Source organism: Dawidia cretensis, from assembly GCF_018598175.1.
GTDB lineage: Bacteria > Bacteroidota > Bacteroidia > Cytophagales > Cyclobacteriaceae > Ohtaekwangia > Ohtaekwangia cretensis.
Map to the genome: position 1 here is coordinate 1 of NZ_JAHESE010000015.1, position 57,671 is coordinate 57,671.

The 57,671-nt window shown below is 53.6% G+C and carries 35 protein-coding genes (1 of these 35 running past the window's edge); 12 read left to right on the forward strand and 23 right to left on the reverse strand.

The features are described 5' to 3' along the window. Positions 1-932: carboxypeptidase-like regulatory domain-containing protein (locus tag KK062_RS15335; RefSeq protein WP_254085197.1), on the reverse strand; the 932-nt coding region annotated here is incomplete at its 3' end. A gap of 370 nt (positions 933-1,302) precedes the next feature. Here KK062_RS15335 and KK062_RS15340 point away from each other — a divergent pair. After that, positions 1,303-7,395: an alpha-2-macroglobulin family protein gene (locus KK062_RS15340; protein WP_254085198.1), complete on the forward strand. Its 6,093-nt coding sequence runs from the start codon at positions 1,303-1,305 to the stop codon at positions 7,393-7,395. 229 nt (positions 7,396-7,624) lie between these two features. Here KK062_RS15340 and KK062_RS15345 read toward each other — a convergent pair whose 3' ends face one another. The 18 genes from KK062_RS15345 to KK062_RS15430 all read right to left on the reverse strand — a co-directional run bounded on the left by KK062_RS15345 (position 7,625) and on the right by KK062_RS15430 (position 33,149). Then, positions 7,625-9,064, reverse strand: coding sequence for a C1 family peptidase (locus KK062_RS15345; RefSeq protein ID WP_254085199.1), 1,440 nt, complete (start codon positions 9,062-9,064; stop codon positions 7,625-7,627). After that, entirely contained in the window at positions 9,054-9,629 is a 576-nt protein-coding gene (locus tag KK062_RS15350) for a hypothetical protein (RefSeq protein ID WP_254085200.1), read from the reverse strand. The genes KK062_RS15345 and KK062_RS15350 overlap by 11 nt, the downstream gene beginning before the upstream one ends. Positions 9,630-9,656: 27 nt before the next feature. Further along, positions 9,657-10,490, reverse strand: coding sequence for a hypothetical protein (locus KK062_RS15355; protein WP_254085201.1), 834 nt, complete (start codon positions 10,488-10,490; stop codon positions 9,657-9,659). Between the two features lie 34 nt (positions 10,491-10,524). Then, entirely contained in the window at positions 10,525-12,165 is a 1,641-nt protein-coding gene (locus KK062_RS15360) for a caspase family protein (protein WP_254085202.1), read from the reverse strand. Positions 12,166-12,182: 17 nt separating this feature from the next. Next, complete coding sequence (locus tag KK062_RS15365) at positions 12,183-13,331, reverse strand: PKD domain-containing protein (protein ID WP_254085203.1); 1,149 nt, start codon at positions 13,329-13,331, stop codon at positions 12,183-12,185. A gap of 82 nt (positions 13,332-13,413) precedes the next feature. After that, on the reverse strand, positions 13,414-15,711 hold the full coding sequence (locus KK062_RS15370) for a vWA domain-containing protein (protein WP_254085204.1): 2,298 nt from the start codon (positions 15,709-15,711) through the stop codon (positions 13,414-13,416). 26 nt (positions 15,712-15,737) lie between these two features. Beyond that, entirely contained in the window at positions 15,738-17,156 is a 1,419-nt protein-coding gene (locus KK062_RS15375; RefSeq protein WP_254085205.1) for a hypothetical protein, read from the reverse strand. A 7-nt stretch (positions 17,157-17,163) separates the two neighbouring features. Beyond that, on the reverse strand, positions 17,164-18,771 hold the full coding sequence (locus KK062_RS15380) for a hypothetical protein (protein ID WP_254085206.1): 1,608 nt from the start codon (positions 18,769-18,771) through the stop codon (positions 17,164-17,166). Between the two features lie 18 nt (positions 18,772-18,789). Continuing rightward, complete coding sequence (locus KK062_RS15385) at positions 18,790-20,334, reverse strand: hypothetical protein (RefSeq protein ID WP_254085207.1); 1,545 nt, start codon at positions 20,332-20,334, stop codon at positions 18,790-18,792. A gap of 5 nt (positions 20,335-20,339) precedes the next feature. Beyond that, on the reverse strand, positions 20,340-20,897 hold the full coding sequence (locus KK062_RS15390) for a hypothetical protein (protein WP_254085208.1): 558 nt from the start codon (positions 20,895-20,897) through the stop codon (positions 20,340-20,342). Between the two features lie 7 nt (positions 20,898-20,904). Then, positions 20,905-22,665, reverse strand: coding sequence for a hypothetical protein (locus KK062_RS15395; RefSeq protein WP_254085209.1), 1,761 nt, complete (start codon positions 22,663-22,665; stop codon positions 20,905-20,907). A gap of 40 nt (positions 22,666-22,705) precedes the next feature. After that, the gene (locus KK062_RS15400; RefSeq protein WP_254085210.1) at positions 22,706-24,232 is read right to left on the reverse strand and encodes a hypothetical protein; all 1,527 of its coding nucleotides are present in this window, start codon (positions 24,230-24,232) and stop codon (positions 22,706-22,708) included. A gap of 9 nt (positions 24,233-24,241) precedes the next feature. Then, complete coding sequence (locus KK062_RS15405; RefSeq protein ID WP_254085211.1) at positions 24,242-26,221, reverse strand: hypothetical protein; 1,980 nt, start codon at positions 26,219-26,221, stop codon at positions 24,242-24,244. Between the two features lie 60 nt (positions 26,222-26,281). After that, entirely contained in the window at positions 26,282-28,264 is a 1,983-nt protein-coding gene (locus KK062_RS15410) for a hypothetical protein (protein ID WP_254085212.1), read from the reverse strand. Further along, positions 28,245-28,976, reverse strand: coding sequence for a hypothetical protein (locus KK062_RS15415; protein ID WP_254085213.1), 732 nt, complete (start codon positions 28,974-28,976; stop codon positions 28,245-28,247). Before KK062_RS15415 ends, KK062_RS15410 begins: the two co-directional genes overlap by 20 nt. Further along, positions 28,973-29,641 carry a hypothetical protein gene (locus KK062_RS15420; RefSeq protein WP_254085214.1) on the reverse strand — a complete coding sequence of 223 codons (669 nt, stop codon included), beginning with the start codon at positions 29,639-29,641 and terminating at the stop codon, positions 28,973-28,975. Before KK062_RS15420 ends, KK062_RS15415 begins: the two co-directional genes overlap by 4 nt. A 5-nt stretch (positions 29,642-29,646) precedes the next feature. Then, complete coding sequence (locus KK062_RS15425) at positions 29,647-31,368, reverse strand: hypothetical protein (RefSeq protein ID WP_254085215.1); 1,722 nt, start codon at positions 31,366-31,368, stop codon at positions 29,647-29,649. A gap of 5 nt (positions 31,369-31,373) precedes the next feature. After that, positions 31,374-33,149, reverse strand: coding sequence for a hypothetical protein (locus KK062_RS15430; protein ID WP_254085216.1), 1,776 nt, complete (start codon positions 33,147-33,149; stop codon positions 31,374-31,376). 269 nt (positions 33,150-33,418) lie between these two features. Here KK062_RS15430 and KK062_RS15435 point away from each other — a divergent pair, with 269 nt between their 5' ends. From KK062_RS15435 to KK062_RS15445, 3 genes are read left to right on the forward strand one after another with little or no spacing between them, the layout of a single operon-like run. Next, positions 33,419-33,916 carry a sigma-70 family RNA polymerase sigma factor gene (locus tag KK062_RS15435; RefSeq protein WP_254085217.1) on the forward strand — a complete coding sequence of 166 codons (498 nt, stop codon included), beginning with the start codon at positions 33,419-33,421 and terminating at the stop codon, positions 33,914-33,916. Between the two features lie 22 nt (positions 33,917-33,938). Next, on the forward strand, positions 33,939-34,748 hold the full coding sequence (locus KK062_RS15440; protein ID WP_254085218.1) for a hypothetical protein: 810 nt from the start codon (positions 33,939-33,941) through the stop codon (positions 34,746-34,748). A 34-nt stretch (positions 34,749-34,782) separates the two neighbouring features. Next, positions 34,783-34,938 (forward strand): hypothetical protein, encoded by a 156-nt coding sequence (locus tag KK062_RS15445; protein WP_254085219.1) that lies wholly within the window; start codon positions 34,783-34,785, stop codon positions 34,936-34,938. 79 nt (positions 34,939-35,017) lie between these two features. Here the strand turns inward: KK062_RS15445 and KK062_RS15450 are convergent, their stop codons facing one another. After that, on the reverse strand, positions 35,018-38,065 hold the full coding sequence (locus tag KK062_RS15450) for a CHAT domain-containing protein (protein ID WP_254085220.1): 3,048 nt from the start codon (positions 38,063-38,065) through the stop codon (positions 35,018-35,020). Positions 38,066-38,198: 133 nt separating this feature from the next. Continuing rightward, entirely contained in the window at positions 38,199-38,999 is an 801-nt protein-coding gene (locus KK062_RS15455) for an EcsC family protein (protein WP_254085221.1), read from the reverse strand. Between the two features lie 163 nt (positions 39,000-39,162). Here KK062_RS15455 and KK062_RS15460 point away from each other — a divergent pair, with 163 nt between their 5' ends. Continuing rightward, a complete protein-coding gene (locus KK062_RS15460) occupies positions 39,163-39,384 on the forward strand; it encodes a hypothetical protein (protein WP_254085222.1) in 222 nt (73 codons plus the stop codon). A 76-nt stretch (positions 39,385-39,460) separates the two neighbouring features. On the opposite strand, the gene KK062_RS15465 is transcribed toward KK062_RS15460, so the two are convergent. Both KK062_RS15465 and KK062_RS15470 read right to left on the reverse strand, forming a co-directional pair. Next, on the reverse strand, positions 39,461-40,819 hold the full coding sequence (locus KK062_RS15465; RefSeq protein WP_254085223.1) for a RagB/SusD family nutrient uptake outer membrane protein: 1,359 nt from the start codon (positions 40,817-40,819) through the stop codon (positions 39,461-39,463). Positions 40,820-40,831: 12 nt separating this feature from the next. Continuing rightward, complete coding sequence (locus tag KK062_RS15470; RefSeq protein WP_254085224.1) at positions 40,832-44,056, reverse strand: SusC/RagA family TonB-linked outer membrane protein; 3,225 nt, start codon at positions 44,054-44,056, stop codon at positions 40,832-40,834. 334 nt (positions 44,057-44,390) lie between these two features. Here KK062_RS15470 and KK062_RS15475 point away from each other — a divergent pair, with 334 nt between their 5' ends. From KK062_RS15475 to KK062_RS15505, 7 genes are all read left to right on the forward strand, one after another. Beyond that, positions 44,391-44,972 (forward strand): RNA polymerase sigma factor, encoded by a 582-nt coding sequence (locus KK062_RS15475; protein ID WP_254085225.1) that lies wholly within the window; start codon positions 44,391-44,393, stop codon positions 44,970-44,972. 305 nt (positions 44,973-45,277) lie between these two features. Continuing rightward, positions 45,278-46,279, forward strand: coding sequence for a FecR family protein (locus tag KK062_RS15480; RefSeq protein ID WP_254085226.1), 1,002 nt, complete (start codon positions 45,278-45,280; stop codon positions 46,277-46,279). Between the two features lie 197 nt (positions 46,280-46,476). Then, positions 46,477-49,833 carry a SusC/RagA family TonB-linked outer membrane protein gene (locus tag KK062_RS15485; protein WP_254085227.1) on the forward strand — a complete coding sequence of 1,119 codons (3,357 nt, stop codon included), beginning with the start codon at positions 46,477-46,479 and terminating at the stop codon, positions 49,831-49,833. 12 nt (positions 49,834-49,845) lie between these two features. Then, entirely contained in the window at positions 49,846-51,558 is a 1,713-nt protein-coding gene (locus KK062_RS15490; protein ID WP_254085228.1) for a RagB/SusD family nutrient uptake outer membrane protein, read from the forward strand. 165 nt (positions 51,559-51,723) lie between these two features. Further along, positions 51,724-55,032, forward strand: a complete 3,309-nt coding sequence (locus KK062_RS15495; RefSeq protein ID WP_254085229.1) for a VCBS repeat-containing protein — start codon at positions 51,724-51,726, stop codon at positions 55,030-55,032. Between the two features lie 109 nt (positions 55,033-55,141). Then, complete coding sequence (locus KK062_RS15500; protein WP_254085230.1) at positions 55,142-56,527, forward strand: alpha-L-fucosidase; 1,386 nt, start codon at positions 55,142-55,144, stop codon at positions 56,525-56,527. A 38-nt stretch (positions 56,528-56,565) separates the two neighbouring features. Next, positions 56,566-57,671: the 5' portion of a glycoside hydrolase family 35 protein gene (locus KK062_RS15505; RefSeq protein WP_254085231.1), read on the forward strand. It continues 754 nt past the right edge of the window; the window shows 1,106 of its 1,860 coding nt (coding positions 1-1,106); its start codon is at positions 56,566-56,568; its stop codon lies beyond the right edge, outside the window.

Consider the following 57,671-nt stretch of genomic DNA (forward strand, 5'->3'; position numbering starts at 1 on the left):
CCGCGTCCACCGCCGCCACCACCACCACTGCTGCTAACGCCCAGGAGATCTTCGTTGCTAAAGTTTTGCTGATTGATGTTATTGGACAGCCCTACGAATGACAGCTTGCGGTCGCCTTTAAAAGAGTTGATATTTCCACCGGCGGTATACCGGCCGTCTTCGCCGATGCCGGCATAGACGCGCCCGAATTGACCATTGTTACGGCCCTTCTTGGTAACGATGTTGATCGTCTTGCGTGTATTGCCATCGTCGAAGCCGGTGAACTGTGATTGCTCACTGAGGCGATCAAATACTTCAATCTTATCAATAATCTCTGCGGGCAGATTCTTGAGGGCGAGGTTGGCGTCGTCTCCAAAGAACACTTTGCCGTCCACCAATACTTGTTGTACGGCTTCGCCTTGTGCCTTGACGCCGGTGTTGTCAACGGTAATGCCGGGCATCTTGCCAATGAGGTCTTCGGCGACGGCGTCACGGTTTACCTTAAACGCGTTGGCGTTATATTGTAAGGTGTCGCCTTTCTGTTCTACCTGGATGGCGGCGCCTTTGATCTCGACGCCCTTCAATGTCGTTACGCCGGGCGCCAGGGTGATGGTGCCGAGATCCGTATCGGGCTCGCGCACGACTACGGTGCGCTGGCGTGTGGTGTACCCGATATAGGAATATTGTAAAACATAACGGCCTGGGGCTACGTTGGTAAATAAAAATCGACCGTCGATGTCGGTGACGGCGCCTTTGCGCTGGGTGGAGTCGTTGGCTTGCTGCAATACCACGCTCACGCCGATCAGTGTGGTGTTATCCGTACTGTCGGCAATAATACCGGTCAGGCGGCGTTCCTGGGCTATAGCCTGATAGGTGGTTACACCCGTCAGGAAGAAGATGATGCAAATGTAACGGACTACCATACTGGGCCCACAATCAAAAAATCGTACCATTTTTTCGGTTTGGAGTGGAAAAGTAAAGAAAGTCGCGCCAATCGCCAGCAGGTACTACGGGAGCGGTCGGCAGTAGCCAGCTGACGGTCGACGGTATGGGAAGACTATTCGACGGCTCGGCGCCCCGTCCTATTATAATTGTTGTAACGAATTGAGCCTGAAAGGATAGCGCCCTGGTATTTTGATAACGTGGAACATCTGGTATCTTCCGGACTGAAAAAATCAGTGTCCTTCCGTATGGATTCCAGGATGCCTGCGCATCCTGACTGCAGTGAAGACAAATCAAACACTTGTTGCGATGAAGAATTTCTGGCTGATACTTGTACTGAGCTGTATCGCTCACCTTAACCTGGCACAAAACACAAAAAAGATGACTCCTTGGGATTATGCAAAGGCCTGGAAAGAGGTCGCGGATTTTGAGCAGAAAGGTCTGCCGAAGTCGGCCCTCACGACGGTCGAGACGATTTATGCGCAGGCGAAGAAAGAAAGCAACGCGCCGCAATTGGTGAAGGCTATTCTCTTTCGCGTAAAGTTGATCGAACATGAAGATGACGCGTATACGAAAAACCTCGAATCCATTCGCGCAGAAGCGGAGCAGGCTACATTTCCAGCCAAGCCGCTGCTGCACTCGATGCTGGCCGAGATGTACTGGCGTTATTATCAGAACAACCGCTACCGCTTTCGCCAGCGTAGCGACATCACGGCGAATGCCGAGGAAGGCCGGGACGTAGAGACCTGGGGACTCGAGCGGATCATTCGCGAGACGAGCGAGCAATACAGGCTCTCCCTGGCAGACGCTGCCAGAAGCCAGGGCACACCCATTGACCTGTATCAGGACATGGTCTACGCCGGCAATGCCAAAGGCCGCACGGCCCGCCCTACCCTCTATGATTTTTTAGCACACCGCGCCATCGACTTCTTTGGCGCGGAAGAGCCTTCTATATCACGGCCGGCCTACGCTTTTACGCTCGATCAGGAAGCGTATTTTAGTGATGCCCAGGCATTCGCTACCCTCGCGCTAACCACACGTGACACGAACTCGCTGAAGTTTCAGGCGCTGACGCTGCTGCAATCCCTCACGCATTTCCACCTGAACGATCGCGACCCTGCCGCGCTTGTCGATGTAGACCTGGAGCGCCTGCAATTTGTCCGCGGCCATGCAACCTTGTCCAACAAGCTGGAGCTATACCGTGCAGCGTTGGATAAGCTGGAGAAGAAACACGAGGCTCAACCGGTGTCGGCCCTGGTGAGCTACTACGTTGCACAGACCTATGTTGAGACAGCCGCACGGTACAAGCCGTTGGTGTCCGAGACTCATAAGAACGACCTGAAGATTGCATATGAGCGGTGCGAAGCCGTAAAGAAACGTTTCCCGGGCTCCGATGGCGCACAGTACTGTGAAAACCTGCAGGCGCAGATCAAACAACATTCCGTCAGCGCCAAACTGGAAGAGAATAACTTACCCGGCCAGCCCTTCCGTTGCCTGGTGCACTATCGCAACTTCCAGGACCTGCACTACCGCCTGATACGCGTTACTTCGGATGAGGTGCGCGCGCAGCGCAAGCGCCAGGAGCGCAGCTCGACCAACGACCGGGAGCTGGAATTCCTGCGTTACTTCCTGGCCAAGGCTCCGGTGAAGACAGGTCACGTTACCTTGCCCGACGATGGCGACTACCAGGATCACAGCCTGGAGGTAAAGTTCGACGCTGTGCCCGAAGGTGAATACATGGTCATGCTAAGCAACCGTGCGGATTTCTCGGGCGGCGAAAATGCGCTGTCGTATGCTTTTACGCGTGTGACGCTGATCAGCTATATCCACCGGAACCTGCCGGATGGTACGATCGAATTCCATGTACTGAACCGTCAGACGGGTGAGCCCCTGGCAAGCGCCAAGGCGGATGTGTATGGATCGAAGTATAATTATAACAAAAGCATCTACGAGCCCGTATTGGTCGGTAGTTATACCACCGATCCCCGGGGCTATATACTTGTGCCGTATGTGCGGAATGAGCACCTGAGCGGTCTGTATACGAACTTCACCTACCACAAGGACTTTACCAGCACGGTGCCCATTGATCAACAGTCGTATTATTACGGCTCGTTGCACCAGTACAAGGAGCCACCGCGTGCGGAATATGTACAGGTTATGTTTTTCCTGGACCGTGCGATCTATCGCCCGGGGCAGACGATCTACTTTAAAGGATTGGTGATCCGTACCAACGGCGTGAAGTCGGAGATCGTCCCGAAGCATCGCACTACCGTTACGTTGCTGGATGTCAACTCCCAGCCCCGCGGGCAGGTTGAGGTAACAACCAACGACTACGGCACGTTCAGCGGCACGTTCCAGGCACCTACCTCGGGACTGACCGGCGAGATGACGCTTCATACAGGCGAAAACGCCGGCGAGGCGTCGTTCTCGGTGGAAGAATATAAACGTCCCAAGTTTGAAGCTACATTCGAACCGATCAAGGCTTCCTTCCGATTGAATGAGTCGATCCATACCGAGGGAAAAGCGCAGGCCTATTCCGGGGCCGCGATCGATGGCGCCAAGGTGCAATACCGGGTGGTGCGCGTGGCGCACTTCCCGTACTGGTGGTATTACCGGTGGGGCTACTATCCGCAATCACCGGAGATGGAGATTGCTCACGGGGAAACGGCGACGGATGCCTCCGGTAAATTTGCGGTGGACTTTACCGCTATTCCCGACCTGACGGTAGACCGTACTTCAGATCCTACATTCAGCTATACGATCTATGCTGACGTAACGGACGTAAACGGCGAGACCCATAGTGCTACCACTATTGTAACAGTCGGCTATAAATCTCTCGTGCTGCAAGTTCCGGTGACGAACCTGGACAAGGATGTGACGAAGGTGCCTGAGCTAGCGATCCGCGCTACTAACCTGGCGGGCGAACCACAGACGGCACAAGGTACGATCACGATCTATCCGTTGAAAGCGCCGGCTAAACCCTTCCGTGCCCGTCTCTGGGAACAGCCCGACCGCCACCTCTATACACAGAACGAGTATTACAGCTTGTTCCCGGCAGACTTGTATGCAGACGAAGGCAACAAGTTTACGTGGGAGAAAGACAATGCTGTATTGACGCTTCCTTTTAACACCGCAGAGAAGACGACGTTCGCCATCAGTGACCTTTCCAAATGGAAAACAGGTGAGTATGTCTTAGAGGTTACCGCCAACGATAAAGATGGTCAGCCTGTAAAGGAGCTAACATACTTCACTGTCTACTCGCTGCAGGCCAGGACGCTGGCGACACCGGCGGTGCACACGTTCCAGCCGGTCAGGCTTACAGCAGAGCCCGGTGAAACCGCTACGTTTATGGCGGGTACCAGCGTGCGACGGATCCATGTTCTCTACGAAGTGGAGCGTGACGGTACAATCCTGAGCAAAGAATGGGTAACACTGGGTGACGAGCAACGGTTGTTTAAGATCGCTGTCGAGGAGTCGCACCGCGGCAACCTGGCGATACACTATACTTTTGTTTATGATAACCGACTTTACCATCAATCGGAAATTGTAAACGTGCCCTATACCAATAAAGCGCTGGACATCACGTTTGAAAGCTTCCGCGACAAGCTGCTGCCGGGACAACAGGAACAATGGAAGATTCGCATTAAAGGCAAGGGGGCTGATAAAGTGGCGGCAGAGATGGTTGCCACGCTCTACGATGCCTCGCTCGATGCTTTCCGTATGCATGGCTGGTCGGCCAGCTTTTTTGAATCCTTTTATGCGCAGTTGAATTGGAGCAGCGCCAAGGGGTTTGACGTGGAGTCGTTGCATGTTTACGATCATGATTGGAATCGCTACCCCCATTTTTCTCCGGAGTCGCCCCGATACGATGCCCTGAACTGGTATGGTTTCAACTTCTACTATTACCATGACCGCCGGATGCTGAAGAAGTCGGCTCGCGGTGTCAGTGCAGGTGTCGTTATGGAGGAAGCGACGATGTCGCTCGACGCTGCCGCACCGGTTGCGGCTGCTCCTATGGCTGAAAAAGAATCAAAAGCGGAAGACAGCGTTGGCGGTTTTGGCGGTGCACCAAAACCGGGTGGCAAAGCCGATGAACCGGCAGCACCCCGCGAAGACTTCAGCGCGGTACAAGCCCGTACCAACTTTAATGAAACAGCTTTCTTCTACCCACACCTGCAGACCAATGCCGAGGGAGAGATCATCGTTGGCTTTACCATACCCGAAGCGTTGACACGCTGGAAGATGCTGGGCTTTGCGCATACACAAGACCTGAAGTCCGGCCTGGTCACAAACCAGCTGGTGACACAAAAGGACCTGATGGTGGTGCCCAATCAACCACGGTTCTTCCGGGAGAACGACAAGATGGTTTTCCAGGTGAAGGTGACCAGCCTGGCCGACACGCCGCTGCAGGGACAAGCGCAACTGGAATTTTTTGATGCGTTGACCATGAAGCCCGCCACCGGCGTACTCGCCACGGGGGCGGTACGCGTCTTTTCGGTAGCGGCACATCAGAGCACAAACCTGACGTGGAATATTACGATCCCGGAAGGATTGCAGGCCCTCACCTACCGCGTGGTGGCCAAAGCTGGTAACTTCTCGGACGGTGAAGAGATGACGCTGCCCGTTGTGACCAACCGTATGCTGGTAACGGAAACCCTGCCGCTGCCCATTCGTGGTAAGCAAAGCAAAGACTTCCGCTTTGAGAAGTTGCTGACGAATAAGTCTACCACGTTGCGCCACCAACGCTTTACATTGGAGTTTACATCCAACCCGGCATGGTACGCTATTCAAGCGCTGCCGTACCTGATGGAATATCCATATGAATGTGTGGAGCAGACGTTCAGCCGCTTCTATGCCAACAGCATTGCTTCGCATGTGGCGAACTCCAATCCCCGGATCAAGCAGGTATTTGATACCTGGAAAAATATACAGCCTAACGCGCTGCTGTCAAACCTGGAGAAGAACCAGGAGCTGAAGTCGGCATTACTGGAGGAGACACCATGGGTACTGCAGGCACAGGATGAAACCCAACGCAAGCGTGCGGTAGGTTTGTTGTTCGACCTGAACCGCATGGCCAACGAGCAAGAGCGCGCCGTCGACAAGGTCGTGAAGGCACAAACGGCCAGCGGTGGATTTAGCTGGTTCCCAGGGTGCCCAGAGGATCTGTATATGACACAACATATCGTGACCGGTATGGGCCATCTCGACGTGATGGGCGTACGGTCGGTGCGTAATGAAGACCGCACGTGGTCGATGGTTCAAAACGCACTGCGGTATATGGACGCACAGTTGCTGAAGGAATACGAAGACCTGAAAGACCGTGTGCGGCGTAAGCACGCCAAGCTCGAAGACAACAACCTGGGCTACGGTCAGATTCAATACCTGTACGCGCGCACCTATTTCAAAGACATAGCAGTGCCTGCGCAAACCCAGGAAGCCTATAACTATTACATTGGGCAGGCTAAAAAGTACTGGTTGGATTACAACCTCTACCTGGAAGGCATGCTTTGCTTAACACTGCACCGCACGGGTGACAAGGTTACGACGGCGGCCATGATCAAGTCGTTTAACGAACGCGCACTGCACAGCGAAGAGATGGGCATGTATTGGAAGGTGGAGCATGGTTACTACTGGTACCAGGCACCGATCGAAACTCAGGCGCTGATGATCGAGGTATACGATGAAGTAGCTAACGACACGAAGGCAGTGGAAGACCTGAAGGTATGGTTGCTGAAGCAGAAACAAACACAGGACTGGAAGACGACAAAGGCTACAACTGAAGCGTGTTATGCATTGCTACGTCGTGGTGTAAGTCAGCTGGCCAGTACTGCTCTGGTAGATATCAAGGTGGGCGACCAGGTGGTTGATCCGGCGAAACGTCCGGACGCTTCTGTCGAAGCGGGCACCGGATATTTCAAGACGGCCTGGCAGGCAAATGAGATCAGCAGCAAGTTTGGCAACATCCATGTCACGAAGCGCGACGACGGCGTAGCCTGGGGTGCTGTTTATTGGCAGTACTTTGAGCAGCTGGACAAGATCACGCCGGCGGAGACGCCGTTGAAGTTGAAGAAGGAGCTGTTTAAGGAAGTGCGTACGGATCGTGGTCCGGTGATTACGCCGATTACGGAGCAGACGCCGCTGCAGGTGGGTGACCTGGTGAAGGTTCGTATCGAGCTACGGACGGATCGCACGATGGAGTATGTGCATCTGAAAGATATGCGGGCGGCGGGCTTTGAGCCGGTTTCGACGCTCTCGACGAATCGTTATCAGGATGGGCTCTATTATTACGAAAGTCCGCGGGATTTGGCGACGAACTTCTTTATGGGGTATTTGCCCAAGGGGACGTATGTGTTTGAATATGACTTGCGCGTGTCGCAGCAGGGAGATTTTTCGAATGGGGTTACTACGATTCAGTGTATGTATGCACCGGAGTTTTCGAGTCACTCGGCGGGAATACGGGTGAATATTAAATAGCGTTTGTCGCACTATTGATCTCGTATTCTGGTTCAAGTCTTCCGACCGAAGGGAGGCGACTTGGACCTATTCTGATGTCAGTCTTCAGACTGGCGGGGAGCCTCGGCAGATGCCAATCTAATGACCGTCGGTTACGACGTGACCTCGATGCCAGTCTGAAGACTGGCATTCGTCACGGCACAAGTGACCGCGCCCACGCTTACGCTCGGCGCTAAACACTTGCGCCAGGCTATTTCTTTACATCAAATTCCAATAACAACGACACCGTGCCTTTGCCCTGGCTCGGTGCGAAGTAATGAATCCGGTCACCAGTATAGGAGGCTTCGCAGCCGCGGATCAGTTGATTGCCGAAGACTTTTTGTACGCGGGTGCTTACATCGCCGCGCAGTGAGGCGAATTGTTCAAGCCGTGCGGGCAGGTCTTTGATTGCCTGGTGTGCGTGCAGTACCCACAGATACTCCGTGCCGGGTTGTGTTAAGGAGAATACATTGTATTTACCGGGCAGTACGATGCGCGGCTGGGCGGTCGTGACGACTGCGTTGTTATACTCCGCGGCGAATTGACGGTTAAGTCGTTCGTCTCGTGGCCAGTGAACCGTGGGTTGCAGATCGTGATCGAGGCTGAGTACGTATATATAGCTGTCGGGTAAGAGGCCTTCGGCGATCAGCTGAAACTCCAGCGGCAGCGCGCCGCCGTGGCGCACGCGGAAGCGGTCGTTGGTATATGTAAACGGTACTGGGGCGAAGGTGGCGGATACATCCTCTTCGCCGATGACTTTCAACACGGGGCGTAATACTTGCAGGTTGCCTTCAATGTAGTGTTGATCGCCGCGTGCCAGGACAAACTGGTATGCGTATTTGCAATACGAGGCAAAGTCGTCGTAGCGAATCCAGGCGAAGCCGCTGTTGGCCCAGCCGGTGCCCCAACTGTTCATGACTTCAAAGGCTTTGCGCGTGTCGTCGAAGCCGATGACAACCATGGCGTGGCCGCCGAAGATGTTGGTCTTGCCGATGTTGGGGTACCACACGGCATCGGTGGATTTCAGCGTGAGGAAGTTCTCGAGCACGAGCATGCCGACCACTACGGGCTTGTTACCCGCCAGGGCCAGCTTGACCCGGTCGATCTTGGTCTCGGGGGCTGCGTCGGGTGTGAACAAGGCGACGAAGCTTTTCATCCGGTTTAAGGAGGCTTTGTTACGAAGGGCTATGGCGGGCACAGAATCGCAGGCATTGCTGACGGCAAATTCGCGGTATAATACGTTGCCCTTCTCTTGCACGAAGGTGAGTGCCTGGTGCAGCTCGGCGCCATAGTCGCAGGTGCCGAGCTTGATCTGGTTGTATAGGAACATGGCCGAGTACGCCTCAGCGTCGATCTGGCTGCGTTTACCGGACCACCGATTGGCTATCGCTTTCTCGATCGTCATGGCGGCATACCCCACCGACCAGCCCACACATGAGCTAGTCTTGCCCTGATCGCGTACGGTGGGGCAATAGGGCTTCAGGTCTACTTTAAACGTATTACGCAATACGGTGCCGTCCTTTGCGCCCAGGCTGTCGTAGACGCGCTGCGGGGCCCTGGCGTATGCGTCGTCGTTCAGTAGGAGGCCCTGTGCCATGCCGTTGTATGCCGCGAGCCCGGCGATGAATACCAAAATAATGCTAGATCTCATCCCAGTTCTTAAAGCGGTACGGGGTTACCAGGTATTGTTCGAGTATGGCGTCGTTCATCTTTTTGATCTCGCTGTCTACCTGTTTGATCACTTCTACGGCCAGCTTGGCGTATTTCAAAATCTGCGGCAGCATGGCGATGAGCGCATTGCCAGTAATCTGTCCGTTGGTGAGTGTGGTCACTTCTTTCTGGAACGTGTTGGAATAGTATTCTTTGGCGCGGTATAGATCGGCTTCTACCTGTTTTGAATAGGCATCCGGGTAGCGAATGAGGTATTTGCGTTTCTCTTTGTGCATCAGGTCGGCTTTGATGTTGCGCAAGGCAGCATTAAAATATTCGGCTGACGAATTATAGGCATAGATCACGTTCTCGACTTCTTCTTTGGAGTAGCGATCCTGAATGACTTTAAAGTTTCGGACGGCGGATTGCGACCGTTCCTGTAATTCGGCGAACTCCGTAAAGAAGGGTGTATTTTGCAGGCTCTTGAGGGCCACCACCGTACTGGACTGTGCCCGGGTGGACAGTGTGGCAATCAACAGGAATATTGTTATGATGAAATATTTCATACCATTTAATGTTAGGGTTACACATACTTAATTCGACAGACGGCATGTGAGCGTCAAGCCCCCTGCCGTGTATACTTTACCGGGAGCTGATTTTCGGTCGATGTTCAGATAGGGTGCGAACGACACGGTGCGTTGCTCCAATTTCTTCAGTTGAATCAGGCGGTTGACCATGATGATGCCCGCCGTGAGCAGTACAGCGCCGCCGGCTACTTTCAGAAATGTTCCCGTCTTGTGTTTTTTGTTGGCTTCGTCGTATACATCATTGCGAGTAGTGCCCATTTCTTCGTATACCACGGCCGTTTCTACCATGTTCTGCTTGTAAACATTGTACAGGTCTTTGGAGTCCGAGCTACTCTTCATACCGCTGGTAATGAGTCCGACGCCTGTGGCGCCAATGCCGCCCAGGCCTACCCAGAACGGTATACCGTTACCGGACGCGCCCGACGGCAGGTTTTTCATCAGGTCGGGAGCCTTTACAGTCTCTTCAGGCTTCTTGGTGTTGGCATCGGCGTTTGTGGCCGTGGTATTGGTGGGCACGGGGCTGGTGGCGGATACTTCTACCGACAGCTCTCCGTTGAGCTCTGCCAGGTCGTCGAATATATTCCAGATCACTTTCTTGCCCGTGCCCATGCGAACATAGTTACCCACGTCGCCCGAGACGGACTTGGGTACAATGGCTTTGTTGTCGATAATGACTTTCAGCGCAACGTCGAAGTAGATGGCGTTGCCTTGCTTGGCGAGGTCGTATGTGATGACGATGCGCTCGTCATTTTCCAACTCCCATTTTACATTAGACACGGTCTGCCCGGAGGCCTGCCATGCCAGGGAGATTAATGCGAGAAGTGTTACAAAAAGTTTCATGATCGTGAGGGGTTGTTATTATCTATTTCAACTATTATTCTGTTACAAACAGCGCGACGTCGCCCAGGTCGTCTTTGACAAGCACGGGGTTCTGCGCGCGGTTCTTTACTTTCTTGACGATGGTCGCCACTTCCTTGCTTACGAAGCTGTGCAGCTCGTGTAACGTGACGATGTGATTTTTATCGGCGTCAGCGCGTCCGAGTGTCAGTCCTTGTATAATGGCTTTTGTAAAGGCGCCATTCTTCCATTGCGGGTCTTCGTACGATTGCTCTTCACCGCGGCTGGAGGCAAAGACGGTCAGGCCTTTCTTGACGGCGTTGAGCTTGCTGATCTCGAAGTTTATGTCGGCGGGGTTGGCCCGCGCGCCACCGCTGTGGCAGGCGTCGATGAAGATGATCTTCTTGCACGGCACATCCTCGAGTATACCGACGATCTCCTGTCGGAAGGATACCGATGTGCTACGCTGCCGTGTGGGGGCATAGTCATCGCCCTGGATGCGGAAGTCGCCGTCGAGTATAAAGCCGTGCGACGAGATAAACGCCAGGATGACATCATCGGGACCAATACTACCGGTGTAGTAACGCACTTTAAATTCTTCCAGCGTACCACGGATCTCCTGTGCCGAGGCTTGATCCCCCACGAGCGTATCGATCATGACCTTGCTGAACAAGCGATTGCCGCCTGCCGTGGCCTGGTTCTTAAACACGCCGGCAAAGTCGCGCGCATCCTTGCGGGTGTAGGCCAGGTTGGTTTCGGTACCTACGCAGAGGATATGCAGGTTTGGACGGAACGGACTGTACGCCACTTGCAACCGCTCTGAACGCGCTACGGGGTTTGTTTGCACTTCCAGGTATACTTCGTTTGTGCCGGCTTGCTCTGCCAGATCCACTTGCCCGGTAAAGATGAAGTTGCCTTGTGAGTCCTTTTCCAGCGTAGACTGGCTACCCGCGGGCAGCGCTTTGCCATTGTGCATAACGCGTACCTGGTCGAGTGTAATGGCATTTGGCGTGAGTATCCGAAACTTAAGCGGCAGCGCCTTTTCTTTCGTGGTATAGGGCTGTCCATTCAGCAGCACGGGGTCGTAGGCAGTCCACCAATATACACTGGCAACACCGCGCGGTGTTTCCCGGGCGCCACCCAGCGGTTGGATGGTGACGGTACGTCCCTTTCGGAATACAATAAGTGGTTCGCTCTTTTTGTTTTGTTTTTCGGTCGTCACTTCCAGCACAATCTCATTGGCGCCTTCGGTCAGCGCGATGCGGTTGGTGTAATTAAATTCCTGCTGCTGGCCGTACAGCCCGCTGACATCCATGCGTGCGCCCGATCGCTGACGGTTATGATAAAGCACGACGTTGCCGGGTTTAATGGCCGTGGTGGAAAAAATCTTTGCCTGCAAATCAAACTGACCGTCTTTGAGTGGGATATTCTCGCCCGCGGCATTACTCCAGTCGATCAGTATATAGTCTTTCTTTTTACCGCCGATATTGATCGTCATCGCCTGACTCTTGCTTGTCGATACGCCGGTGTCGACAGTCTCTTCTTTGGCCTTTTTCTTTTTACCAAACAAGCCACCTTTCTTCTTCCCCCCTTCCGATCCGTTCTGGGCTTGGGTAGCCACCGTGGCTCCGAGCATGATGGCCAATGCCAGCATGCAATAGCATGTAGTGTATTTCATACCAGTAGGAAGTCAGATCACTCGACGACGAGCACGTTGTATTTGCGGTCTTGTAACATCGTCTGTCCACTCTGGTTGAAGACGCTCCAGTTGGCATTCGGACCGTACCAGAGCCCGGTAACCTGGTCGTTGGCGACCGGCCAGGTGATCTCCGCCCCCTGGTTAAAGGTCGTGATGACCAGTGCCGACGGCTTATTGTTGGTCAATGCATTGTTGAGCCGGGTATAGTCCCCTACAATGGATTCGAATGTGCACGTATGGACATAGGAGCTTGCGTCTTCGCTGACGATCACGTTAATTTTGAGCCCTGCCGGCAATTCGTCCTGGTGCAGGTTCATGATCTCCCACCGATTATTGACGTACACTACGCCCAGGGGCCAGGTGATATAGTCGCTGGACTTTATCCAGAGGGGGGTAACAAACACACGGGCATTGGGATGGTTATTCAGCATCGGGTGGTCGATCGTGGAGACGTGTATCAATCGTTTATTAGCGGGTGTTATTTCGTGGACGAAAGCATTTTCTGATCCGGCGTCGGCGGTGACGACGTTAAACTTCTCCCCTTCTTGCAGACCGCTCAGGTTCTCATTAAAGATTCCCCACTTGCCGCCCCAATAATATACTCCGAGCGCCGAGGTATTGCGTTCGCCCATGACGGGTGTGACAACAATGATTTTGTCGGGCTTGCCATTGGTCAGTACGTTGTCGATCATGGTGAGCTGGGGCGATTCAGGCACCGTCATTCCAATGTCTATTACGTGCTGGAACGCTTTCAACCCGCCCGCCGTCGGGGTTTTATTGATATATACCGTCAGCGTGGTGTCGTGCTGGATACTATCATTAAAGGCGCGCAGCGTGACCGGAAATGCCCCGGAGGTGGCATATACGTGCACCGGGTTGGGTAACGTAGATACAGCGCTTTCGTCGCCAAAGTCCCATTCATAGGTGGCAGCGTTTTTGGAGGCGTTGGTGAAGCTGACTGAACAGTTCGCATTACAGAGAGGGTCTTGTACATGGAACGTGAAGTCACTTTTCAACTTCCCGTCGGAAGGTTCAATGACGGCGAGATCACAGCCGGATACGAGCAGCCATGGGGTCCAGAGCAAATAGTTCCGGAGTAATTGCAGCCTCCGGAAAGTGTTACTAAAACAGGTGAGTGTGTTCATGGGTCTTGGGTTTTTAATGAACTCACCCCTTTGTCAGGATCGTTTGAAAGTGGTTACCGCCTTTGTGAAAAATATTTTGAGGTTAGCGTTTGCGGCGAAACAGAAGAATCAGGACGATGAGGACGATGATTCCGCCGCCAAGGATCCACCATAGGTGTTTTTTGTGGCCGGTGCCGGCGAGGTCGGAATAAGGGCCTTCGTAGTACGTTTCGTCTTTGATGGTGATCGTTACTTTGGGGTCGCCGTCTAGTTGCGAATCGGGAATAGTGGCTTCGTAGCTACCGTCGAGCCTGTCGGTTAGGGTGAGAGGTTTACCACCGAGGAGTATGTGTACCTGGCTGAGGCGGTTGGGGCCGAGCAGGCTGCCGAATTTGTTTTTGGGAATGAACTGGAGCACGGTTTGTGCATTGGCGCTGACGGTGCGAATTACGGTCTTTTGGCGATCGGCTTCGCCAAAGTCGATCACGGCGGTGCGAAGCACAAAGCGCTCGTACTCGCCGGCCTGCGGGTCGTTGCCTTGCAGGCGGAAGATAAAGGTATAGATGCCGGAGGCTTGTGTATTGTTATAGCTGCCGGTGTACTTGCCGGCAGCGCCCGTCAGGGATACCGAGTCGATCGTCGGTTGCAAGGCGGCCGTGAATGCTTTGTCAAAGGCGAGCAGGGCTTCGTATTTGGTTTGGCCGGGATCGTTTCCTTTTTCGCCCGGGAAATCGCGCGGGTTTACGGCTCCTGCCTGCGCGAAGAGATCGTTTACGTCTTGTCCGGGGCGCGCTACCCATACGCGGGCATGTGCGCCATTCAGCGGCTGATCTTTGTATTGCAATAGTGCTTCGAGTGATACGGCGTCACCGGGAGCATATGACTTGTGTCCGAGGGATGCTGTGACGTCTATCTTTTCATCGTTGACAATCCCCGTCACCTGGTAAAGACCCGAGGGACCGGTAATGCGTACGGTCCATTTTCCGGGAAGTGTTGTTTCATAGCGCCTGATCCGGATGGTATCCATGACAAAGGTGCGATACATCGAGCCAGTGGTCCGCACCAGGGAAGAAAAGTCTTTGCCATCCTTTTCAATTTGTATGCGTGCTTTCGCGAGAATGGCTGGATCGGCTACTATGCGAAGCATTATTTTGTCGGCAGACGGATTTGCTATAAAGATCGTCGAGGCTTCTTGCACAAGCTGGATACGACGGATGTCGAGTAGCTGGGGACTGAACTGTGCCAGGTTTTCGACAAAGGTCTGGCTGAAAGACATGTCCAGGTTGGCGGGGAGATTCGTTGTTGTGTTGATGGGAAAGGACTCGCCGTCAAAGTCGTTGTCTGTCGGAGCGTGCGCGATATTGCCGAGCAGGCCGTTCAGGGCGTTGTCGCCGATACCGACGGTGTAGCTGCGGAACTTGATGCCCGGCGCTTTCAGGTCGAGGGGAAGCGGGCCGGTAAAGCCCGTGCCATCCGGACGCATACCGTAGTCGTTGATCACCATGTTTGTGCCCGGTGCCTCGCTCACCATGGGGTCTGTGTTCTGCATGCCATCGGTAAAAATAATCATGTTGCGCTTCGGGTGCATGGCATCCAGAAAGCTATACCCTTCCATGATGCCACCACCAAGACAAGTAAGGCCAGCGGGACCTTTGGCATTCATATCTTCTTGTATCGAGCCGGTGCCGGTGAGCGGCATGGGAGTCGTATCATGGTTAAACACGTACATGCCACGGGGCGTTTTAAAGTCATGACGTGTATCGTCGAAATAGGTAACGCCAATGCGATCGCTGCATTCGCCCCAGGCGCGATAGGCTTCGAGGAAGGCTTGCACCGATTCTTTCAGCACCGCCCATTTGCTCAGGCTACTGCTGCCCGGCACAATCTGCATCATACTGCCCGACATATCCAGCACCAGTACAACATCGACGGGAACCCGGACGGCGCCATTGGTGACCTGTATCGGAATATTTTGCGTGATGTGATCGCGACAACCGGTGCAGTTGTTTCCAGCTCCACAATCAAAACAATTTCCCGCGGCGCACTGGGTTGTTACTTGCAGTGTAAAATTGCCGAAGACCGTGGGCTGGCCCGTGATTTTATAGCTTGTGCCCATCGGAGTGCCGGTCAGTCCTAGACTTGCGAGTGTACCCATCGGTAGTTCCGGCACGTTTATGATCCAGCTAAAGGAGTCTGTATTTTGTACACCGGGACCGCTCACCGTGAGGGTCAACGAATATGGATTACAGAGCTCTCCCGGCGGCGGCATCGCAGGTGTGGTGGTAATGCTGTTATCACATTGCGCATAGGCAGGTTTGTATCCAATGGATAAAAGCATCAACAGTACTATAACGATACCTGTCTTTGTGACAGGAGAAAGAGAGGGGTCTTTCCGGAACATGGGGTTAGGGTTTTATTTTTCCAGGACTATTCCTTGGGTATATCAAAATACAGGTAATCGTCTGCACCTACAACGGGATTATTCCCCGTTAATGTCTTTCCGTCGGAAAAAGTCCACCGAATGGCACACGCCACGGGCTGGTCGCGATCATATTTAAAGATGGCTTGCTTTAACGGAAGCTCATCGCCGGTCTGAAAAGTAACAAGTGTTGCGGTTGGCTTCTTGCGGAATGTATACCGCACGATGACGTCGGCACGACTGATGCCTTGTGCTTCAAAGTCTTGCAGCGGTACCTCCAGGTCTACCGCGCGACGCGCAAAGGCATTCGTAGCGGCCGGCGTGGTAATATCCAGGTGTGTACTCCACGACGGTGCGGTGATCCATTCCGATACTTGTTTGGTGCCTTCACGGGTATATTCTACAATACGATACTTGTAGGGTGCGGAGAGCTTCACGGCGTAGGGAAAACGGATCTGGCGTGCCCACAGATCGGGCTCGCTGCTAAGAAACTTTTGCGCGGGCAGTGTAACCTGCTGTCCACCTACCCCGGTGGCAACAATGTCTATCGCTTTAATGGCCAGGTCGGGGCGCAAGTCTTCGGTGAAGTCAAAGCAGCGAACTTCCAGGGCGGCATAGGCCGGCGGGACACCTTCGTTCAGGTCGATCTTCTTTAGCACGTCCGGCCATTGTTTGGTGTTGATGCGGATGGCAAAGGCATCGGCCCGTACGACCGACGATGTTGGTAGTGTATCCGTTGTGAGAAGCGGCGTAACGGTTTTTTCAAAGGCTTCAGACACGTCGCCGTTATGTTTTACCTCGACATCGCCGGTCCTGGCAGGCAGCAGATCTGCATAGAACGCATACCCCAGGCTCAACGCCAGTTGGTCCTGCTGTACCTGGTCCCACAGCAACTGCGCCTCGTGGTTCTCGAGTTTCAGGGTGAAGGTGCGCTCGGTCCAATAACTGCTCCGCCCGGACGATCCTTTGTCGCTCTCCGCCTGAAAGCTGCCGTCTTTACCAATACGCCGATAGCCGCTCTTTTCCTGCTGGCCACCGACCGGCGCCACGACAAACGCCTCGACATCGCGTATCGGCAGCGGCCGCAAGTCAATGCGTGTGCCGCCGAGCTGTTGACGAGCCTGTTGCAACGACTCGCGCGAGGCTTCTTCCATCTGTACCGTAAACTGTACGACGTTGGCAAATCGCTTTTCGCCCTGGTTGCCGGTTGCCGATGTACCGGTATAACGCATCTCCAACAACTGAAAGCGGGGCTTGCCGTTTTGCTCCTGTGCCAGCGTGAGGTTGCCGGGCGCGTAGTAGAATAGATTCCGGTTTTTGAAATCCGGGTATATCTCCAGGTCGCCGATGGTACGCTTCGGGGTGGCAACAGGCTGCGCCCATGTCGTGGTGGTGAGCCAGCATGCCAGGAGCGTTGCTACGATCATTCGCATTTTATTGCCCATCGGTTACTACAGGTTGTACCGGCTCGTCGGCCGATGTTTCCACGTCAAAATGTTTGCGGATCATATCCTCACCCACGATGATAAAAGGATCGGAAGCGTCTACCCACTCGCTCATCAGCGTTTCTCCGTCAGGCTGAATGAGGGCCAGTTGGTATTGATACTGTAAATCTTCGCCTTCGGCTACAAACAGTTCGCCGCCGGCCAGGGTCTGGTTGTCTTTGGTCACCGTGAGGATCGGCAACATTACCTCCGAGGTGCCTTTGGGGTCGCCTTGTTTGGAGCGGATCATCAGTTTAAGGCTGTTGGCACCAGAGTACCCGAGGGGCGTTAATACCTGCACTTCAAGACCCTTCACGCGGCTGGTAGAAGTCCCCCCGAGTATTTTCTGTGTGACCTGTTCGTTGCACGGGCTGCACGGCTTGATGCTATACTCTGCCCAAAGCTTGGTGATGTTGTTCCCGCTCAATACCCGGTCTTTCTCCTCCGGTGTAAAGGAGGAGAAGGTTTCCTGCGGCGCTACCTCATACGAGGCCAGCGCGATACGTTCGATGGTCAATTCCTTGGATGCCTTTGTTCGCATGACCACCAGATCGCGCAATACAACCGGATAGTCGATCGGGTTTAGGAATCCATTGAGCAGGCCATCGGCCTGAGTATATTCCATTTTACCAAAAGTCTTATCGTCGTTGACCTTGAGGCGCACCGGCACGGATATGGCCTGATCGCCTTCGGCGTGTGGTAAGAAGTCGACATTGCCGGAGAGGCCGATGTTGTTCATCATGGCGCCGACCAGGTCGTCTACCCGGCGCTCCATCTTCCACGACACAATGATGGGTTCGAGAAAGTCGGTGGGTACGTTGGTACTGACACTCTCAGGCTTTACATCAAAGTTGGTGAGCGCGCTGCCAAACGATACTTTCGGCGTATCCCTCAACGGCAATGGACGCAGGCGGATCTCCCGCTTCATCTTCTTACTCAGCAATGTCTCTGCCAGAGCAATGTCGTCCTGGCTCACGCCGGGGGTGAGCTCGGCTGTAACGATAACCTCTCCCCGCCCCTCGGCGTCCGCGGACAGGTAGTATACATAAAATGAATACTGTCCGGTACCACGGTCCCATTTCATGTTATAGCTCTTCGGTAGATAATAGAAATAACCGGCGTTCGGATTCTTGTCTTCATACACCTCGCGGAAGATGTTGAGCTTGTCGAGGAAGTATTCAAAGCCGTTGCCCCCCAGCAAGATCGATACGTCTTTGCCCAGGGTCAGATTAGGACCTTGCACTTCGGTATTGGTGGGTGCGGTTGCGCCGGATTGTGGTTTTAGCGGTTTGTAGGGCAAGATAAACATGCCGCTGGCTTTGAGCTTGGTATCGACGGCCCATTGCTTTCGGCTGTCTTTCACAGCCGTCTTTGTTGCCGGTGTGGCGCGGACAATGTGGTAGGATTTTCTGCGCGTGGTATCGACCGTTGTTGCCGGGACCGTTTTGACGGGTGTTGCCTTGCGTATGATTTTTACCCGGTTTATCTGTTGCCCGGTCGCGACAGTAGCTGTCAGGAGCAGTACGCCGGAAAAGAAGGTTCTATATATTCGGTTCATGGGAGTATGCGGTTGGGATTATTTAAAGTGGCTGATCATTTCTTTTACCTGGCTTGTGCCGACCACAATGTCCAGGTCGCTGGCTTTCTTCCACTGGTCAGACTCATAGCGTGTGCCGTCGGGCATAAATACCTGCAGCATGTATTCAAAGTCTGGTGTTGCCCCATCGGGCACAAAGAGCTGGCCACCCGACATGGTGGTGTTGTCTTTCGTGATCGTCAGCGTGGGCAGATCTGCCTTCGATAGACCGTTGGGGTCTGCCTGGAACGAACGAATGCGAACTTTGAGCATCTGGCCCGCGGTGAACTCGAGCGGTGTGAGTATTGTGACGTCGATGTTGCGTACGCGGCTGCCGCTGGTGCCTTTTATGATCTTTTCTTTCACCGTGTTGTTACAGGCGACGCATGGTTTGACGGTGTAATCCATCCACATTTTGACGACGCCGGCATCCTGATCGATCCACGCAGGCACACGTGATGCGTCGAACTTCACGCGGGCTTGCTCCGGTACCTCGGGATCTCCCGTTTGCCAGGTATAGATCTTGAAGTTTCCGGTCGGTTCTTTCTTCAGTACATTGAAGTGCGTGAGCACCACGGGAAAGTCGGTTTTGTTCTGCCAGCCGGTGCGCCAGTTCTCCGGTAAAAGCTCAAAGCGCCCAAAGGTGCCGGCGTCGTCGATCTTGAGGTTGAACGGTATACGAATGGAAGCCGGCATACCCTCGCCTGCCGGGTAGACAATTACATCACCATACAAACCGATGTTGTTAAAGAACATACCCATGAGGTCGTCTATACGGCCCGTGGTAAACGAGATATAGATGGGATCCATCAGGTCGGATGGGGCGCGGATGGAAATGTCTTTTGTTTCTACACCAAACTGACCGAGGTTGGAGAATGCAATCTCCGGCGCCTGGGCCATGGGCATCGCGATCAGGTCGGTCACACCGTAGGATGCCTCCGGTTTACCGTTGATGTTGCCTTCCACGAGCTCGCGTACAAACTTCAGCTCCCGGCTGCCGGTCTTGGGCTTGAGTATCGCGGTGACCGTGGTCTCTCCCCTGCCGTTGGCATTGGCCGCGCTGTAGGTGGCGTTGAAGTCGTACTTGCCGGTGCCGGAGGTCCAGCTAAGGTTATACGATGCCGGTAAGAAGTAATAATACCCGGCCTGCATGTTCGCGTCGCGGTATACCGTATTGAACACGTGCAGCACGTCGGGCGCGTTGAATTCGCGGTCTGCATCAATCTGGCTGGTGAGGAAGAACGGTATATTGGCCGGACCACGACGTTCCTTTGAGGGTACGGTGGGTTGTCCTTGTGGCTGTGTTGGCGGCGGTGGCTGCGTGGACGGATTTTGGGGCGTCGAAGGTTGTTGCGACGGCGGCGTCTGGTTGCCGGGTAGTGTCTTGATCACCGGACCGGTTTCTTTCAGCGCTCGCTTTGGCGCTACCATAACTTTCTTGGATACAGAGCGCTCAGCCTTCACCTGTGCCTCGACCTGTAGCGTCGCCGTGAGCAGCAACAGGGCCAGCAAGAATCGGAAGCGTATCGTTACATATCGTTTCATGACTTTTACGGTTTAAGGGTGGCGGCCGATTTAAAGGGCATGAGTACTACCGGGATGACCATGGACGCACTACCACTCACGCGCCATTTCTTTTGAAAGGCGTAGACCGTGTTGTCACCCAACACGTCGTCGCCCAGGTCGAGGCTACCGAGTATACCTTCTTTCCTGGCGAGGGTCAGCGAGACAAAATACGATTCCAGGAAGCCGCTTTTATAGGCGCCGTTGCCTTGTTTGAACTGGAACTTCAACTCGGCCGTGCCATCACCGGCGGGAAGCTTGCGGCTTTCGCAGACCACGTCCGCCAGCGGTTTCTTGAGCTTGTTAAGCACGGCACCGCTAAGCGCCGTAGCGTCGCCCTGGATGCCTTTGACGCTTACCTGCAGGGTTATACTCTGCTCGGTGTTGGCCACCACCTTGACGGCGGTGATGCCGGATGCATTACCACCAAACAGAGAGCCAAGCGCCGTGGACGAATCGTCCACGGGCTTTAGCTCCTGCTCCTGGGCCATGGCTGCGTGCATGGCCATTGTGCAAAACACCAGGAACAACCCAAGTACACGCATAAGGGGGTTACAATACTTTTGCATCGGCAGGAATTTCATCGACGTAGATCAACGCATCCGATGACTTCTTACGACCAGAGGACAACGTCTTGCTACCCATCAGGCGCCAAACGATCTCGTATTCATAGTCGTAGCTACCACGCTTGAGCATAAACTCTGCGAGCGCAGCCGGCACTTGCTGTGTGCCTTTGATCGTTACCTGCTCTTCTTTCAGGCCGGCGCCATAGTCGTAATAGAACTTGACGGTGGCCAGGCGGATCTGGGCTTCCTGCAACAGCTTCGGGTCGGCTTCGACACTCACCGCTACCGGGTGGAATGGCGGCGCCACGTTTAATCCCAACTGATCGGACTTCGTCCAGTCCTGCTGCACGGTATGATCGCCGAAGAAGCTCCACTTGGTTTGATACTCGTAGGTGAGCCACTTGTCGCGGTCGTTGTCGCCCTGGTCTTTCCAACCATACAACAGGCGGAACGGATTTCCTTGTGCATCTTTAAATTCTTTCTCTGCAATGCGTAGCTCATCGTAGGTAACCGCGCCGTTGGCATGTGTCTTTTTCATGCTGACCGTGACGAAGTTGATATACTTACTAAATTGGTCGGAGTTCAAGCCGTCGACGGATACGAGCAGCTCGCGTTGTTTGTAGAACGGATCGTCGAGGTTGACGGACCGGAAGCAGTCTTTGCATTGCGCAACGTCGCTGCCCAGATTTTCGTCGAAGCGGAAGTTGATAGTCTCCATCGTGGCTTTGCTCAGGTCTATGACGTAGTGGCCTGACTTCTTTTGTTCTTTTAATTCATACGCAAAGTTCAGGCTGACCATACTCGATCCACTGCGAATACCGTTGGCAACGGCATTCATACCGCTCGCGATCTGCTCGATCGTGGATGCTTCACCACCGGGCGGCATGGAGAATGGCGCAAACATCATATCGAGAATCTTTTTGTAGGCTGCATCCAACATAGCCTCCATCTTATCGTCGGCGCCGAAATTAATCACTTTGATGGTGCCGTCTTCGCGCAGTTCATCAAACGCGGCCTTGATATCGGCGCCCACACTGACATACGGCGGGAACCCAACTTTTACACCTACATTAAACTCTTCGTGTTTATACACTTTGTCCCAGTCTACTTCCACACGCGCATGCATCGGCGAGCGGTAGCCGGCAAAGTCCATGACGAAGGAGAAGCTCAGATCCGGAGTGGGCGTCTTACACGACTCCCACAGGATCTTGGCACCGAGCTTCGTCAGTCGGATCGAGCAGGCCGCCTTGTTGCCCACAAATACAGGAGCCCGCCCGACACCGACGACCTTCTTCGTAAAGTCCGAACCTTCTTCGGCGAAGGAGGAGACTAACGCGAAGGTGCCACCTTTATAGACAATCGGACCAACGATTACAGCTTCTTTGTTTTTGGTTTTGCTACGCAGCATACTTTGCGCGCGTGACAGCTCAGACTCCGGCACGCTGAGCTGAACCAGCGCGTGTACAATGCCGCCACCGTCGCCCTCGATCACCTGGTCGGTGCCGGGCTTGGTCTTGACGTTTTGGACGTAGCGCAGGAACGAAAACTGCGGCAGACCGGATATTGTTTCTCCCAGCCGGAGCTTGTTCGGCAGGTAATAATATTTGGTCGAGTCTGTGATGTGTGGGAAGACCAGTAACTCACCACATTGTATGGGTTGATCGATAAAGACCGGCTGCGCCAGGGAGGAGTGAGCACCGAGCCACCCCGCCAGCAGGAACAGACAGTATATAAGATTCGTTTTCATAGGAATATCGTTTATGCGTGACGATGGGATGTGCGTGTGGCTAGCGGAGTATGCGGCTGGAGTCGGTGAAGTAATTCTTCACTTCCGTGACTGCGCGGGCAAAGTTGATTGTACCGGTACCCACACAGTTGGGACCACCCAGGTGCGGGCAGGCCAGTTGTTTGACGGCCGCGCGGTGTGTGAAGTATTGTGTAAGGGCTTGTGGCGGCGTAGCGGTCGACAGCGACCTGCTGATGCTAAATCGCTGGGTGAGCTCGGCATCGCTTATATCGAAGTGCGTCACGATGTCATACAGGGCATACGCAAACATACTGGACACCAGGCGGTGGTTTGTTTCGGCGGCTCTGCCCGCGGGGGTGCCTGCGTACGCTTCCAGCTCACTGGCCAGCGCCGTAGCCAGAATGCCCGGATAGCGCAGCCTGTTGTTGGGCGGTGTCATTACCTGGCAGGCACGCATCATTACATCGAACGCCTCCGTGCGGCTGGGTAGCCCCTGGTCGAAGAAGAACCAGGCATAGGCCTGAAACATCATCTCGTTGTAGAATACAAATTTGCCGGGTACATCCAGCCAGCGGTAACTTCTCAGCTCATAGCGTGCACCCGTTTCAATATAGCTGTTCACCAGCGTAATGGTGCTGCGATGCGGCGGCGTCACTTCGCGGTTCGCGGGAATTGTCGTTGTAAACTCCATCACGTGCGGCCGGTTCCACATTTCCGGCACACCGGTCAGGAAGGAATGGCTGCCCAGGAAAAGTCGTGAGTCGTTCCGGTTCAACCAATTCAACAGGTGGTTGCGGCCATTGGTGTGGCGCTCCAACCCCCAGAAAGTGGCGAGCCCCTCGTCCAGCGCCGACTGTTCGTCCGCCTGCAGCTCGTCGCCCCAGTGGCCCTTGTCGCCGCCATACGATACCGCGAGGCCATTGTTACCCCACTTATTGCGAACAATCCGGTTGGAGGCATCGTACTCGAGCGCGAACTGCGTGTGCGAGAATTCGTGTACAACCGTTTTATACCAGGCCCACCAATCCGGAGAGCTGGTGCCCATGATGTGATTGGCGGCGAGCTCGCCCAGCATCACCCAGCCTTTGTACACGCGGGTAGTATGGTTGCGCTCGCTGCTGGCGCACGGCCAGACGCCGAACACGCCGCCGATCTTATCGCGGCATTTGCAAGGGCCCGGCGCCGCTATACCGGCACGGTCGTCATAGAGATTGATCTCGACCGTGTCGACCAGGCCATTGGACATACTGCGGAGCTGCATCAGCCGGCGACGGAGAATGGAGCTGGCGTTGGTCAGCGAGTCGTAGGTCTGTACGATCTTCAGGCCGGCGAAGGCGCTCCGGAAGATCGGCGCCGTCTGGTTATCCAGCACGACGTGTGAGAACCCATACGAGGTTGCACCACAATTCGACGCTTGTATATACGAGGCTGTTGCGCCGGTGAAGTTTGTCGTCATCGCGGCAGTAGGCCCGTGAAAATAAACAATGATTTGCTGCGCCCGCAACACCGGCATGATGCCGGCTGTCACGGCAAGCGCCAGGACTATATTTCTGATATGCTTTTTCATGGTGGAGCGTTATAAATTATCGGCAAAGATGAGAGAGCTCGTGCCCGGCAGCTTGCCGGTGCTAATGGTCTTACCGGTCTTGAGGATCCAGTTGATCTCGTATTCGTAGGCCAGTGCCTGCGCAGGCATGAGCAGGTCGATCTGACCGGAGAGTGTCTTCTTTGGATCGAGGCGGAAGTTGCGCACCTGTTCTTTTCCTCCCAGCGTATAGGTAACTTTCACCTCCGCCGAGCGCACGCCTTTTTCTTCAAACACGGCCGGATCGGCTTCTATATCGACCATCTTCCGCACGTACGGCGACGAGACCGGTACAGAGCCCATACTGGTAGTGATCCACGGAGATTCTTCGGTAAAGCCACCGAAGTAATTCCAGGCCACTTTATAGTCATAATCCAGCCACTTGGCCCGGTCGCCGTCGTTTTTCCAACCATAGATCACCTTAAAGGTATTGCCGGTGGTGTTAAAGTTTGTTTTGTCGATGCGGATCTCCTGGTTGGTCACATCGCCGCCTTCGTGCTTCTTGCGAACCGTGACGTTGGCGAAATTGATATACTTGCCGAAGTCTTCGGAATTAAAGCCATCCAGGTAGGCAAAAACATCGCGTTGTACATAGAGCGGATCTTCCAGGTTCGCTTCGCGGAAGCAGTCGGTGCATTTGATCTGTCCGAAGTTTTCATCGAAACGCATCACCAGATTGTCGACGGTATATTTGTTCAGGTCGATGCTGAACTTACCCGATTGGCGGACCTTCTTCATCTGATAGCTGGCCACAATGGAAATCGAGGGAACGTCTACCTGTGGGATTTCGGCCGGCCCGCTGACGTTGCTCCCCCCGGTATACCCGGCGCTCACGTCCATCGCCCTGCGGGGGCCGATGCGTACGTCGTCGCGCAGCGAGGCATCGGTTCCTCCCGTGGTGGTACTGCCGGTGGTCGATGTCGTGCTCGTACCCGCGGTAGACGTTGTGCCTGCGGTAGAGGTAGTGGTGGCAGCCGCGTTTCGACGGTCGGCATCGGTACGGTTCTCCGCACGGATGGCCGCGTTCTGGGTGCGGGCACTGTTGCGTTCTTCGTTCAGCCGGGTGGTGGCGCGGTCCAGCAGGCTCGTGCCGCCTACCCCAGCCGATGCGCCCAGCTGGCCCAGGTTGGGAGAACCCGTACCCGAGGCTGGATCGAACATCATTGAAGTAAGTTTGCTATAAGCTGTCTCCAGTGCCTTCTCGAGATCTTCATCCTCTCCATATTGTTCTACTTTGATAGCACCGCTTTTGCGCATGTCTTCAAAAGTAGAATTGATCTCACCCGATAACAGCACCGGGCCGTTGATCGCGGCGGCCGCCTGAAAGACTGTACTTTCATAGATTTGCTCGAAGTTGGCTTCGATCTTCACGCGCTTGGGCGAACGGTAGCCCTGCATCGTCATCTCGAACGAAACGCTCATGTCGGGCGTCGGTGTCTTGAAAGACTCCCACAGGATCTTGGCGCCTTGCTTGTTCAACAAAACGGAAATGGCTGCCTGGTGGCCGTCGAGGATAGGCGCTTTGCCGATGCCGAGTACCTGCTTGGTGAACTCGCCGTCTTTGTTTGCAATGGAGGAGATCAATGCGATCGTCCCATCCGTAAACAGAATGGGGCCTTTTAGTATAGCGCCAGGCTTGATGCGTTGCAGCTCGCGCTCGGCCAGCTTGCGATGCTCGTCGGTTACTTCGAGTACCACGACAGCGTGCACCAGACCACCCCCGTCGCCTTCCTTGTTCGCGGCATTATTGTCAACATATTTCAGGAACGAGAATTTGGGTTTACCGTTTGCGGCGGTGGCGATGCTTGGCTTATCCGTAACGTAGTAGTAAGCGTTTTTATCCGACACATCCGGGAATACTGTCAGCGGCCCGGCTTTGACGGGTTCGTCCAGCATCACCTTCTGGCTATAGGCGCTTTGGGCGCCCAGCACGGTGAGGATGGTTATACATACACAGAGGATCTTTTTCATATATACTTGGGTTTTGGGTGATGCACAGGCGCCGCCCGCAGCCAACGCCTGTTTATCCGATCAGTTCTTAACGGTATCAAATATTTCCTTGAAGCCGTCCAGCACTTTGTCAACTTTGTTTACTTCGCCGTCCTTGGGCGCAATGATAGTCTTGCCCAGCTCTACGGCTTGCTTGAATATTTCAGATTCTTTGTCACGGAGCTGGTCGGGAATCACGGCAAACACATAGTCGTCGTTGATCTTGGCTTCCCAGGGCAATACACATTTCTCGCCGGTCTTCGGCGTGAGGATCAGGCGGTATACATAGCCGCGGGTGTCCTTGTCGGTGTAGATTGTCTTTTCGATCAGTCCCTGTCCTTTGGAGACTGTCAGCGGAATGTTGGTTTCTACTTCTTTGCCGAACTTCTGGTAGCGCAGCTGCAGCGTCGCGCGGGGAATGCCCATCTCCTGCATTTGTGTCAGGTCGCCTTCGAATTGAATGGTGCGGGGTACTACCGGTGCGGTCAGGTTGATACCTTTCCAGTCGCCTTTCTCCCACTTCGGTTCGGGCGGATAGATGTTGCCTTTCAGGTTCCAGCTGGTACGGTATTCATACACGTCCGGGTTTTTATCTTCGCCGCGGGCATACGTCAGGCTGGCCAGTGTGCCTTTTGCCAGGGTGGTCTTGTCGATGGTGATCGCGTCCTGGAAGCTGTTGCCATTGCTGCGTTTCTTACGGATGTCGACCGATACGGCATTGACTTCGTCACCAAACATCTGCTCGGCCTGACCGTCGAGGATCAGGTGTATTTCGCGGTGCTGGAAGAAGGGGTCATTCAGATTTACCGACGTAACGCACTTCGCGTTGTGCTTCACACCATCGTACCACGAGGCCAGGTTTTCCGTCAGTGTTGATTCGTGGACCACGGGAATACGCAGCTTCAGGCTATAGGTTTCTATTCCAATCTTCGTTTTGCTTTCAATCCGCTTGGTGTTGAATGTATATTTATACAGGTCTTCTGACGGCTGATAACGTTCACCCGCCGCCGGACTCACCGGCTTGCCTTCTTCCGGCTCTGCAAAATCCTTTTCCGCTACAGACGACAGAAAGTATTCCATAAAAGCATCTGTTACTTCTTTAGCGATCGGGTTATCAGGCTTCAACTGGTCGAGCTTGATCACCACGGCTTTGCTCTTCATGAGGAAGCTGACGAGCGAATCTTTTTCTGTATCGGTAATCTCATCGTCCTTTAAGCTGTTGCTGAACGGCATGGTGTCGTCATCTTTATCGGTGTGCGAATACTCGCGGCTGTACTCCTGGTAGATCCGGCTGATCTCCGTCCAGTTCACGGTGATGAGGCCATCTACGGCAGGCGTTAGTACCTCGTATGCAAAGCGCAGGCTGAGCGACACGTCGGTGATCGAACGGGCCTTCTCAAACGTGGCGGCCAGCAACTGCGCACCGTTCTTTTCCAATATGGCGGCTACGGCCATCTTGGCGCCCGGCACCAGCGCGGCTTTACCCGAGGTGACCATATTGGGGGTAAACTTCTCGTTGGTCAGCGTGCCCGATATAATGCGAAAGGTCTCTCCTTCGATGTCCGACTTCAGCGTAACCGGGCCGACGATTTTGGGGTTCTTTACTTGCGAATATTTCGGGTTAACACTCTTCAGATCGCCAATCTTTTGGGCAATCTTTTGCTGTAGCTCTTTTTCCTGCGCGGGGGTTAAGCCCCACTCCATCAGGAAGTGCATCAGGGCGCCCTGTACGCCACCGGCCGCTACGGTCTCTTCTGTCGTATACTTTACGAAGATGAACTCCGGCGTGCCGTCTTCCTTTTTGGAGAGCCGCAGATTAGTAGGCAAGTAATAATACTCGTTAGAGAAAAAGTTGTAGGACGAGCTGGAGGCCGTGTTGGCACGGCCGTAGGCAATCACCTGGAGTCCGTCAGATAAGGTAATGCCTACCTTGTTCTCAGAGTCGAGAACCTGACAGAAGCCAGTCAGGCATGCCGACAGGAAAAATCCGATCAGCACGAAACAATTAATCATTGGTCTTTTCATGGTGTGTAGATTGATTAAATAATACAGAGTTGATGAGGCGTTCCTGGACGAAGGATTTTCCGACCTCGTCGCCGGCAGCCTTGATGATCTGCACCGGCAGTTGTGCGACGACGGTCTTGTAAAATTCGTTGGGGGTGGACGACCAGGTAAACGGTATATATTCTTTTGCTTCCAGGCTTGTATGCAGCAGGCGGTTCAGGCACAGTAGTACAAAGTCCGTACAGTTGTACTCGCGCGAGTTGAAGTACGGCCGTTCCTCCTGAATGCCGGCGGCGATCTCTTTCAGGCGCGCATCCATCATCGGACTGGTGTGCAGGCGGACGAGCGCATCGCAGGGATAGTCGTAGCTGTGCGGCAGGCCCCGGGTGAGGAGATAGTCCGCCGTGATGCGGGTCTCTGCCGACGAGCGTGGCAAGGTAAAGTAGCGTGATGCCAGGTTGTCGCCGTGTTCATCCCACCGGATCTCGGCAGGCCCCCACAGGTCGAAGTAGGTTAGCGACAACGTACGGATGGTATCATTGTACGTGGTCTTTACGCGGTTGATGATGGTGTCGCGCACCACAATCTTGTAGTTGTCGACGGCCAGGCCCACGTGGCCGGTGTGGCCATCGTGCGTGGTATAGATCACCAGGTAAATGTCCGTGGGCCTGGCCGCTACCTGGCTGATGGTTACGACAAACAGTATGCAGAGCAGAAGGCGCATCGTATTCATGGCGTTACGGTTAATTGTTTGAGAATGGTCTTAAAGGGCAGTTGCAGCGTTACCGGGCGATCGAGCACCGCCCCGCGTGCCGATCGCAGTCTATAGTAGTAGGTGACAGCCAGCGTAGCGGTAACGCCATCGGGCGCGCGCAGACAGCGTTTGAACTCTTGCACGCCATCGGCATCAAACCGGAACGACAAGGCCATACGCGCACCGGGCGTAGATGGCGGCACTTGTGTCCGTTGCAGACTGCGTGTCAGGATCGTAGTCAGGCTGTCTTTGCCGACAACGCGCACGCCTTCGTCTGCCGCGCGTACCACGGCCGGGCCAGACAATACGGCCAGCGAGTCGTACCGTGCGCGGAGCTTTGTCTGCACGCTGTCTTCGCCCTGGGCCGGTAAGCCCCAGTCGGTGAGTACGTGGAATATACCGCCCGCCGGCGAGCCCCCCTCCTGTTCCCAGGATATGAAGGAGGCTTCCAACACTTGCGTGTCCTGACGTTGTGAAACGTGCAGCGCCGGCGGCAGGTAGTAGTAGCAGTGCGCACAGTCGACCATGGCATATACCACCACCGTGGTTCCCTTTACCGGGATGGCCACGCGGGAGGATTCCTCCAACAGCTGACCAAACAGCGGCAAGGGCAAGAGCAGGAACAGTGCGAGGCCGGTCTTCATAGCGATTAGTTGTTTACAGGGATTTCGTCGATGAGAATAACACCGTATTCGTCCTCGCCACTGACGGCGACTTTCTTACCTTCCTTATAGATCCAGGTGACCTTGTAGTTTACTTTGTCCGTGCCCAGGGGCAGGATCGCTTCCAGGCTATAATCTTCGTCATCCTTACCGGGCTTACCCGGTTTGATGGTCACCCGATCTTTGCGCATGTTGCCGAAGAAAGGATATTCAATATCTACTGCCACGGCTACGATACCGGCTTTTTGCAGGGCGCCCATATCGCCCATCAGGTCTATGCGGCGATACTTATAGGGCGCATGGAGATTGATGACAGGCGTATTGGCCGATACCCATCCCGTGCTGTAACTGCCGTCGCGTTTGAAGTGCCACTGCGTGTTATAGTCATATTGCAACCAGTCGGTGCGGTTAGCGTCGTTCTTGTTGAGGTAAATCATTTTGGAATTGCCAGTATAATCTTTCAGCGATGCCTGGCTGAGGAACATCTCCCGCAGGGTCTCGTCGCCATTCTGATGGCGCTTGCGCAGCGTCACGCTTACACTGTTGATCATGTTCTCAAACTCGTCGCGGATGCTGCCGTCGAGATTCACCAGCACCTCGCGCTGTTGATAGGTGGGGTCGTCGATGGCCACTTTGCGGAAGATGCGTTGGTCGGCTCCATACCGCTTGTGCAGGTCGCCGATGTTGAATGTCAACAGGTGGTGGCGCGACACCAGCTTGCGGCTGTTGATCTGTACCACGGTCTTGCCACTGGTACGAACGGTATGTTTCTTATAGACATCCGATCCACCGACAAGGCTGCCCAACAGGCCGCGGTTACCAAAGATCTCGTCCAGCACACCGCGGGTCTTTTCCGGGGGAATCGAGTCCGGACGAACGGGGTCGAACATGAGCTTCAACAGCCGGTCATACGCAACGGTGAGCAGATCGGAAGCAATGCTGTCTTTGCCGTACGACTCCATGCGGATCGCGCCGTTCTGCACCAACGAGCCAAAGGTCTTTTCTACATCGCGGCTGTAAAAGATCGCGTCAACACTCTCGTGCGAATATTCACTCTGCTGCACCTGCGACCAGTCTACGACTAATTGGCCGTTATACGCACTGGTCAGCCCGGAGAACTCGAGGTCGAACGTTATGGAGATATCCGGTGTATTCATCTTAAAGCTCTCCAGCAGTAGCTGTGCTTTGAGCGGCTCTACGAGAAAGGAAAAGGCCACCTTAGAGTTTTGAAATACCGGGGCGATGCCCGTACCGATCAGCTCTTTTTGTTCTTTACCGTCTATGAGCAGACTCGACACCAGCATAAACTTGCCGGCAGTGATCTCTACCGGGCTCGTCAGCTTGAGGTCGCGACGTTTCAGCTTCCGGCGTAGCTCATTCTCGGCTTTGCGCACCTGTTCCTCCGGTGTATCATACAGCACCAGGAAATGGATCAGACCGCCGCCATTGGCCTCGGTAATCGCGCTGCTGCTCGCGGCGCCGTCTGTCTTAACCATCGCGTATTGCAGGAAAGAGAACTCGGGCAGGTCGTTGGCGCCGGTGGCCAGCCGCCCGCGTGAGGGCAGGTATTTGAACGTGAGGGTGTCGCCATATACCGGGAAGCAGATCAGCCCCGCGGCTTCGACATATTCCTCGATCAATACCGGCTGGGCCGCCAGTCGCAGGGATGTCATGCCTGCCAGTAAGAGTATAAAGCCAATCTTTTTCATGGTATTTATTTCATGTCGGGAGGTATCAGAAAGAGGTAGTCGTCGGCCAGGACTTTGAGGTCGTCCTCTACCTTTTTTTTGCCGGAATACCAGCTTACCTGGTATACAATCGGTTGCCCGGCGTCGTGGTATATCGTTGCTTTAGGCGGCTCGGTGTCGCTGTTCCGCAGCAACAGCATCTTTCCTTTATAGGGCCGTCCGAATAAGATGGATGCGAACCGGACACTAATTGTCTGAATCTTCCGGTCGTCCATGAGCTGCTTATCGACACCCAGCTCGATGGTTGTCTTTTTCATGGGCGGCTGTATAGACACCGATGGCAGATCGGTTGAAAGCCAGCCCGTGGCCGGTGTCGTTACCATGCTGTCGACGCCGATGAACTTCCACCCTACTTTGTATTTATAGTGCAGCCAGCCATTGGTACGGTCGCCGAGGCGCTGGTAGGTCAGGGATTTTACAATGTTGCCCGAGTCGATAGCCATCTTGTTGAACTGCACCACACCGCTGTAGCTATTGGCGCTTGTATCCGGATAGTCTTTCTGCACCAGTATGGAAGCCTGGTCGATAATGTCACCGAAGGCATGGGTAAAGGCGCCGTCGATCTGAAAGTGGATATCGCGTTGTTGGAAGTCGGGATCGTTCATGTCGACAATGCGGAAGTAACGTTTGTCGTCCTTAAAGGCATCGTAGAAGCCACGAATGTTCCCTGCGGAATATACCGGTACTTTAATGACCGTGGATTGGGTCATGTCCAGCGTGAAGTGAAAGCTGCGGATCTCCTTCCTGGACTTTAAGACCAGTTGGTCGTCCGGGATATATTGCTGTGTGCCGTCGCCGACGAAAAAGCGAACGAAGGCGCCGCGCTGGTACCGCTCCTTGAGGTCTGACGGTTGTGCCGCGGTAGTGGCCGCGGGCGCTTTTGCCCAGCCGGTATTGACATCGAACATGGTGTCGAGTACCCGCTCGGTGATAATATTGAGGATATTCTGGTATACTTCACTTTTGACGTCGAGGCCGGCGCTCATATCCGCCACGTCGATGGTAATGGCGCCTGTCTGGCATAAGCTGTCGAGCACGTGCGAGGCCTGTTGGCGGCTGAAGCCCGACTGTTTGTTTTTAAACGAACTGAAGTGATTGTATACCAGCTCCAGGTCGGCGTTCACCCGTGCCTTATACGCTTTGATCTTGGCGCGGAAGTAGCCTTCCACGACGACGGAGACATCCGAGGTAGCGCTGCTAAAGGATTCCCACAGCAATGTAGCCCCTTCGGGTGGCAAGTGTGCGGCGATGGCGGCCTTCGAGCCGGGTAAGAATGGTGCACTGCCAGAGGTAATGACCCGGGCGGTAAACGGATTGTCGCCGCTGGGATTGAGTATTGTCGATACAATACGGAAGCCCGGGGCTGTTTCACGATCGTCGTATTCCTGCATCGGCACCGCGCCCATTAGCGATGCCTTGGGGAATCTCTCCCGTAATTTTTTTTCCAGCAAACGCGCCTCGTTCGGAGAAAGGGAGAATTGTACCAGTACATGAAACAGCCCACCTGAGCTCTCGCGTGTTCCCCCGGTGTATTTGATACACGAAAACTCAAAGTCGCCGTTCTCGAGTACCGACACCCGTGGGTAAGGGGGTATGTAATAGTATGCGTTGCTATTCTCGCTGTCTTGCAACAGCTGGATGCCATTGACCTCGATCCTGCCTTCGTCGTACTTGACGATGGCCGATGCCGTGAGCACCGGAAGAAGACAATACACCGCGACACATACCAGTAACCTAATCATATACAAAGGGGGTTAAGGGAATTCCTTTTTATATTTCAAGGCTTTGTCCGGTGAGAAAGCAAGTGGTTACCAGAAACAGGAAATATTTTTTTTACTTCTTTCAACTATCTTTCCGGTCGACAGGCGACAGAAAATAAAAATGGTTTTTAGGAGAACCTTTTGTTATTTTGATGGACAAAGGAATAATTATAATGGACTTGCGGATTCGGTCTTTGATAAAGGATATAAAGGAAGACAATCACCTGGTTTTGAAAGCGCTGTATAACTATATGAGGCCTGAATTCCTGGCGTGGTTTAGCCGGCGCTATTACTGCCGGATAGAGGACGTGGAAGACGCCTACCAGCGGTCGTTCAACATCTTCTATTTCAACGTACGGGAAGACAAGGTTGCGATGCAGGAGATCAAAGCCAGCACTTACCTGTTCTCGATCGGCCGCAACATCATGCTGCAGGTGCTAAATAAAGAGCCTAAGAACAGGACGTCGCTGGAAGACGTACACGAGCGATCGATGGAGCACGTCAGTATTGATTATGACATGGAAGATGCCTACCGCAAGGAGGTGATCGTGCGATTGCTCAACCAGCTCGACGAGACCTGTCGAAATGTACTGGTACTCAGTTTCTACCGGGACTTTTCGATGGAATCCATCGCCACGGAACTGAACTTTAAGAGCGAATCGGTGGCGAAAAAGAAGAAACATCTTTGTATGAAGAAACTGAAGGAGCTTGTCGACAAACACAACATTGTGCGCGACAGCCTGGCATAAGAGGGGTATAAAATTTTGCGAGATGGACGAGGAACTGGAATTTGAATGGATTGAAAATTATCACAAGGGCCAGCTGAGCCCGGACGAGCGTCAGGCATTTCTGGATCGGCAACAGGCCGATGCCGCCTTTGCGGGAAAAGTACGCTCCTACCGCGAGATCATGGACGGCATTGCTTACTACGGTAAACAACAGCCGTTTGCCGAGACGATTCGTGGCTGGGAGCAAGAGATCAAAGTACAGGCCGGAACAGACACGCTTACAGCGAATCAGGCAAACACGGTCGATATTGCGCGGGATAAGAAAATCGTACCGCTGCATCGCTCGTATGCCTATTGGGCCGCTGCCGCGGTATTGATACTGATCGTAGGCTCGGTATTGTTGTTACGTCCCACGCCAACAGAGACATTGGCTTTGTACGAAACATACTATAAACCGTATCCCGACGTCTTTAACCCTTCGGTGCGCAGCGAGCCGAATACAACGACAACCTCAACACGGGAGAAGGCTTTTGCCGCGTACCGCGCGGGCCGCTTTGAGGAAGCACTGCAACTCTTTCACGCGTTGACGGGGGATAACCGCCAGGAACAAGACAACATCCGCCTATACCTCGGAAATTGTTACCTGGCCCTGGACTCGTTGGACGCCGCGGGCAAGGCCTTTTTGTCCATCGGTGCGGATAGCCACATCGCCAGCCAGGCAAAATGGTACCTGGCCATGACATACCTCAAGGCCGGAACCGCCGATCGCGCAAAGAGTGTACTGCACACGTTGGTGGACGAAGGCGGCAGCTATGCAGACCGGGCGCGCGAGATACTACAGAAAATAGAATAGTCTATTTTATATAAAAACCCTTACTCCCACTATTATGTCAAAAACAAAAACCCTCAACACAACCGACAGTACCCGTGACATTAATGACACGCGGCCGGCGATGAAAAAGCCGACAAAGAAAATAGCCGCGACGCTAAGCAACACCAAATCAACCATTACACGCCATGGCAGCACGAAACGAAAAGGATAGTACCAACGACATCAACGACAGCCGCCCGATGATGATGATCCGCACGGCGTCGGCAGCGACCGGCGCGCTATCATTGCTGTTATACGTTCTCTTTCAAATACTTCACTGCGGGTGCCGATAACCCCGGTATAGATACTCTGCTTCTCACCTTTTTCCAGGTGAGAAGCAGAGTTCCAGTTATAACCAGAAAGATCATACCGCTCACGACACTGTATAAAAACGGATCATCCTCTCCCGGCGTAATCCTGTGAGTATTTCCCCACGATACCATTCCCGCCCAATACGCGGGATGCGCCGTATACTGATCAGCTTCCTGTAGATATTCGCGCTGTGCCAGGGCCAGCGCCGTGCCAATCGTCTCCTGCCCCAGGCCTGCATAAAACTTTTGCATCAACGAAGCCGTCGTGCCGTCATCGATGCGCCACAGCGACATGACTACATTGCGTGCGCCGGCATGGAAAAAACCACGCGCTACACTATAGACACCTTCTGCCTGAAAGGACTTACCATAGCCGGTCTCGCAGGCGCTGAGTACGGTCAGGTCTGCCTGTAGCCGCAAGTTGTATAGTTCGTGGGCAAAGAGCTTGTCATCCTGGAATTGCAAATAACAGTTATAGATGTCCTGCGCGTCGGCTTTACCGTGCAGGGCGAGATGCAGAATGGCATAGTCCGGCGCGTGCTCCAGGAACGAGCGTTTACCGGCTGTTTTGCCTTCCATAAACGTGCCCCGCATGATGTCGGAAATTGCCTTTAGTTCCTGGTGTGCCCCGGGTAGGCTACCGGCAATTTGCTCGGTACCGTCAGACCACCCATAGGCCAGTAGGTTGAGGCGCTGCGAGCGTTCCTCCGGGTTGGCAAAGAGCGAAGCAGCGTCGTATGAATACGCCACCGACGTATGGCGCACCAGGTAGTCCAGTTGACGATAATCGACAACCCCTTCCTGACTGGGCGGCGTCAACAACAACGCCTGGAACGGTAACAGATTCAAAATACCATCCGGGACAATAAATACCGGAGGCAATGCCTTATTTGTTTTTAGATTACACGCACGGAAAACAGGAGCCAGCAGCGTTTCTCCCAATTGGCTAGCCAGGTGAGTATATACGGCATAGTCATCCTGAAGCAACTTCTCACGAATGCCTGCCGCGAACAGCTCGCCCAGGGTGCGCACATCCTCTTCGATCGTTCCGATTGGAAGGCGTAACAAGTGCTCCTTGCCGGCAAAAACAACCACAGCATAGATATACGCCTTTCCCGTAAAGTATTCGACAAAAACAGCATTATCGCTCAGTTTGCTCTTCAACAAGCTAAGCTCAAGGTGACCGGAAGGCTGATCGACCACCACGGCCCCGGGATATTTTGCGCCAATCCGTTCTTGCCACAGCCGGAGCTTTTCTTCCTCTGTCACCAGGGACGTGTTGATGACACGTTCAAGAGAGTCCGAAAGCCCATGTTGTGTGCTTAGTCGCTGTTGTAACGTGGTGATGGCGTGCCGGATGGTACGTTCCTGCTGCATCATGCTATCGGGGATCTGTCGTTGCAACTGCCGGCCTACTTCTTCCAATCGTACACGCAAAATGCGGCCCTTGCTTTTATCGATCAGGGTAAAGGCTTCGCCAATATACCGCGCATCGCCCGTGCGGCCATAGAGGTGATAAGCACATGCCAGCGCATTCTCATATATGGTGTAATTGACACCGACAAACCGCAAGCGTGAGCTCTCGCGGTCCTGTGCTTCCCAATGCAGATCCATCAGCCTGTCCGCGAGCTTAAAACAGTCCAGAGCCAAACGCCAGTAGGTATATGGCTGGCCGTGCTGGGCGGCCAGTTTCATCAGAAGGTCACCTTTTTGCGATAGTTCGCGATAGCACTGCGGAATATTCTTCAGACGCTCAAACGAAGGATTACGCATATCATCTGACGCCTGCATTTCTTCATCCACGGCAATACAAATACCTCGTTGTAGATAGAGCAACCCCTCCTTATATTTTCCTTCTTCTTCCAGCACCTCGCTGATGTGCCGGCAGACATTGGTCATGTCCAGTGGATTGGCATCGGCATAATCCTCCAGCATCGCGAGTGCCTGGCTGAATTGCTGCAGGGCCTGCCCGTATCGGCCGGCGGCGTGTAATGCTTTGCCACGGATGGTCAATACATTGGCGATCTCCACAGAGTCGTGTACATTGCGTGTCATCAATATATGACGTGCACTATCGATACAGATCAGCGCCGGTGAGATCCGTTTGGAGTCGGTGTAGGCAATCGATAAGTTCCGGTAGTCATTGGCCATTTCGGTTGTATACAAGGTTCCATTGGCACGACGCAGACCAATCGCCTTTCGGTAGTACACGATAGACTTATCATGCGCCCCCTGATTGTTGTAAATATTAGCCAACATGCCATAACAGCGGATCAGTGCAGGTGTGTCGACCGGACGCATACGCTCCAGCGCGCCAATGGCCTGGAAGGCATATCCACTTGCCTTTTCAAAATCGTTCTTGATCCGATTAGTCGTCGCCAGGTTGTAATAGCTGCGGTAGAGCTGCTTGAGGTCAAGCGTCGCAGATCTTGTCAGGATTTCAATCGCATGCTGGAAATTCTCTTCTGACGAAGCATAGTCGCGTAAGGTGTACCGGTATACTTCGCCCAGGCCGTTGTAACTTTCAGCTACAAGCACATGGTCATTGCCGAGCAACTCACGACGCATTGACAAGGCCTCCCGGTGAAATTGTATAGCGTTCTCCGGATGGTTCATGAGGTCATACAACACGCCCGACGCATAGAAAGCATCTGCTCCTTCCTTGGTGCCATTACCTGCATGGATGGCCATGGAACGAGCACTATCCAGGTATAACGTGGCGTGATCATAGTCCCGGCGCTTCATGAAGACGTTGCCAATACCCGTGCAGGCTGCCATGTGCTGTTGGATAGCATTGGCGAGCAACCCTCTTTGCGCGACAGTTTGATACAAAAACAACGCACTATCATATGCGCCGCGCTGGTATACTTGATTCGCGCGGATTAATAAATGCTGGATAGGCTCTTGTTGTGACGCGACGGCGTTGGCATTCGCGGAGAACAAGCACGATAGTATGATTACAGCCGGAAATACATTTCTACTGCGCATAGAGGGGTCCGGGTCAGGGAAGTGCATGCAAGGTACTATCCGCGGCGGCGATATGTACCCGCACCTTGCATTCTCCGGAAAAACACCCTAATTCAATACCTTATTTTACAGGTATACTTCGCGGGTAGCGTATCTACGCGTAAGATGGGGTCAGGAGATGAGCATCGCCGCTTTCGGATTGCAACGGCAGCACATTGATCTCCTGCCACCGCATGCGGTATGCATTCATGGCAAATTTACCGAGCTTGTTGGTAAGCCGATGGTTGACGTATGCACCGACTACCGCACCGATGCCAGGTATGAGTTGTAACAACTTTGCCAGGTCGATATAGTCGCGGTACTCCTGTTGAAAACTCCGCCAGTCGAACTGGTTAATGTCGTCGGGTAAGCTTTTTTTCTCTTCCGACCAGCGCGCCATGGTTGCGTATGTATTATTGCGGTGTTTTTGACTGGAGAAGGCGAGTTGAAAAATGTGCAGCAGGTAAACACGTTCTTTGTAATCACGGGTTTCGAATCCGTATGCGGCGGCAATCTCAAACAACATTTTCATTTTGATGCTAAGCCAAAGAGGAAAGTCGGCGAGTCCCAATAAAAAGCCGCCTGCACCGGTGATGGCGCCTTCTGTTGCGGCGGTGTTGGTGTAGACACGTATCCGCTCCATCACAACGCGTTCGCGTTCCTGGAGCGATCCTTCGCGCACCGCGGGGCGATTGGAGATCTTCGCACCAAAGATCATGGCCCGCGTCATTTGCTTGATGGCTGTGGTCAAGGCACTATGCACTTTCTCCGGTATGATGCGATTTACGCGTTGCTGCATGCCGCGGGATAGCATGTTGAGCAGCGACGGCCTGCGCTGCATGTCGCGTTGCCATTGCCGAAGCTCGTCGAGCGCCTGGCGGTCGTACGGTGTGGAAAGGTATGTGGTACGTTGCATGATCGTGTCTTTTAGGAGTGTATACGTGAAATGTTGTGCCACGTTTCCCTGATAGAGGCCATTCCTGTACGAGGAATTTTTTCTACATCCGTGTTTTTTAGCGAGTCATAATTTGTTCTCGCGATCAAATTTTTCTACTTTACTTCCCATCAAACAACCTGCCATGGAAGAAAAAGAGATCAGGATCAGGAAGGGTGACAACGATCTGACGAGCGAGGTAAAAGGTTTCGATCAGATCGTGTTTCTACGCTGGAATGCAAATGTTCCGTTGCTGTATAACGGCGCCATCATTAACAAGGGAGATACGATTCGCAAAGAAGATCCGTTTATCATCTCGCAACAAACGACTGAGCATGAATTTATGGCCACTATACAACTTCGATGACCGTAACGCTATTATACAAAAAGAGGCCGTCTCAATCACATGAGACGGCCTCTTTGCTTATGTTGATCTGTGTTTTTTATAGAGCAAGGTAGGCGTCGTTCTGCCCCAGGTTGGGATTGAGATCACGCTCTGCCTGCGGAATGGGAAATACAAAACGTCCGGCATCAGGATTCAACATCATTTCTGTCAGGGCGAGCCCCGTGCGGGTGTAATCGAACCATGCTTCGCCTTCAAACATCATCTCGAACCGCTTCTCATGCTGCACGTCCGTTACAAAGGCTTGCCAATCTGTAAAGGTGCTGACGTCTTCCGTTTCCAGGCCGGCGCGGTCGCGCACAGCTTTGTAGTAGGTGTATGCGTCGTCGGTAACGCTCTGGGCGTTGCGTGCTTCCGCTTCGGCGTAAATCAGGTATACCTCGGCCAGGCGGATGATCGGCAGGTTTTGTACCGCCGGTCCCGCGGGATATTTGCCGATGTAGTACTGCTCACCCACTTGCAGGATATTAAAGTCCCGGCGCACGTCCGATCCATCATACTCGTCATAGATGGCCTTGCTGGTAGAGAAGATCCCGCCGGTCTGGGCAACATTCTTCGCCAGCTCGTTTTGTACCTGCGCATCATACTGGATCTCAAAAATAGACTCTGTGCTGTTTTCCTTCGTCCACACGTCGCCATACGCTTCGGGCAGGGAGTAGCCGCCGTTCATGATTACATCGCCCGCGAGGTTTGCAGCCTGCAGGTATTCGCCGCGATACAGGTTTACTTTTGCCAGCAGCGCTTCCGCCGCCCATCGGGTGGCACGTCCCACGTCTGCCGCCGCCGTGTAACGGCTCGGCAATTCTTCGTAGCCACTGAGGTCGGAAACAATTTGATCGTATACTTCTGCGGCCGGTGTGCGTGTCACTTTCAAGTCGGTCGAGCTGGACGAAGTGGGTGTTGTAATCAACGGCACGTCACCAAAGCTTCGCACCAAGTTGAAGTACGTGAGCGCACGAATAAACTTGGCTTCACGCAGCAGCCCCGCACGGGTGGAGTCGTTTGCAAAGGTTACTTCGCCTGCGCGATCTTCCGATTCCAACGCCAGGATGTTGTTGGCCGCATTGATCGTAGCATACGAGTTTGCCCAGATGTTTAGTGTCCAGGGGTTGTCGATGTTCACGGTATTGCTGGTGAACACCATGTATTCCGGATACTGTTGAATACTCACCACCTGCCCTGCGGCGAACTCGGGGATGATGGTCATTGCCCGTCCATAGTAGTTCGCATTCACGAGGGAGTTGTAGAGCGCAACCATCGCCGAGTTAACACTCTTTTCGTCGGTGAAATATTGGTCGGCCGAGATTTGGTCAATGGGCTCTTTGTCCAGAAAGTCACTGCAGGAAACTGCTGCCAGCGATGCGATTCCTAAAAGGATATAGTAACTGAATTTTTTCATGGTAGCGTCAAATTAGAAAGTCATGGTAAAACCGCCGGTGAAGATGCGCGGCTGCGGATAGCTGCCATAGTCATATCCGTAGATCAGGCCGGGGTTGGAGGCACCGCCTTGCGAGGTACCCACTTCCGGGTCGTAACCACGGTAGTTGGTAAACACGTAGGCATTCTGCACCGTGGCGTATACACGCAGAGCTTTGATGTGCCACTTGTCGGTGATGGCCGTCGGCAATGTATAACCCAGTGTGATGTTGCGCAGGCGGAAGAACGATCCGTCTTCGATAAAACGGGTGGAGATGGTGGCGTTGTCAAAGCTGGCCGGCGCGGGGCGCGGCACATCTGTCACGTCACCCTCCTGGCGCCAGCGGCGTGTCCAGTCTACCAGACCGTTGGAGGTACCGCTGCCGGAAAGCACGCTGAACAGGTTGTAGTTAAAGATATCGTTGCCGTAAGAGAACTGGCCCATTACGCTCAGGTCGAAGTTTTTGTAGAAGAACGTGTTCGTGATGCCGCCAAAGAAATCGGGATTAGGATCGCCGATGATCTTGCGATCTTCCGGGAAGGTCGGCGGGCCGACCGACCCATCGTTGTGCTCGAAGTCGATCATACCTGTCGTGGTGTTGACACCCACCATTTTATAGCCAAAGAAGGAACCGAGCGGTTCGCCTTCGCGGGCAATATTCAGGTAGTTACCCAAACCACCAAGAATGTCTCCATCGGGCAGCGACACAACTTTGTTGCGGTTGAAGGTCATGTTGAGGGAGGTTGTCCACCGGAATGCACCCACCAGGTTGCGCGAGGTGATCTCAAACTCCAGGCCTTTGTTCTGGATCTCCCCGACGTTACGGAGGGCAGTAGCAAAACCGGAGGTACGCGGTATCTGTACGCCGATCAACAGATCCGACGTGTTCTTTATATAGTAATCGGCCAATAAGGTAATACGGTCATCGAGGAAACCTGCATCAACTCCGATGTCGATCTGCTCGGTGGTCTCCCACCCCAGGTTCGGATCACCCAGGGTTGATGGAATATAACCCGGCTGACCGAGGTAGTTACGACCGCCTGAGTACAGGGAATAGCTGGCGTAGTTGCCAATGTCCTGGTTGCCGGTAATACCCCAGCTGGCACGTAGCTTCAGGTTGCTGATGTTTTTATTGCCGGCCAGGAAAGGCTCCTGCGAGATCCGCCACGCGGCAGCTACTGCCGGGAAGAACCCGTAGCGATTGTCGGCGCCAAAGCGTGACGAGCCGTCTACACGGAAGTTGGCAGTCAACAGATAACGATCTTTGAACCCGTAGTTAGCACGCGCAAAGTAGGATGCGATCGCCCATTCCTGTGCACCGGCGGATGCGCCCGTGACAGTACCGCCTGCCGAAATCCACTCGATGTCGGTGCGGTTATAATTTGAACGACGAGCATCTACATAGGTCAGCTTCGATCCCTGAAAGGAAATACCGCCGAGTAAGTTGATGTGGTGCAGATCGTTCAGACGCTTATCAAAGGTAAGGGTGTTTTCATTTACCCACAGTTGATCGCGTGTGCTGCGGCTTGCGCCAAGGCCTTTGTCTACGACAAACGCGCGGATGCCTGTGCCCGGCATAAAGAAGCGCTCATCGATATAGCTCATGTCCGCGCCGAAGTTGGTCTTGATGCTGAGCCCTGGAACGATCTGATACTCCAGCGCCGTGTTGGCCAGAATTCGGAAGGTCTCGGCAATATTTACCGGCAGCTCCAGCATGGCCACGGGGTTCTCGCGTGATAATACGACCTGGTCAAGCCCCCACGATCCGTCTGCATTGTGCACCGGTATATTCGGCGGTGTCACAAACCCGTTCTTGGTAGCACCTTCTTTCGAGTTTTCCTCCTGTACGCGGTTGTTGATCGCGCGCGTGAGGTTGATATTCGAAGTGAGCTTAAAGCGTTTGCTGAACTGGTGGTCTACGTTCATGCGGCCGCTGATGCGCTCGAAGGATGAGTTTAACAAAATACCCTCTTGTTTGTAATAGCCGAGTGAAGTGTAATATTGGGTGGATTCAGATCCCCCCGAAGCAGCAAGCTCATAGTTTTGCATAGGGGCCGTGCGGAATATTTCGTCCTGCCAGTCGGTGTCTACGCCTGTAGACATGACCGCCGGATTCGGATCTGTACCCAGGTATTTATAGTAGTCGGCCATGTAATCGACATACTGGGCGGTGTTCATCATTTCATACTTCCGCTCTTTCGGCATCTGTGACACCCCGGCATAAGCGTTTAACATAATCTGATTGGTGCTGGGCTTGCCACGTTTGGTAGTGATGAGCACCACACCGTTGGCCGCGCGGGCACCATAGATAGACGATGACGCGGCGTCTTTCAACACCTCGACAGATTCGATATCGCTTGGGTTAATGGCGGATAGGATGTTGATACCCGAGGTACCGCCACCGAAGTTAAAGTCACTTCCACCTACGAAGTTCGTGGTGCTGTTGACCGGAATGCCGTCCACTACATAGAGCGGGTCAGAACCGGCGTTGATGGAAGTCGTTCCGCGGATACGAATGCTGACGCCACCGCCTGGTGAGCCACCCCGCTGTGTCACCTGCACGCCGCCAGCCTTACCTTGTATGGCCTGGCTCACGCTGGGCAGCAGGTCGTTTTCGATCTGCTCGCCGCCAATGGTGGATACGGAGCTTGTCAGCGTTGCGCGGTCCATCGTGCCGTAGCCCACGACGACAACTTCTTTCAGGACTTTCTGTTCTGGCTCTAATGATACATCGATATTCTTTTGCCCCTTGATGGGAATCTCTTTATCAGCAAGTCCGACGAATGATACTACCAGCGTCTCCTGACCGGTTTCGACCATAATGGTATATTTACCGGCTGCATCTGTCACAACGCCTTTGGTAGTACCCTTCACCATAACACTGGCGCCAGGAACAGCACCTTCTTCCGGCGAGGATACGATACCGGTTACGCGAAATGCGCCGGTCGATACGGTCGACGTATCCTGGGCGGCTACGCGCGTGCTATCGGTTGTGGTACTATCGGTACGGGTACTATCGACTGCGATCCTGGCCTTTGTCGAGTCGACTTGAATCAACGAATCGGTTTGTGCCATAAAGGCTTTGTCCTCTTCGGAGATTTTGGTGGTGTCTGTTACCGGAGGTTGTGTGTTTGTGGTGTCACCCGGTTGTCGGTCCTGCGCCCAGCCCGCGGTGGCGGAGAGAACGCAAAGACAACTAGCGTAAAAAAAAATCCTCATAATTAAAGTGTTTGTAAAGTCGCTTGGACGTAAGGTAAACTCATGCCACACCGCAAAAGGTGGGTAAAAGCCCTATTTAGTGGTCAAATGGCGTTGTGGCAGGTAACAAATGGGGAAAATCTTAGAAGGGCGGTTCCACACACCTGTTGCGAAATTCAACAATGTGTGGTATTCGATCTCATAAAAAACTCGGGTACACTTATTCCGAAATCGTTTGATATTCCCGTGCTTTGCAGAGACGACCCCAGATTTACAGGTCGCGACCCCGTACAGCAAAATTGATTTTCATCTCTTTTTACATTAAACTTATACACGAGTTTTACCTGAGCATACCTTGCGACCACTCCGCCACCATAGCGATGAAGAGCTTTTGAAGCTTATCCGGGAGTCCGATAAGGCGGCGTATGAGGAGATTTTTCACCGGTATTGGTACCGCTTGTACAGGATGGTGTTCAAGAGCACCGGCGAGCATGAAGAGGCGGAAGAGCTCGTACAAGAGCTGTTTTTGAAACTGTGGAAACGACGCGAGGAGCTCAAGGTCGTGAACCTCGCCCACTACCTGTTGGGTTCTGTCCGGAAACAACTGATCGATAAGATCCGCTCGAAGATCGTCCACCAAAAATACTGGGACCATTACCGCACTTTTATTCCCACCAGCGCTAATGAAACCGACAGCGCCGTGGCATTTGACGAGCTCAATGCTGAAATACAGCAAGCCATTAAACAGTTGCCCGAGAAGTCGCAGCAGGTGTTTCGCCTGAACCGGCTCGAAGGGCGCTCCGTATCGGAGATCGCGCAATTCCTGAAATTGTCCGAGCGCGCCATCGAATATCATCTTACAAAGTCTTTGAAGCAGCTTCGCGCGCATCTGAAAGACTATATCATTTCCCTCCTGCTTTGGGTTTTTCTTTTTTGAAGGACTGCTGCGGATACCCCTCAACAGCGGGGATGTCTCCGTGTTGAGCCCGTGTATTCTCCGAGTATAGCCCGACATAAGCCCGTGTAGAAGGACGGGGATATGTGGGGTTTTTCCCACGCTCCACTAACAGTCGTCTCCGCTTATTTCAGCCAATATGCTCACCAACACCTCAACCGATTGCGCTAAAACGAAGAAAATCAGCTAGATCCGACCTTGCAAAAAATATTCGTCCGTGGTTTACGGTAAATCCCGACTTATCCGACTTCTATTCCAGATAAGGCCAAATAAACCGAACCGACGCGATGGACGCTAAAGAATTTGATTCCCTACTGGAACGTTACAACACCAACACCTGCACGGCTGCGGAAAAACGGCTTGTCGAACATTGGATGAACAACCTCCAATCGCAAGACATCGATATCCCGGAACATGCCCGGGACGCCATAAAGAACAATCTTTGGGTTAAGATTGATAATCAGGTTTTGGCGGAGTCATCTGCCAAACCTGGTTTCAGTTACTGGAAAGTAGCGGCAGCGGTGGCGCTGCTGATCAGCTGCAGCTTCCTGCTATACCAGTACTTCACACCCGCAACCACCGGCGATGCGCCGATGCGCCTGGCAGATGGCAATCTCATACGCTTCATCAACACCACACGTGAACCGGTGCGGGTACCCCTCAAAGACGGGAGTGCCATTGTCGTACAACCGGGGGGCGAGCTGCGATATCCGGAGACCTTTGGCAGCCAACGCGAGGTATTCCTTTCGGGCGAAGCCTTCTTTGATATAGCACGCGACCCCGCGCACCCCTTCCTGGTCCATGCCAACGAACTCACTACACGGGTATTGGGTACGAGCTTCGTGATCAAGGCATATGCCGACCGGAAGGAGATTGTCGTGTCGGTACGCACGGGCAAAGTTTCCGTCTTCCCGAAAGCATTGCCAGGGAGCATCACATCGTCACAGGAAATTATTCTTACACCCAACCAGCAGGTGGTCTACAAACGTCAGGAAGGTATAGCAGAGAAGCAACTGGTAGAAAGCCCGGCCGTATTGGTGCCGGTGCCGAGCACCACGCTGGTCTATACGAACGAGCCCGTGGCGAAACTGTTCCGAACGCTGGAGACGATGTACGGCGTAACGATCGACTTTGACGAGCACGCTATCGAGCAGTGCCGCATTACGACCGAGCTGACTGACGAAGGTCTCTTTGAACGGATGGAAGTCATCTGCCACGTTATCGATGCCACATATTATGTAGAGGATGGACATATCCGGGTGGAGTCACGCGGATGTATTGCGAATTGAGCCTACTGAAATGATACGATCTAACCTAAACCCTAACCCCTTGCTGCCTATGCAAAAATAGCATTACACTCCCACATATTTTTTAAAAACAAAAAGAGGCAGGTGATGTCGTGACCATCCCCCACCTCCATCAAGCCCTGCTGAGAAGTCAGCCTGGCCGGTTTTTGCCATTTTCACAAACAAAAACATCTAAATCTATGAATAAATCCAGACCTGTTCAATATGGGCTGTTATTGTTTCTTATGCGAGTGACACTAATTAACCTATTGATCGTCTCATTCACCATGTCCATGGTGTATGCTACTGACGCCGAAGCCCAGGAAGTGCTGGACCGGCGGGTGACGCTTGATGTCGACGCCGTCGAAGTACAGGACGTGCTGACACTGCTCGGTAAACAAGCAAAAGTCAAATTCACCTACAACCCCAGTCAGATCCCGATTCACAACCGCATCACCATGCACGTGACAGACCAGAAGTTATCGGATGTGCTGGCGAATGTGTTGCATGAAAATATAGACTATAAAGTTATCGGTAAGCAGATTGCGTTGAAGCCCCAGCAACCTTCGCTGACAACTGCGGAGCAGCCCGTGGCCTCGACAACAGATGCCTTGTACGGTCCGATCATTACCGGAAAGATTACCGATGCTACCGGCGCACCCTTGCCCGGCGTAAACGTGATTGTGAAAGGAACGACTATCGGCACCACGGCAAATGCCAACGGCGAGTATTCGTTGGAAATACCGGGTGACGATGCGATACTGGTGTTCTCGTTCATTGGCTATGCTACGCAGGAAGTATTAACTTCTGGGCGCACTACGGTGGATGCTACCCTGGAAGAAGACATTCAGTCCCTCGGAGAAGTGATTGTAGTCGGCTACGGCACGCAGGAAAAGAAGGAAGTTACGAGTGCAATCTCGCAAGTGTCGGGTGACGACATTCGCAAGAGCTCGGCTATCTCGATCTCCAACTCCCTGGCCGGGCGCATGCCCGGCCTGATCGTCAACCAGCGCAACGCCGAGCCCGGACGCGACGATGCCAGCATCTTCATTCGCGGTATTGCCACGACGGGGAGCAGTCAAGCCCTGATCGTCATCGACGGCGTGGCCAACCGCGACGGTATTTCGCGTTTGGACCCCAATGATATTGAAACGCTGACGGTGTTGAAAGATGCCTCGGCCGCGATCTACGGGGCACAAGCTGCCAACGGCGTGGTGTTGATTACGACCAAGCGTGGTAAGACGGGTAAGCCGACACTGAACTATAGCTTTAACCAGGGTTTTGTTAGTCCCACCCGGTTTATGGAGATGTCGGACGCCGCCACCTTCGCGCGCAGCGTGAATGATATCTTACCAAACTCCTATACCGACGAGCAAATAGCGCAATATCAAAATGGCACACGTCCCAGTACCAACTGGATGAAGGAGTCGTTTGATGGCCACTACCTGCAAAACCGGCACAACGTGACGTTGAGCGGTGGCACGGAGGCAGTGAAGTATTTTATCTCCGGAGGTACCGCCTATCAAGGGCCGCTGCTGACGGGTGACGAGACTACCAAATACCGTCAGTACAACCTTCGTTCGAACATCGACGCGCAGATGTCGAAGATCCTGACCATCGGGCTCGACCTCGCGGGGCGTCGTGAGAACCGGAACTTCCTGCAGACCGATCCTAACATTACTTACCAAGCAGCACTGCTGACACCGCCCACGCTACCCGCTACTATACAAGGATTGCCTACGCGCGGACGCCTCGGACAAAATCCACTGGCAATTGCCGCCGGCAACGGATATGATAAGCTCGAACGCACGGTATTAAACAGCACCTTTAAGTTCGACCTGAAGCTTCCGTTTATCGAAGGGTTGTCCGTCGATGGCTTTGCCGCGCTTGACATCGTCAACGACTTCCGTAAGATCTGGCAGCAGCCCTATACATTCTATGACGTTGACGCGGATGGCAATCCGGTGCCGGTGCAGTCGCCTGAGACGCCTCAGCTTACGGAGAACTACCAACGACAAGAGTCGGTTACGCTTAACGCCAAGCTTAAATACGAACGCACCTTTGGCGCACATCACTTCACGGGCTTCATCGCGTACGAGCAGAACAAGAACCGCATGGACAGCCTTTCAGCCCGTCGCACGGGTTTTGAATCTGGCCAGATCGATCAGCTTTTTGCCGGCAACCAGTCCAACCAAACGGCTAACGGCACCGCGCGTAAAGGCGCACGCCAGAATTACTTCGGCCGTCTGACATACGACTTTGAAGACAGGTATTTTGTACAGGCGCACTTCCGCTATGACGGCTCTCAGATCTTCCCTCCGGGCAAGCGCTTTGGGTTTTTTCCCGGTGTATCGTTGGGCTGGCGTATTTCCGAAGAAGCATTTATGCAGAATCAAACGATCCTAAGCAACCTGAAGCTCCGCGGCTCGTGGGGCAAGCTGGGGAATGACCGCGTAAACCAGTTCCAGTACCTGGATGTCTTCACGTTCAACACACGGTCGGGTGGTAACTATGTGATCGGCGGAAACAACGTACAGGTATTGAATCCGAAAGTGATCGCGAACCCCAACATCACGTGGGAGAAGCAGACTACACTGGACATCGGTTTGGAAGCTGGCTTCCTGAATAATCACCTGACCTTCGAAGCTGATTTCTTCCTGAGCAAACGGAAAGACATCCTTGCACAGCGTAACGTTACCGTGCCGCAGTATACCGGCTTGCTCTTGCCATCGGAGAACATTGGAAAGGTTGATAACAAAGGTATCGATGGCCAAGTGACGTACCGTGGTAACGTAGGTGACCTGAACTTTACCGTAGGCGCCAACATGACCTTTGCCCGCAACAAGATCGTGTTCATCGATGACGGCAACATCTTTACAGAAGCCTATCAAAAGCGCGAAGGCAGGCCGATCGGCGAAGAGGGTATTAACGGAACGAAACTGGCGTATGAGGTGGTTGGTATATACCGGACCGAAGAAGATCTGACAAAGTATCCGAGCCCCGGCGCGCAGGTGGGCGACTTTATATACCGCGACGTGAACGGCGACGAGGTGATCGATACGGACGATCGCGTGCGGCAGAACAGGACCTCCACACCCCAGTTGCAGTACGGCCTCAACCTCGGTGCACAGTGGAACGGATTTGACTTCAGCCTGCTGTTCCAGGGCCAGGCCCGTGCCACGCAGGAGATCACGTATAACTTTGGTGCATCCAGCAATGCGGCGGCGTACTTCCTGGAAAACGCCTGGCGTGCAGACTTCACCGATGCTCCGATGGCACGTATCAACTCGACCTATAGCAAACAGACCAATGACGTATGGTTACGAAACATTAACTTCCTACGGTTAAAATCGGTCGAGCTTGGCTATACCCTGCCACACGCGCTGGTGTCGCGTGCCGGCATCCAGAACCTGCGCTTCTATGTCAACGGTTTTAACCTGCTGACGTTTGACTCGCTGAAAAAGGATGGCCTGCCGGACCCGGAAAGCACGAACATTCAGGGATGGGTATTTCCCCAGACCAAGAGCATCAACTTCGGTTTAAACTTAACTCTCTAACGGATGCCCTGTATGAAGATCAAGAAATTACTATACATATCCCTTGCGGCCCTCGTATGGATGGGCATCGCATCCTGCTCCGACGACATCCTGGACCAGAAACCGCTGGACTCGTTCAGCGAAGTAGACGTCTTTGTCGACAAGGCGCTGCTGACGGATTTTGTCAACGGCACTTACCGCGGCATTCGTCATCCATTTGCCGAAGAGAATACCTTCCTCCTGCTCGATGCCATGACCGACAACGCCTATTCGCAGCACGGTGGCCAACAAGCCCTCCGGAACTACACTCAGGGCCTTATGACCCGCGACAACGGTGAGAGCGCCAACCTCGGCACCTGGAATAACGCCTATACTTATATCCGCCGGGTAAATCTGTTCTTTGAGAAAACGGTGAACTCGCCGGTCGAGGCTGCAGCGCTTACGCAGCTGTCGGGCGAAATGCAGTTCGTCCGTGCGTATCTATACCTGGAGCTGTTAAGCTGGTACGGCGGTGTGCCGATCATCACCACGACGTTCGACCTGGGGCAAGCCGACTACGATGTCGCCCGTAATTCCGCGGAAGAAGTTGGCGCCTTCATCGTTAGCGAGTGTGATGCTGCTGTGGAGAAGTTGGGCGATGTTACTACAACACCTGTAGGCCGTGCAACCAAAGAAGCAGCCCTGGCACTGAAAGCCCGGACGTTGCTTTACATGGCAAGCCCGCTGTATAACCCCAACAACGAGCAGTCGCGGTGGACCGCGGCCCGTGACGCCAACAGGGTTGTGATGGACCTGCCGGGATTTCCCATCATTACCGAAGGCGATCAGTATGGAGAGATTTTTAACGGAAGAAGCAATGCGGAGATCATCTTCGCGCGTCGCTTTACCGTCAACAATCCGCATGGCGGCGGTTCGTGGGGCGTGAACCTCTGGCTATACTCCAACGGTCTGGGTGGATGGAGCAACATCACTCCGACACAAAACCTGGTGGATAGCTATGAAATGACCAATGGTGTGCTGCCGGCAGAGACTGGCTCCGGGTATGACCCACAGAATCCGTATGTGAACCGTGACCCACGCTTTGCCGAATCTATTCTATACAACGGTGCTGTCATTGCCGACCCCATCAACGGCGGCACGCGCGAGATGCAATTCTGGACCGCACCGGAAGGATCGCCGGAAGGAACATTGCAAGGCAAGGATTCGCCACAGGGGCCCTCTGGCCCCAATGCATCGCGTACAGGGTATAACTTCCGCAAGTTCCTGGACGAAGGGAAAAAGGCCGACGCCGGCGGCGCCGATGAGAACCTGAGCCCGTGGATTTACTTCCGCATTACCGAGTTCTACCTAAACTATGCGGAAGCCCAAATCGCACTGAACAACGATGGCGAAGCCCGCACAGCCATTAATGCCGTGCGCCACCGGGTAGGTATGCCGGACGTAAACGAAAGCGGCGATGCACTTTTGGAGCGCTATCGGAATGAACGCCGCGTGGAGCTGGCCCTCGAGAACCATCGCTTCTTTGACATTCGGCGCTGGAAGATCGGTCCTGATGCGTTAGATAAACCGGCCATGGGCGTAAAAGTTACCAAAGACGCGGGCGGCGACATTACCTATGATTACAGCTGGGTATCGGATGCTACCCGTAATTGGGAAGACAAGATGTATTTCTTCCCAATACCATACTCGGAAATTCAGCGGAGCCACGACATGCTTTCACAAAATCCCGGCTACGAAACAAATTAAGTAAATGTGACCTTATACAAGCAGCGGGGCGTGTTCCCGCTGCTTTCCTTTCGTCAGACATTCTTTACGCTTACCTGAACGACCATGCCTCAAAGGCCCTCTATTTGTATTGGCATCGTGCTCATACTGTTTCAGCAGTGCAGTCCGAAGAAACAGTTTACGGAGATGAGCGCATCCGAAACGGGCATCCGGTTCCGTAACCAGATCACGGAAACGGAGCACAACAACATCATGACCTACGAGTATATGTATAACGGGGCCGGCGTCGCAACAGGTGACCTGAACCAGGATGGCCTGCCCGATCTATACCTCGTGGGCAACTCCATGCCTAACAAGTTGTACGTGAACAAAGGCCAGTGGAAGTTCGAAGATATTACCGAGACCTCCGGCACCGGCGGCCGGCCCGACTGGAAGACCGGCATCACCATGGCGGATGTAAACGGCGACGGCTGGCTTGACCTCTACCTTTGCTACTCGGGCAATACCACCGGCGAGCGCCTGGACAAACCCGTTATTCGCGACCATCCCGGACGCGCTAACCAACTCTTTATCAACCGCGGCTGTGAGCCGGGCGGCATCCCCACGTTTACCGAATCGGCCAAAGCCTATGGTCTCGATGCCATCGGCACCTTTTCGACGCAATCGTATTTCTTTGACTACGATCGAGACGGCGATCTGGACATGTTTTTACTTAACCATGCCAACATGTTTTATGCGCCGTTTTACAATGTAAAAAAGCTACGTGCCTTACGGCATCCGTACTTTGGCAACAAATTATACCGGAATGAAGGTGAGCACTTTGTCGAGGTCAGCGAAGCCGCCGGTATCCACGGCAGTGGCCTCAACTTCGGGCTCAGCGCCGCCATCAGCGATCTGAACGGCGACCATTGGCCCGACCTGTATGTTACCAACGACTACGACGAGCAGGACTTTTGTTATGTCAACAACGGTGACGGCACCTTCCGTGAAGTGTCACATACCCTGTTTGGCCACTTATCCAAGTATGGCATGGGCTCGGACATTGCCGATATCAACAACGACGGCCTGCCCGATGTATACGTGGTGGATATGCTTCCCGAAGACAACCACCGGCAGAAATTGCTGAAGGGTGCGGATGAGTACGACAAGGTGATGCTGGCGGCCGACAGTGGTTATCATTTTCAATACATGCGCAATACGCTGCAGCTCAACCGTGGCCTGGCTCCCGACAGTCTACCCCGCTTTAGCGAGGTGGCGCAACTATCAGGCATTTCAAATACCGATTGGAGCTGGGCTCCCCTTCTTGCGGACTTTGACAACGACGGTCTGCGCGACTTGTTTACGACCAATGGTTATCTGCGCGACTATACCAACCAGGACTTTCTGAAATATAAAGTAAGCGACGCTCTTCAAAAGACTTCCAAAGACAAGCAGGCGATCAATGTGATGAACCTGATCCAGACCATGCCTGCGACGAAGTTAAAGAAGTATATCTTCCGGAACACAGACGGTCTTCATTTTCAAAACGTGACGGAGGCATGGGGTCTGACACAAGAGACCATTTCCAACGGCACGGCCTATGCGGATTTTGACAACGACGGCGACCTCGACCTGGTGGTAAACAACCTCAACGACGAAGTGACGCTGCTCCAAAATCACGCGGAGTCCATTCAGCAACATCATTATATCAAGCTGCGGTTGGATGGACGCAAGCCCAATAAACACGGCATAGGCGCGGCCATTACCATCACCCTATCCGACGGTCGGAGGTTATTCCAGGAGGCGCATTTCAGCCGTGGATATCAGTCCTCGGTTGAGCCTGTCATGACCATTGGCATTGGCAACGCGACGTTCGCACAACAGATCGATGTGCGTTGGCCAGACGGTACGCAATCTATCCAGGCGCTGGTCACTGCTGACCGGCTGGTAGTGATCGATCAGGCCACGTCGGCGCCAGTGGATGCCGACGTGGCTATGCCTCGCCCCGCCTTGTTAACAGACGTCACCGCCCGTGCAGGGCTTCGATTCAGACATCGTGAGAATACACACATCGATTTTAAATACCAACGCCTGTTGCTGGCCCAGCTGTCACGCCTCGGTGGGAAGCTGGCAATAGCCGATGTAAATGGCGATGGCAACGACGACGTTTTTTTTGCCGGAGCTTCCGGCCAGCCGCGCAAGTTGTATTTGGGGACAAACGACGGTCACCTGATCGATGCACCGCAGCAACCGTGGGATAAAGGGCCGGTGCTCCATGAAGACACCGGCATGACATTCTTTGATGCCGACGGTGACGGCGATGTCGATCTATACCTGGTCAGCGGCGGCAATGAATTTTCCAGTGGTGACCCTTTTTATCAGGATCGTCTATACCTGAACGACGGCAAGGGTGTGTTCCAGGCTGCATTTACGGCACTGCCTTCTGAACAAACCAGTGGAAGTTGCGTCATTGCCTCCGACTATGACCACGACGGTGACCTCGACTTGTTTGTGGGCGGCCGGTTGGCCGCGCAACAGTATCCGTTGTTTCCGAAAAGCTATCTGCTGCGAAACGATACACGCAACGGCCAGGTAAAATTTACCGATGTTACCGAAACCGCCGGACACGACTTGTCGCGTGTAGGCATGGTGACTGATGCACGCTGGGCCGATATCAACCGCGACGGCTGGGCCGATCTGATCGTGGTTGGCGAGTGGATGCCCGTAAGCATATTTATCAATCAACAAGGTTCCCTGGCTCCTTCCACGCAGATCCCCAATCCCAAGCAAAGCCGGGGCTGGTGGTGTGCCATCACCGATGCCGACGTGGACGGCGACGGTGATGTCGACTTTCTGCTGGGCAATGCGGGGCTGAATATGGCGCTGCACGCATCTACGGAAGAACCCATCGAGTGTTTTATGCAGGACATCAACGGCGACGGTGCCATTGACCCCATCGTGTGCAGTTACATTCAAGGCAAACGCTATCCGCATCCTTCGCGCGACGAGCTGTTAGACCAGGTCACCCCGCTGCGCAAGAGGTTTATACGCTATGCCGATTATGCCGATGCCACGATTGAAGATATTGTGGGGGCGGACAAGCTGCCTGCTTCGCGCGTATTGCAAGCAGAAACGCTGGCATCATCGTGGCTGGAAAATACCGGTAACGGCGAGCTGATTTTGAAGCCTTTACCCGCCATGGCCCAGCTCTCGTCGATCCAGGATTTCCACGTTGCCGATTTCGATGGTGACGGCGTTGCCGAAGTGCTGGCTGCTGGAAATTTCTATCCCTATCGTGCACAGTTTGGACGTTGCGACGCGTTTACGGGATGCTTGCTCAAGTTTGAGCACGGCGTGGCTTCGCTGTATGCAACAGGCCTGCCGTTGTGGCTTACCGGCGACATCCGCGACCTGGCCATGATGCATTTCCGGCAGGGCGGTCCGCGGCTGGTCGTATCGCGAAATGACGACTACGCTTCACTTTACGCGCTTACGCCACGCACGGACACACGCTAATAAAATAGTACACTGAATTTTAAGCTTTCCTTACGTTACTTACTTTTACCGCATGAACCGTATTCCCTGCCTTTTTTTCGTATTCCTTTTGGCTGCCTGCCAGAAACCCATGGCCACGCCACCGGCCCCGGTAGCACCTGTTCCCACAGCCGCGCAGCTTGCCTGGCACGAAATGGAAACCAACGCCTTTATTCATTTTACCATCAATACCTTTACAGACAAGGAATGGGGATATGGCGATGAGCAGCCCGCCCGCTTTGCGCCGACAGCGGTCAATACCGGTCAATGGATCAGTACCTTAAAAGATGCCGGTTTTAAAGGCGTCATTCTTACATGTAAACATCACGACGGTTTTTGCCTGTGGCCGTCTGCCTATACCGAGCACTCCATCAAAAACAGCCCGTACAAAGACGGCAAGGGCGACCTCGTCAAAGAAGTATCCGACGCCTGTAAAGCGCACGGCTTGAAGTTCGGAGTCTATGCTTCACCATGGGACCGCAACCATGCGGGCTATGGTAAGCCTGAATACATTACGTATTACCGCGATCAGTTGAAAGAGCTATTCTCTCAATACGGTCCGGTGTTTGAAATGTGGTTTGATGGCGCCAACGGCGGCGACGGCTTCTATGGCGGTGCCAACGAAAAACGCCAGATAGACCGGCAGAAATATTACGACTGGCCGGGCACACTCAACATGGTTCGTGAGATGGAGCCCAACATATTGTTCTTTAGCGATGCAGGTCCGGACATTCGCTGGGTTGGTAACGAGCGCGGCGAAGCCGGTGAGACCAACTGGAATTCCATCACACCGGATACGTTGTACGCCGGCAAGGCTGATATTGAAACCTTACTGCAGACCGGCAATGCACAAGGCACACGGTGGATACCCGCCGAAGTGGATGTATCGATCCGGCCCGGATGGTTCTACCATACCAAAGAAGACTCGCTGGTGAAAACACCCGAGCGACTGTTTGAAATTTACCTCTCGTCTGTCGGCCGGGGCTCTACCCTGCTGTTGAATGTTCCGCCCGACGGTCGCGGCCTGATCCATGAAAATGACGTGAAGTCATTGCAAGGCTGGCGTCGCCTGATCGACAGTACCTTTGCGCATAACCTCGCGAGCGGCGCTACGGCTACCGCCAGTCATTATCGCGGCGAATCGGAGGCCTATGATGCAGCTAAGGCCATTGACGGCCAGAAAGACACGTACTGGGCGACAGATGACGACGTCACTGCAGCAGATCTGGAAATTACCTTAGACAAGCCGCAACGCGTGCAGTATATCTTGCTGCAAGAATATATTGCGCTGGGGCAGCGGGTAGAACAATTTGAGGTTGAAGTGTGGCAGGACAATGCGTGGAAGAAAGTAGCGTCGGCCACGACCATCGGCTACAAACGCATTGTAAAGCTGGAGCCTGTAGAGACTTCGAAGGTGCGCGTGAAGATCATCGCGGCAAAAGCCTGTCCGTTGATCTCGCAGATCGGTCTGTACTGATCCTATCTATTTTTATTTTGACTGAACGAACATTTTTCATGACACGCTTTTTTTGTTGTTTGGTAGCGCTGGTACTGGTGGTAACATCGTACGCCCAACGCAAGACAACTTCTTTTGAGATTAAAGACGGCAAATTCTTGTATAACGGCGAGAGTGTACAAATTCACTCAGGAGAAATACACTATGCCCGCATTCCGAAAGAATATTGGCAGCACCGTCTGCGCATGGTAAAGGCGATGGGCCTCAACACCATTGCCACATACGTCTTCTGGAACTATCACAACACCGCCCCCGGCGTATGGGACTTTCAATCTGAGAATCGAAACCTGACGGAGTTCATTAAGCTCGCACAGCAGGAAGGACTCTTTGTAATCCTGCGTCCGGGACCGTATGCTTGTGCTGAATGGGAATTTGGTGGCTACCCGTGGTGGCTCGTGAAAAACAAAGACCTCGTCATTCGCGCCAACAACAAAGCGTTTCTCGACTCCTGCCACCAGTATATTAACAAGCTTGCCGGCCAGGTAAAATCACTGCAGATCACGCAAGGCGGGCCGATCATCATGGTGCAGGTTGAAAATGAATTTGGCTCGTATGTATCGCAGCGCAAGGATATTCCCCTGGCGGAGCATCGCCAGTATAACCAAACCATTTATCAGTACCTGCAGCAGGCCGGATTTAACGTTCCCTTCTTTACTTCGGATGGCACCTGGCTGTTTGAAGGCGGCAGCTTGCCGGGTGTATTGCCAACAGCCAACGGCGAAGGCAGTATTGAGAACTTAAAGAAGGCTGTCAACCAATATCACCAGAATCAGGGACCGTACATGGTGGCTGAGTTTTACCCCGGCTGGCTCGACCATTGGGGAGAACCGTTTGTGCGTATTGGCACGGAGTCAATCGCGCAGCAAACGGAGAAGTATCTGCAAAATCAGGTTCACTTTAATCTTTACATGGTGCACGGCGGTACCAATTTTGGTTTTACATCCGGCGCGAACTACAACGACGAGCACGACATCCAACCCGACATTACCAGTTACGATTATGATGCCCCCATCAGCGAGGCAGGATGGGCTACGCCGAAGTATATGGCGTTACGCGACATGATGAAGAAGTACGTTTCCTACCCGGTGCCTGAAATTCCAGCACG

Coding starts and splice junctions, on each gene's coding strand:
- KK062_RS15340 (WP_254085198.1), top strand. CDS start 1,303: ATGACTCCTTGGGATTATGCAAAGGCCTGGAAAGAGGTCGCGGATTTT.
- KK062_RS15345 (WP_254085199.1), bottom strand. CDS start 9,064: ATGAGATCTAGCATTATTTTGGTATTCATCGCCGGGCTCGCGGCATAC.
- KK062_RS15350 (WP_254085200.1), bottom strand. CDS start 9,629: ATGAAATATTTCATCATAACAATATTCCTGTTGATTGCCACACTGTCC.
- KK062_RS15355 (WP_254085201.1), bottom strand. CDS start 10,490: ATGAAACTTTTTGTAACACTTCTCGCATTAATCTCCCTGGCATGGCAG.
- KK062_RS15360 (WP_254085202.1), bottom strand. CDS start 12,165: ATGAAATACACTACATGCTATTGCATGCTGGCATTGGCCATCATGCTC.
- KK062_RS15365 (WP_254085203.1), bottom strand. CDS start 13,331: ATGAACACACTCACCTGTTTTAGTAACACTTTCCGGAGGCTGCAATTA.
- KK062_RS15370 (WP_254085204.1), bottom strand. CDS start 15,711: ATGTTCCGGAAAGACCCCTCTCTTTCTCCTGTCACAAAGACAGGTATC.
- KK062_RS15375 (WP_254085205.1), bottom strand. CDS start 17,156: ATGATCGTAGCAACGCTCCTGGCATGCTGGCTCACCACCACGACATGG.
- KK062_RS15380 (WP_254085206.1), bottom strand. CDS start 18,771: ATGAACCGAATATATAGAACCTTCTTTTCCGGCGTACTGCTCCTGACA.
- KK062_RS15385 (WP_254085207.1), bottom strand. CDS start 20,334: ATGAAACGATATGTAACGATACGCTTCCGATTCTTGCTGGCCCTGTTG.
- KK062_RS15390 (WP_254085208.1), bottom strand. CDS start 20,897: ATGCGTGTACTTGGGTTGTTCCTGGTGTTTTGCACAATGGCCATGCAC.
- KK062_RS15395 (WP_254085209.1), bottom strand. CDS start 22,665: ATGAAAACGAATCTTATATACTGTCTGTTCCTGCTGGCGGGGTGGCTC.
- KK062_RS15400 (WP_254085210.1), bottom strand. CDS start 24,232: ATGAAAAAGCATATCAGAAATATAGTCCTGGCGCTTGCCGTGACAGCC.
- KK062_RS15405 (WP_254085211.1), bottom strand. CDS start 26,221: ATGAAAAAGATCCTCTGTGTATGTATAACCATCCTCACCGTGCTGGGC.
- KK062_RS15410 (WP_254085212.1), bottom strand. CDS start 28,264: ATGAAAAGACCAATGATTAATTGTTTCGTGCTGATCGGATTTTTCCTG.
- KK062_RS15415 (WP_254085213.1), bottom strand. CDS start 28,976: ATGAATACGATGCGCCTTCTGCTCTGCATACTGTTTGTCGTAACCATC.
- KK062_RS15420 (WP_254085214.1), bottom strand. CDS start 29,641: ATGAAGACCGGCCTCGCACTGTTCCTGCTCTTGCCCTTGCCGCTGTTT.
- KK062_RS15425 (WP_254085215.1), bottom strand. CDS start 31,368: ATGAAAAAGATTGGCTTTATACTCTTACTGGCAGGCATGACATCCCTG.
- KK062_RS15430 (WP_254085216.1), bottom strand. CDS start 33,149: ATGATTAGGTTACTGGTATGTGTCGCGGTGTATTGTCTTCTTCCGGTG.
- KK062_RS15435 (WP_254085217.1), top strand. CDS start 33,419: ATGAGGCCTGAATTCCTGGCGTGGTTTAGCCGGCGCTATTACTGCCGG.
- KK062_RS15440 (WP_254085218.1), top strand. CDS start 33,939: ATGGACGAGGAACTGGAATTTGAATGGATTGAAAATTATCACAAGGGC.
- KK062_RS15445 (WP_254085219.1), top strand. CDS start 34,783: ATGTCAAAAACAAAAACCCTCAACACAACCGACAGTACCCGTGACATT.
- KK062_RS15450 (WP_254085220.1), bottom strand. CDS start 38,065: ATGCGCAGTAGAAATGTATTTCCGGCTGTAATCATACTATCGTGCTTG.
- KK062_RS15455 (WP_254085221.1), bottom strand. CDS start 38,999: ATGCAACGTACCACATACCTTTCCACACCGTACGACCGCCAGGCGCTC.
- KK062_RS15460 (WP_254085222.1), top strand. CDS start 39,163: ATGGAAGAAAAAGAGATCAGGATCAGGAAGGGTGACAACGATCTGACG.
- KK062_RS15465 (WP_254085223.1), bottom strand. CDS start 40,819: ATGAAAAAATTCAGTTACTATATCCTTTTAGGAATCGCATCGCTGGCA.
- KK062_RS15470 (WP_254085224.1), bottom strand. CDS start 44,056: ATGAGGATTTTTTTTTACGCTAGTTGTCTTTGCGTTCTCTCCGCCACC.
- KK062_RS15480 (WP_254085226.1), top strand. CDS start 45,278: ATGGACGCTAAAGAATTTGATTCCCTACTGGAACGTTACAACACCAAC.
- KK062_RS15485 (WP_254085227.1), top strand. CDS start 46,477: ATGAATAAATCCAGACCTGTTCAATATGGGCTGTTATTGTTTCTTATG.
- KK062_RS15490 (WP_254085228.1), top strand. CDS start 49,846: ATGAAGATCAAGAAATTACTATACATATCCCTTGCGGCCCTCGTATGG.
- KK062_RS15495 (WP_254085229.1), top strand. CDS start 51,724: ATGAGCGCATCCGAAACGGGCATCCGGTTCCGTAACCAGATCACGGAA.
- KK062_RS15500 (WP_254085230.1), top strand. CDS start 55,142: ATGGCCACGCCACCGGCCCCGGTAGCACCTGTTCCCACAGCCGCGCAG.